Consider the following 49,829-nt stretch of genomic DNA (forward strand, 5'->3'; position numbering starts at 1 on the left):
GTGGCGCCGACTTACGGAGAGCGAGCTTGAGCATCCACTACCGACGGCAGGGCAGCGCTATCGTTGTTCTGGGCAATACCTACGCCTATCGCGACCAACTGAAGGCGCTTGGCGCGCGCTTTAGCGGAGTTGATCGGCACTGGCGCCTGCCGCTCACACCGGCCAATCTTGAGTCTGTTCATGAGTTGTGTGCAAACGCCGGAGGTGGAAGCCTCGATCAGGCATCTACCTCCACCCTTGTCGTTCAAGAATCGAGCCCATTACCCATCGCTGCTGCGGCCACGCGCGCGCTTTTTACCCCGAAGACAGACGAGACTGAGCACCAAGGACTGTCTTTGCGTCAGCTTATGGAGCAGGTGGAATCGGCGGTCACGCGTGCTTTTCCAACGACGGTTTGGGTGATCGGCGAGGTGCAAAACCTGAGCCGCAGGGGGGGCCACTGTTATCTTGACTTAGCCGAGGGCCGCAGTGATGCGCACGCTAACGCCACAACCACGGTGAGAGCCATCATCTGGAGCAGCGCTCTCAATCAAATTCAGTCGCGGCGCGGCGCTGACAAGGTCGCAGAGGTGCTGCAGGACGGCCTTCAACTCCGCTGCCTTTGCCAGGTTCAGCTCTACAAAGATCGTGGCAGTATTACGCTCTTGATCTCTGACATCGACCCGAACTTTACCAAAGGCGCTCTGGCACTTGCACGCGAGCGACTGCTTAAGGAGCTGAGAGCCAAGGGGCTGGATCGTGCCAACAAAAGCTTACCACTTCCGCCCTTCCCTCTGCGGCTAGGGCTCATCAGTGCTGCTGGCTCGCGGGCGCAATCCGACTTTCTCGATCAACTCGTGTGTCTCAAATATCCCGGCGAAGTACTATTTTGCTCGACCAGCATGCAAGGGGAACAAGTGCCGCGCCAGGTTGTCGCCGCCTTACAACTACTCACGGCCCGCGGCTGTGACCTCATTGTCATCACCCGCGGCGGCGGCAGCGCTGCCGACCTGAGGTGGTTTGACGCGCCAGAGATCGCCTACGCGATCGCACAGGCTAAGATCCCCATCGTAGCCGCCATCGGCCACCACGATGATGTATGCGTCGCCGAGGAGATTTGTCACATGCGTCAAAAGACACCAACTGCAGCGGCCGACTACATCGTAAGTATCCTACTCGACACCCGGCGCACCATCGACACCATCGCGGCGGCCATGGCCAAGACGCTTGATGATCGCATTCAAGCCGTGAGCGTTTTGACTGCAGCATTGGTGGGCCGCTTACACGTCGCTGCTGAGCGATCTCTAGACCTGCGGTCCCTAGCGCTCACGCAACTCGGCCATGGATTACAGCGGACGGCCACAGCTAGGATTCATCAGGCGCTCAGCCAACTCGGCGATTTCAAAACGCGCATCAGCATTGGTGCCGAGAGACTCATGGGACAGTGCAGCACGCGCATTGCAGAGCTTCTGGCTGCATTGCAAAGGCGCGACCCGAGCAGCTGGATTGCCCAGGGATGGACCAGACTGAGCATTGGCGCCGATCTTGTAAAAAGCGTGTCTCAAACAAAGATCGGCGAAACTCTGAGGGCAAGACTCAGTGACGGTTGGCTGCATCTGCAAGTCACGAGCACTGAAACCGCCACTGACAGCGATAAGACTAAACACGTGGGAGACGATCCATGACGGTGAAATCACATAGCGACGAGACTCCAAACAGCGAATCCGCCAGCTACAAAGCCATGCTGCAAGAAGTAGAAGTGCTGGTCAAAGAGGTGGGACAACCCGATCTGGAACTCGATACTATGGTCGGCAAGATCGAGCGCGGCTACTCCTTAATCAAAGCCATGCGCGCTAGACTCGAGACCACTAAGGAAAAAGTTGAGCAGCTACGTCTGGATTTTGAATGATCACCGATACTGATCATCGATCGCTATGACCGATGATTTATGCGATACGCTTTGTGGATTTTACGATCACGAAAGTCTTCAGGAATCGTCGCTTCCGTGAGGTCCTCAATCAGGTAACGCTTGCTCAAATAAGTATCCAGAATAAATACGCGCTTATTCGTTGAGAAATAGAGGGTACCCTGAGCCGCCAGGCGCTCCATCGACCTCTCGATTAGGCGCCCGTGATCGCGCTGAACATCGAGAAATCCTTTCATGCGTTTCGAATTGGAAAACGTCGGCGGATCCAAAAAAACCACGTCAAATAGGCGCGACTTATCTACCGGAGTCGCCAGATATTCGCGAGCATCAGCCCTGATAAACTCGTGACTGTCAGGATCGAGTCCATTGACGCGAAAGTTATCGTGCGCCCACTCAAGATATTTTTGCGACAAATCGACACTCGTAGTCACCGCACCAGCTTGCGCTGCAGCCACACTAACGCTACCTGTGTAGCAAAAAAGATTGAGCATTTTGCAACCAACAGGCAGCCTGCGCATCACCGAGCGCAACGGACGGTGATCCAGAAAGAGACCGGTATCCAGGTAATCCGTCAAGTTAACAAGATACTTACTAGACTCCTCGGTCACGGCGATCAGTGCGCCGCTCTCCCCAAGTTTAACGTACTGATCTTTCCCCTGCATGCGTCGCCGTCCCTTGAGGTGAACCCGTTCCGGCAAAATATTTAACGCCTCCGCCACGGCCTTCACCAGCTCAGACTCGTCTAGTGCTTGGTCTTTGTGAGCTACCCCGCGGTCATAAATCACGGCATTGCCGTCGTAGATGTCGACAATGTGAGGCAGCTCGGGAATATCGGCATCGTACAGGCGGTATGCACTGGTACCGGTCTTGTCGGCCCACTTTTTGCGCGGCTTGGCAATTTTCTTCAATCGATTCTTGAATGCTTCTATCTGATGCATGACTTATGTTCCACTATCGACTTATGGCTTTAGCCTGTTAAAACTGCCTCTGCAGGCTGAGCATGACACCGTAGCCAGTGCTTTGCTTCGGCACTTCCTGATTAAATGCATCTATCAAGTTCGGCGCCACTCCAGAAAAATTGAACATGTTGTAACTGAACTGACCAGCAACGGTAAACCATTCTACCGGTGCAAGCGCAAGTTCGGCGCCGACCTCGTCAACAGTACCCTCGACCACGATCTCCACCGCGTCGGCTCCGTCCTCAGGTTTAACCGACTGTTTATAGGAATTCAGCATGCTGCGTCCGATGCTTGGCGAGAAGGTTACTCCAAATGGTAGTTTTCTCTCTAGCGACGCGCCGAACGATATACTGCTGGCCTCCCCGTAGACAATATAGCCCGTTGCTGGCGACGCCGTACCGTAGCCGATACGCCCATCGATCGAAGTGGTTTCCCACTTACGTTTAATACTAGCCCCAACGCTCAGCAGATGACCCGAGAAGGTGTTGGTCGAAACGCTATCGAAATATTCGTTAATATAGCCAAAATAATTATAGAACCCTACGGGTCCTGCCGGTGGCTGCTGCGCCACATAGACAGTCTGATTCCGCACTGACATACGTCCTTCGTAAACTTTGTCATCGTATTTGAAACCAATTTTAGTGCCATAGATCGAAGTCATTCTCGTAGTCAATAAATCAGGCAGCGCATAGCCAGCAGTCTGATCGATAGTTACTTCTATGGTCTCTGCTAAGGGTAGGTAGAGCTCCCCGTCCACCATCATAGTAAAAAAACGAAACTTGCCTGCAGGCGAAACATTAGTTACCGGAAAATACGAGCCGTTGTCTTGTGCATAAGTCCGTTCGCTACCGGAAGTATCGGCCCATTTCTCCCTAGCGTAGCCACGGAGGCCAATATGGCTCCGGCCTCCGGCTAGCATGAATCCAAGTCCGTAGTCGCTCTCTGCCTTGGCCATGACGTCGTAGGACTGGGTAAAGCTTTGCCTTGTCGAGGCGGTAACATTGGAGACAAAGCGCGATCGCCCTTCAATCTTTTGACCGATCTCGACGCCTTTAAGATGGAGACCCTCGGGGGTTTTTTCGCTCGCAGGCTCGCGCCGTGAGCGCGTATTCCAAGGGCGCGCATATCTACCGTAACCACGTGCCAGCAGATGGGCATTGTCGCTGGTCTCGGTAGCTGGTGCAGCAACAGAGGGCGCCGTGACCGTTAGGCTTGCACTTCCTAACATCAAACTTAAGAGCCACATGTCCCAAATGTTAGTGCGCCACTTTACCATGCGGGCTTTCCGCCGATCCTCGATCAGCTGCCCGACTGCCCTGAGAATCGCGACCGCTTAACGTGGTTAAAAACCGCACTTCTGCTGGGTAATCAAAGCGTGTAAATTTGTCTTCTGTGCCAAGACTGTCAGCGTAAAGAACTAGCTGCGATTTAACGTCCCCAGTAATTTGACTGGGCATCGCAACACCAAGTCGCAGAATATTCCATATGTACCGCTCGGTACTGTATGAGGACAAGGTATCAACCTGCCGCGGTTGATTGGCGCGGCAGCGCCCGAGAGCACCGAGATCGCTAGCGTCTTCAAAGCAGCTCCAAAGCGCCAGCTCGTTGCTAGGTGACACATTCGACTCGGGTGCTGATAGACCTTGAGAGGCGGCAATCAACCAGTTCAGTCGGGATTTTAGGCTGGTCACACCATTTCGCTCAAATTCTGCACGCGCAACCTCGCTTGCATTTTTCTCAGAAAGATCGACCAGCGCCTTCTGAGCCATGACTAAACAGCCAAGGTAATAATTTTCTCCGGCCAACCATCCTTTATGCTCTTTCTTACGGATCCAATTCGGATCCCATGCCAAGACGCGCGCCCATTGTGCATGTACAAGTTGGTGCTCCGTCAGAACCTCATGCCAAGATGCCTGACTGCTACGCCATTGCTCGGCCCAGGTTTTATAGGAACAGTTCAACGGTGCCACTGCAGCCCCCCGTAGCACGTTGCCACGCAGACCAGAAATTTGACCGTCGCGCGCAAAAGCGTAACTACGCAGGTAAGGCAACCAGGCGTCGCCGTCCTTCCGCCCGGACTGCGCCTTGTCGACGATAAATTGCATATTCGTCTGCATATATTTGAAAAAACCGTCTTTGTCGCTGCTGTCTAAAAGTGATTGAGCGTCCTCAGGACGGGGTGCGTGATCAGGCAGTTCTCGAGCTTTGCTCGACATCCTAGCATTGTTGGCCATGTAGATGGCCGCCACAAAAGCTGCGGCTGCCAGCAGCAAAAAGGTCACCGCTAGACCTAGCCCACGTGCCGACTTCTTACGTATTAGTCTCGTATTCTCACTTAATTGCTGTGGCTCACCATGACCTGACACACCCCAATCGCTGGCCAAATCCTCATAAACTATACGCGCCACCTCAGGATAGGTCTTCTTGACCTTTTCCATGTTATCCATGGAGACCCACGGACCACAGTGACCGGACACCTCATCAGACAGACCAAACTGCATACGCTTAAAGGCATCTTTCAGCTCCATGAGAGTCATGGGGCCGCTGAAGCCTTCAAGGTTACGTCTGATGAGATAAAGTTTCGCCATTAACTTCTCACGTGGGATAGAAGCACAGTTATGTTGTCGCGTCCTCCAGCTGCGTTCGCAGCATCGATCAGTATTTTCGGTAACGTGTCAAAGCGATCTAGATTCTCAGAAATGATTTGGGCGATTTTACGATCCTCAAGCATGCCGCTTAGTCCGTCCGAGCAGGTGACAAAAATCTGGCCAGATTTCAGAGGCACTTCGTAAATATCAATATCAACGCGTTCGGCGAGTCCCATGGCCCGGACCAATGCACCGTCCTTAGCACCAGGTTGCACCGCCGATTTAGGCAACCAGCCTCGCTCCAAAAAGTTAGCGACACTGTGATCCAGAGTCAGTTGGAATATATGTTTTTTATAGTACATATAGGTGCGACTATCACCCACGTGCGCGAGATGCAGCGAGTCACCCACAAACATGAGACAGTTCAGAGTTGTGCCCATCCCTGCGATCTCGCGTTCGCGCCTGCCTCGTTCGATGATTTCCATGTTCATTTTGTCTATTGCAGTAGACAGGAACGGTGCGATCTCTTCATGGCGGATACGATCACTACCTAAAAAAGCCTTACGCAGACCGGAGACCGCCATGCTCGAGGCAACCTCACCACCACTGTGACCGCCGATGCCGTCTGCCACAATGCCAAACCCAGCAGCCTCGTCGAAATAGAGACTGTCCTGGTTATTTTTTCGCCGCCGTCCTACGTCGGTGGCACCTACCATACGCACCTGCACCTTGGCCTCCCCTATGACTCCGTACGATGCTTCGGCACTTACAATCCCGAACCTTAGAAACCTCGATCGCGATTCGTCACGGAGCCCCCTGTTCAAGCGATTAAGACACTGACTTCGAGGTCCTTAAATGGTATTTTTCTACTTTTCCTCAAATCAAACTCTGCCGACCAGACGGCAGATAGATCCACTATTGAGGGCGCCATCATGCCACGTATCAGTGATCGTTGGAGTCATTTCGGTACCTCGATCTTTACCACAATGACACTCAAGGCTCAGGCCACCAACTCAATCAACTTGGCCCAGGGCTTTCCTGACTTTGATGGACCAAACGAGGTCAAAAAGGCAGCAATCGATGCTGTTACGGAGGGATGCAATCAGTATGCACCGGCTCCAGGATTGCCGCGCTTGCGCCAACTCATTGCTGCGCGGCGTTCATCGCAGGCTGGAGGCAATTACGACTGGGCCGAAGAGGTAACGATTTTCTCTGGAGCTACGGAGGCACTTTTTTGTACTCTTCAGGGACTCTTCGGTCCGGGCGATGAGATATTAGCTTTCGAACCGTTATATGACTCTTATATCGCCGGCGCCCATAGTGCTGGTGCAAAAATTGTTGGCGTCCCCCTTGCACCACCAAGCTTTAGCTTCACGGCGGCGGCTCTCGAGCGGTTGGTAACCAAAAATACACGAGCCATCTTGGTCAATAGTCCTCACAACCCCACCGGCCGCGTATTTCATGCGGCTGAATTGGCAATCATTCGCGACTTTGCACTCGCCCATGATTTAATCGTCATCACGGATGAGGTTTATGAGGAGCTTGTTTACAGTCCCAACGTATGCCAAAGCCTTGCGACGCTCCCAGGTCTTAGAGACCGTACGGTTGTTATCTCGTCTACAGCCAAGACCTTTAGTTTTACGGGATGGAAGGTGGGCTATGCGTTTGCTCCCGCTGCTCTCACTAAACTGCTTAGGGCTGTTCATCAATTTACGGTGTTTTGTTCCGCTACTCCGCTGCAGCACGGGATGATCGCGGCACTGCAACTAAGCCCCGAGTACTACGACGATTTGCGCAGCGATTACCGCCAGCGCCGAGACCAGCTGCTGGCCAGCCTTGTAAAGGCGGGATTCCAGCCAGTGGTACCGGAGGGGTCTTACTTCATCATAGCTGATTACAGCAAACTTAGTGACCAGGACGACCGCAGTTTTGCCCTCCGCCTCGCTGAGGTCTGCGGCGTGGCCTCGATTCCTTTGTCGCCTTTTTATGTGGATGAAGACCAGGCCCGCAAGTCACTACGCTTTTTGCGCTTTGCCTTTTGCAAAAGCCTAGACACACTCAGTGCTGCCGGCGAGCGCCTGCTGTCATTCGATGCCCGTGCCAACCCAATCGGCTAGATCTGGTAGGTGCACCCACCCATCGACCTCGCGAAAGCTCTCTGGCTTATCGCGCGTTAGCCCTGCAAGATGCAGGGCGCCGACGACAGCGGTAATAAACGCGTGAAAAATTTCGACGCTCCCAGCAATCTGGGCCACAAGATCGCTGCGCAGTGGCGCCAGCAGTCGCTGGCCAACCATAGCTTCGATGACTAGCTCGCGCACTGCCAGTCCCGTCTCGAACCGACGATACTCAAGCTTGACGGCGTCTGGGAGTCCCAGGGGGCGTCTGAGCGCCTCGAGTGCCGTCGAAACCTGGGTCTCCCTCAGCAGGATTTGCGGATCAAGAGCATTGAGGCGGCGCTGCAGAGTACGCGCCCTAGTAACGAGCGGGGCCAGGTTAGCGCTGAAAGTGGGCTCAGTCGCGTCGTCAGCCGGTTCTGTGAGTTTCATGACGTCCCAAACGCGCTGGCTCTGCGGATTAACCGGCCTGGCTTTGCGAGCACCGCGGCGCCTCACACGATTACTGATGGCCATCATGTAGGCGACTGCGACATCGTCACACTGCACGGCCCCAGGGCAAAGAGGTCTTTGGCAGGCTACGCATGGCGGCAGGGTCAGGGGGCAATCGACAAAAACTGCCGCGAGCGGTCCGTGGCGTGTCAAGAGATCGGCTAGTCGTTCATCCGAAAATAATGTGCCAAAAGCGCCGATCTTTTCATATACTTTGGTTATCTCAATCGCTTCCTGACCAGGATCTCCGCTAACCAGGACGAGAGCGGTCTTGTTGGCGTTGGGACCAGACAGATGGATTCCAGCTGCTTCATGCGAGAGGGATTGAGAGGCATTTTTGCTAGCTTTTCGCGTCAACATCGTCGCCTTGCTCATAGTCAGCTACCTCTTAGTTGGTTCTAGCGCCAATCAAGCCCTAGCGGCGGATCCCATGTCAGCCCACTCCCAAGCCGGGAGGGTTGCATTAGAGCAAAAAGATTACGATCGTGCGATCGCGTCGTTCCGGCAACATCTACGAGTTTATCCCAAGGATTACCATACCTGGGATTTACTAGCGATTGCTTATTATTTTTCTGGGCAACCACGGCGCGCACTGCGCTACCTTAAGTTTGTTGAAGGCAACGCGCAGTCGTCAACCAATTATCTCTACCAAGGGCTTTGTTATGAAGCTCTAGCCCCGTCAAGATTTGACTCGCTTGACACCACGGATCTCCTCCGCGCTAAACAGTATTTCGCCATAGCGGCTCAACGCTACAGCGACGACGAGGCGGCAAGGGCAACCATCGAACTCGCCATTCTCGAATATAATGCGCGAAACAAAGCTGCTGCCCGCCACTGGCTCACGCGCTACCTCCAGAAATTCCCCCGCGGTGGCTTCGCCGGAGAGGCAGTAAGACTGCTCGAGTCCATCCGTGACAATATTTGGCTCGGCACGCTTCAGGGCACAAAAAAACCAGACATGGAACAGGCTCTATTTCGCTATAACCGCCTTTCCCTAGGACCACTGCCCCACTATTGGTTTGTGCAGGGCGGTTATCAGTACTCCGAGGTTGCCGGACAGGAGCCCAAGGAGGGCGGGGAAATCAGTGCCAGCGACAATCGTTCGGTGGCCATGCTAGCTAATGCTGGTGTCGGTATTGGACCGATCAGACAGGGTGAAACTACGGTTTTTGCCGGATACACCTATAAACAGTCTTGGGACTCAAACAGCGACCGATTGAGCCGCTGGGCCGACTCCCCTATCGATCTCGACAGCTTCCCGTTTCAAGCCGATCTGCTGCTGCGGCGGCATCAAGTTTACGGCGACTTTCGCCGCGAATTTGGAGGTAAGTTTTTTGTCGGTGTATTTGGCCGCATGGAATTTGCACGGGCCGGCTCCACCTACTTCCCATCTGCGGATAGCCCAATCTTCCGGCAAACGCTCAATCAAGGGCAAACACAACTGCTAATCCCCTGGATGGGGATGGTGTACGCTGAACACTTTCGCACTTTGATCTACGCCTATATGAATAAGCAGATCAATTTTAATAGCCCGGAATTATCAAGCAAATCCTATGATTTTGGCCTAAGTAGCAACAACCCCACCATGAGCCTAGGCCTTAGTCAGGTCATCGATTGGCCACAGTTTGATGCCGTGGTCGATATAGAAATTTTCCGCTATGAGTTTATCTACAATGATCCGTGGTTAGACTACCAACGGCAGGGAGCCTTCATTGGGGTCGAACAGGATCCCATCAAGAATTGGACGATCGCCGGCATAGCGGGTTATTACCAGGATAATTATGTATTCCCACGAGTGCGCAGTTACAGTTGTAGTACCGTTAATAACAACGGTGAGCCCACGCTGACTGCTCGGACACCGCTTGGCTGTGCACGGACTGACACTGGCACCTTGTTTCAACTCGGTTTATACTGGAATCGTACGCAGTTTCAGAGGATTTCAGCGCTACTCCAATACATCAGCAACGACAATCCCGAGCAGCGTGAATTTAATCAGACGGTCAAGAATATTCAGTTAATGTATACTTGGGCTTTCCCAAGCGTCAGGCGTGTATCGCGATTTGTCGACCGTTTTGCCGATGCAGCATTTACCAAAGGGGGACGCTAAGTTGGCACATCTGCAGTCTAGCTTGAAGATGGTTGAAGATGTCATCCGCCTGAAGCAGAGCGTTTATATCTCTGGCGACGGACTACAGGTCACATTTCAAACTCAAGTCATTGCCATGCAAGCGGATCAATTCGTGCTGATGAATCACATCAGACCACAGTTTATAACAGCATTCATGGCCTCCCGAGCATTTAGCGTCCAAGTCGGCATGGTACGATTTCAAGCAGACCACATACTGTCCGACGGCGAGCACATTATTTTCCCGCTACGTAAAGACTCGGTGATAGAAGAAACACGGCAGTCCGAGCGTTTCTACTTTAACGCTGACGAACGCGTGATCGTCGAGATTTTGAACCCCTTCGATAACGAGACTAAGATTTCAAAATCGGTGATGGACATGTCAGCTACGGGCCTATCGCTCCGCACCACATTTGATTCCCAGCTTTTCCAGCCAGACACCTACCTTGGTAATTTACGCATTTTAGTTGACGGCGAACTGTATAAAAAGGGCGCTGGTCGCATAGTTTATCGACGTAAGTTAATGGATGTCAGTGGTCATTTACGCCACCAGGTTGGCATCAAATTCGAGAGCTGAATGCCCAAAATTACAAGTAGCCGTAACACGAGCCGTCTAAAAAAATGGCAACGAATTTTTGTCAATAGATCGCTCAACATGGGGAACATCCGAGCCGTTGGTTACGACATGGATCACACGTTGGTGATCTATAATCGTGAGGCTTTCGAGGCTCTTGCTTTTCGCGAGACTTTGAAGAAATTCATTGCCAGCGGATATCCAGAAGAATTAGGCAGCCTGACTTTTGATCCCAATCTACTGATCCGAGGCTTACTCGTCGACATGGACCGCGGCAATGTCCTCAAGGTTGACGGGCATAAATACGTGAAAATCGCCTATCATGGTCACACCCGGCTAGCTAAAGACGTGCGCCGTAGTGTTTACAACATCGAGAGCTTTAAGGCCGGCACTTTACTATCGATGGATACTTTTTTCGCCTTGAGTGAGGTCCAGCTTTTTGCCGAAATAGTCGACTATATGAATCGCAATCCAGGCAAGATCAACAAGAGCTTCCGTGAAGTCTACAGTGACCTCAGGCGCTTTATCGACCAAAGTCATGCTGATGGATCGATAAAATCTCATGTACTCGCCAACCCGGAAAAATTTGTGCGGCGCGATAAATACTTAGCTTTAACGCTGCAGCAGCAGATTGAGGCGGGAAAGTCTCTCTTCCTCCTAACAAATTCGAGCTGGGACTATACCAGTGCCTTGATGAGTTTCATCCTCGACGGCCAACTTGAGGATTACCCAAATTGGCAGAACTATTTTGAGTACATTGTAGTCAGCGCCGGTAAGCCGGGATTCTTCACGGGTAGCCAACCGTTTTACGAGGTAGATCCTGGGCAGTCGTCGATCAAACCTCTGTCAGGACCTTTACTACCGCGCACAATTTATCAGGGTGGTAATGCCAAAGCATTCCAACAACTGACAGGATTTCGCGGAGATGAAATCCTCTTTGTCGGCGACCATATTTACGGTGACATTATTAGATCCAAACACTCCGTCAACTGGCGAACCTTGCTTATAATCGAAGAACTTGGTGTTGAGTTAGTCAAGTTAGAGGGGTTGCGCCGCGCCTTAGCCGAGATTCACGAGCGCATGCAGGAGCGCGAAATTGTCGACGAAGATCTCCAGGTGCTCCGCTCAAAATTGCGGTGGCAAGGGCGCCTCATGGAGGAATCCCAAGCACGAGGGGATTCAAAAAAATCACAATTGATCGGCAAAGAGCGAGAAAAATTGGCCGCCAAGGCTGGCCGTCTCGCCGCCCGCTTGGAAAAGCTGGATCTGGAGATCAAGTCACTCACTGAGGCGCGAGCGGCTAAGGTGCATCCTGTTTGGGGTGAATTGATGAAAGTTGGCTTAGAACGCAGTCGTTTCGCTGATCAAGTCGCCGATTATGCTTGTGTTTATACGAGCGCCGTTTCAAATTTGCGCTTTTACAGCCCATTCAAGCGTTTTTCATCAGTTCACGACATGCTGGCCCACGATTTCTAGTGACAAGCTAAAAGCCCACCCCAACCGGTGAGCGCTCAAGAAATTCAGTTTATTACCCGAAAAGTACCACGCGGACATCAGGGCTGACCTGACCGTAGAGGTACTAACGTATGCGTAACAAATTACTCGGTGATCGCTACCGAATTCTCGACCTCATTGGAGAGGGCGGGATGGCATACGTTTATCTTGCCACTGACGAAAAACTCGGCCGTCGTGTCGCCGTTAAAGTCTTGCACGAACACATGGAACGAAATCCTGAGATTCGCCAACGCTTTCAGGCAGAGGCGCAAACAATCTCCGCGCTAGACCACCCAAATATCGTGAAAATTTATGACTTCTCCGGCGATCACGATGGACGTCTGTGGATAGTCACAGAAGTCATTCAAGGCAAAAACATCGCCCAGTATTTACAGGACTTAAATGAACGATGGCTCCACCCTGTCATCGCGGCTTGCATCATTGCTGAGGTGTGTAAGGGTCTTGCCGTAGCTCACGATCACGGAATCGTTCATCGGGACATCAAGCCTGAAAACATCATGATGACTTTCGAAGGCCGCGTGATCTTAATGGATTTTGGCATTGCCAAAGACCTCGGCAAATCTAACATCACCGTCACTGGGACATTTATGGGCTCGCCGAGTTACATGTCACCCGAGCAAGTACGGGGTCGCGATGTCGACTGGCGCAGCGATATCTACAGCTTATCCATCTTGTTCTACGAGCTAGTAACAGGTCGTTTGCCATTTTTAGGGCAAAATACACACGATGTAGTATTGAAGATCATGGAAGGTAACTTCACTCACCCACGCTTCCTGGTACCAACATTACCACTTGTCCTGAACGACCTGATCGTCCGTGGCATGGCCAAGCACGTTGGCTCGAGACCACAGAGCGCGGAAGAATACCGGTCCATCCTCGACGGAACTCTGGGAGATATGGGCTTCAACGAGAGCCATATCGAACTAGAGCGCTGTGCTAAGGATCCCGATACCTTTAGATCACGATTACGCGGGGCCGACACGGTCATGGTCCACGCGCCGAAAACACCAACTGTGGCTCAAATGCCACCGCCGCGGCCAGAGCCGATTGTACCAATTGAGCCGAAGCCTGCAGCCGCAATGGCGGCTCCACCTAAACCGAGCCAAAGAGCTCCAGCGCCAGCACAGAGACAGGAGGCGCCACCGCGGTCGCGCTTAGCCGTGGCACCGATACCGACGGCCATGCCACAGCAACTAGCTGCGGCGCCACGCCCTCGACCGCAGCGGCCCGTTGCCGATCCGGCTTTACGCATGCACCAAAGACGTGTGGCCGCGAGTATTCCAGCTCAACGCACTTGGTTTAGCTATAGCCTCAGCGTAACTTTGATGGCGGCCACGGCGATCCTCAGCGTCTGGGGCATCATGCTGATTCAGCCACGTTTAGGTGAGGAAAGTACTACCTTTAGCAGCGAAAGTGACGGTTGGAGTCAGGGCAAAAGAGCCAGCGCCAGAGCGACACGCCAGGGGACCCGTCAGCGTGTCGACGGCACCCCGACGCGTGCAGTGGTGACCAAAGGCACGCCACCATCCGCTGCCTCAGGCACGTCTGCAGCGACAACGCCCAACGATAAACCAAGGGAGAAATCCCCGCCGGAACCCTCAGTTCGCTTCACCGGTAAAAAGCGCAGAAACGCCAGAAATCCTGAACTCAAGTCACCCAACCTAGTACGCAATGATGTGGTGCGTGCTGTGCCTGTACCGATTCCCATCGACTCTGGCACCCCCAGAAGACTTGACTCCGTTGACGGCAAGAAAATGCAAAAGACGACCACCAACACGGACGGCAATCAACTGCCAGAAGTTGGTGCTCTTTCTGCAACGGAAAGATCAGAAAGATCAGATCGTGGCGATACCATTGAAAATAGAGAGCGCCAGGCAGCTCCAGATAAACTCGATACGCGGTTTATAGCGATGCGCACACGTGCCCGCGTCATCGTTAGTTCACAGCCTGCCGCTGAAATTTTTATCGACGGTAAACGCGTCGGGACCACAATAGACCGAACAGCTGATAGCGGCCCCATTTCGGTTGCATCTGGGCACCATACACTCGAGCTACGGCGCGCCGGATATACCACCTATCGTCGCGCCATTGATCTCTCAGCAGAAGAAGTCCTGACCCTGCCCCGCGTTGCGCTGGGCGGGATGGAACCCAACGCTAATCAACCTGTGGTCCTGCTTACAGTAAGGAGTAATTTGGAACCCGCTCAGTTCACGCTACGCAACCTGAGTACCAATGCCACGCAAATTTCACTCGTAAGGGCTGGGATGAGGCCGATCAGCCTCATCCCAGGACGCTATTACTTACGAATCGAACGGGGCACCGAGTTTAAAGAGCGCGAGCTCGTCATTAATGGCAACGAAGGGCAGCTCACATTCAACGCCGACTTTCGCAACTAACTAGGAGCAAGAACTCTGCAGACGACCTTTACACAGCGACACTTAAGGGCAAGGCCTACGGGCCTAGCAGGTAATATCCTGCGTCGCCTGATCGCGTGTGTATTGTCCTTGGGCATGTGCGTGCCTACGAGTTCTTGGGTGATTGCTTTGGGGTCTTTCGGAGTCGCGACTACGGCAGGCGCATCGGCCTATACAAGCGGCCTCGATCGCTACCAACAGGGCGACTTTGCCGGAGCCGAAAAGATACTGCGCGGTGCTCTTGGCACGCGCATGGCGCCGCGTGAATTAGCCAGTACCTATAAACTACTCGGTATTTGCCAATTCATGCAAAACAACCGAGCCGGCGCGACGCAAAGCTTCAAAATGGCATTGGCGACTGATCCTGCCACTCTGATCAGCGCAAATGAAGTGCTCGACGACGGCGTCATCGGCTTCTTCAATAAGATTCGGGCAAGTTCCCCTAAACCCGCCGCCACCGCTGCGAAAAAGGCTCCCGCAAGTCCCGGTGCCATGAAAATGGCTGCTCGCCGAGCAACCGACTCCAAAGGCAATTTACTGAAACAGACCTTTTTAATCATCAACTCCACTAACAAAGGGGCCAACGTCTTTATCGATGGAATCATTGCTGGCCAGGTCAATAACCGGATCAACACTTCTCCAGGAAAGGTCCTCGTCGAAGTGGCGCAGCCAGGATTCAAACCGAAAAAAGTCCGCATCAACATCACTAAAGACGCCGACAATGCGGTCAACATCAATCTTGATAAAATTCAGCCCAAAGCCCCACCAAGACCGAAGGCGCCGCCCACTCCTGCCGAGGACGACTTGGGCATTGCTGTCGCGGCGGGCGCTCGTGGGGCCAAGTCCAAGAATGGCGGTAGACGAGCGCTGGCAGGAAAATCGCGAGCGGCCGCGCCCAAGGATGACCTATTCGGTGAATCTCCCGTAACCCAGGCACCACCACCTGTGCAGTCTGGCCCACGCATTGCGCAAGCGCCAAGCACGCCGCCGCAGATGGCACAGCAACCACACCCCCAAGCTATGATGCCTCAGGGCTATCCGCCACAAATGGGCTACCCGATGCAGGGCTATGGACAGATGGGATACCCGCAGCAGGCCGCGCCCTACCCGCCTCCGGGGTACTACCCACCACCATCCTACTATCCGCAGGCGCCCCAGGTGATTATTCAGCAGGCGCCACCCTCTTACTACGGATCCCCCGACATGAGCCCGGCCCCCATGCCGGCCAACGAACCACTACCACCACCTCCGAGTATCGACAGCGATCCCGGGGGTAGTCCTAGTGCTTTTGACGGCGGTGGAGGTCCGCCACCGGAGCCATCGATGTCGCCAGAAAGCCTCGGTGACCCAGGCTTTGGCGCCCCAGCGAGTAGTGGCTCCCGCGGCGGCCGTAGTGGCAGTGGCGGCGGCAGTGGATCTGGCAGCAAGGGCAACGCCAACGTCGCCATGTATTTGCTGCCTCTAGGCGTTGGACAATTCGTCAATGGCCGTCCACTGCTTGGTATCGCATTCCTTGGTGCGCAGGTGGGCAGCGCTGCCTATGGCTTTCTGAACTACCAAACCGCCGAGAAGAGAACCAAGGAAATCAACGATTTCCAGACCAACAACTGCACCGACGCAACAGATGAAGACTTCGATGCCTGCGAGGAATACGTACAAGCTGGCCGGGCCAATGTTTTAACGATTAATCAGTACAAACTTTACGGTTTCATCGGAGCTGGCGCCGCCTATGGCCTGAGCGTGATCCAGGCCTTTTTAGACACCCCTACTAAGACGGCCAAGAAGAAGAAACGGCGCGGCTTTAGTCTCAATGAATCGCCCGCTATCGAAACTGCCGCCGAGAACACCTACGACGATGAAATTGCCACCGATAGTGGCTTTAAGTGGCGATTTGACGTAGCCCCACATTATAATGGCCTCCAGTCGGTAGTAGAGCCCGCCCTGACCGTGAACTTGGACTGGCGTTTTTAGGGCCGATCATCAAGGCGCACTGCCTGTTTGTGGGGAGACATGTTTTGGGGAGAGGTCGGTATTGAGTCCGCAGGAACTCATCAAGCGGTATTGCATCGCACTGACCGGAGGCATTGCCACCGGCAAATCAACCGTAGCACGCATGCTGAGACAACTCTCCTACCCGGTGATTGATGCTGATCAGCTTGCCCGCCAAGTGACCGCACCGGGATCGCCCGGTCTAGCGGCCATTGTAAATCGCTTTGGTACAGACGTGCTCGATGAGGAAGGTCGTCTCAATCGCCCCTTACTCGGACAGTTGGTGTTCCACGACGAGCGCGCCAGGCGCGATCTGGAGGCCATGACGCACCCACTTATCCGTGCAGCCTTGGTGGCCGAGGTCGAGAAGCTGCACCTGAATGAGGATCCCAGGCTCTGCTTTTACGAAGCCTCGCTTATTTTGGAGACTGGTCAGGAGAAGGCGTTTCGTGCCGTGTGGGCGACCTACTGCGCGGCATCCACGCAGAAGCAGCGCCTGATGGCGCGGGATCAGATTGATTGCGCCAAGGCAGACCGCGTGCTAGCCGCGCAAATGCCGGCCAAGGAAAAAGCCGAACTCGCAGATGCCGTGATCGACACTAGTGGCGCCATAGGCCTCGTAGCAGCTCAGCTTGACGCTCTCCTGAATCGGCAAAGCTAGGTTGAGGCTGGGTCGAGGCTAGGTTGGACTGGAATACCAACGCGTGTTAGGTTGTGACGCTAGCAACGATGCTGGTCAGTCGCTCGGAGTCAAGTAAGGCGTGAGTAAACGTCGCCGCAGTTCCCAGAGTTCCCCGAGTTCCCAGGGCTCCCGCAGTTCTCGCAGCTCGCGTGATAACCGCCACGACCGGCGCAAATCTGCCAAATCCGAGAGCGACTTCGCGCGACCGGGCAGGCGTGACGGTGGACGTGATTCTGAGCACGTTAATCCTGCAACGGCCAAGGCCAAGGCGGAGACAGAAGCGCAAATTCGTGCGTGGCTCGATGCTGCTATCGCGCCACCCACCCGCCAAGCAACGGGGGAAATAGCCCTAGATCCGTGGCAGGAGCAAGTGCTGGCGGCACTGATGGCTGGTGAATCGGTGGTGGTGGATGCACCAACAACGGCCGGCAAGACGCGTGCTGTTGAGGTTTTTTTCCGCGCGAAATTAAACGATCCACTCTTTCGCGCTGCCTACACAACCCCGGTCAAAAGTCTTTCCAATGACAAATTGCGCGAATTTCGCGCCATGTTTGGCTCGGAGAACGTGGGGATCGCCACCGGCGATATCAAAGAAAATTTGCACGCGCCTATTGTTGTCGCCACACTCGAGAGTTACCGCAACTCCCTGCTTGGCGTCGAGCCGGACCTCGGACGCACGTTAGTTGTGTTTGACGAATACCATTATCTCCAGGACGAGAGCCGAGGTAGCAGCTGGGAAGAGGCTCTGATCTTAACGCCGCAAGGCTGCCAGATCCTGCTGCTATCGGCCTCGGTGGCAAACGCCGAGCAGTTTACAGAGTGGCTGCGCGAGATTCACCCCCATCGCCCTTGCCGCTTGGTGCGCACGGAAAAACGTCCCGTGCCTCTCGTCGATCTGGTATTCCACGGTGGTCATTGGCTCCTGCCAAATACGCTACCATCGGGGTCGATGCGGCCGCCGCAGCCCGGCAGGCCTGATGCACCCGTGCGCCAAGAGACCATTGCGGAGCGCGCGGAAGGGCTGATGGCTCTAGGCCTCACACCGACCATCGTTTACTGTGGGCGCCGTCTAGCCTGCGAGACCATGGCAGCTATGATCTGTCGTCACTTATCGCCTTTATCGCCAGAGGAGGCCGAGCGTATCGGCGCCTCGCTTGCTGCCTCGCAAGAGGAGTTTCGCGGCCTTTCGTTCATCTCTCCGCAGCTCAGACAGATGCTACAAGTCTACGGCGTTGGCTATCACCACTCGGGCTTAGCGGCCCCCGCACGCATGGCGGTCGAGGCTTTAGTCAAAGACGGCCTACTGCGTTTTTGCGCGGCGACGATGGGCCTCAGTTTAGGCATCAACTTCTCGGTCAGATCAGCCCTGATCGCCGATTATCAGCGACCCGGCGAGTTAGGATTTACAGACTACGCACCCTCCGAGGTTCTGCAAATGTTAGGCCGTGCAGGCCGACGCGGCAAAGACGCCGTTGGTTTCAGTCTTTGGCCTTCGCCTGTGGCCTATAAGCGCCTTGGTAACGCGCAGCGTGATCGTATCACGTCGCGCCTGCGTAGCGATCCTACGACATTTCTTGGCTTGGTGGGGCGCGGATTTAGCCTGCGCGCGATCGAGAATTTTTACAGCAAGAGTTTTAGGCGTTTCACGGACCAGGGTATAGACCTCAGCCTCATGACGAAGTCTCGCCTTGTAAAAAAACTGAGCGAAAGGGATCTTCCCTGTGACTCACCAGCAGCCGCGGTGGCTGCGTTCTGGAACAAGCAGGAGTCCCCATGCACAGGTTGTCGTCTGCGCGCTAAATGTCATCCGATTCTGAAAGCCAAGAGCGCCGGATCACTCGCAGCACTACACGTGCATTTGCATAAAATTGGCGCCCTCAATGCCGACGAGTCCCTCAGTAACTTTGGCTCGATTGCGCGGTATTTTCCGCAGGCGGGGGGCCTGGTCATGGCGCGCCTCATCGCTGATCGGCAAATTACTCCGGATAATCTCAGCCGCGCCGTTGAACTTGCTGCCTCGATGACCTTAGCGCGCTTCAAAGAGCCAGGCACAGACGCCCGCTACCGCCTGCCATTTGGCGAGTACGGTGTCGAAGACATGTTGCTGCAGATGTATCCCTATGAATTATTTCCGGAGGTTTACGATCCACCATTCCGGCAGCGTACCTATCCAGTGATTCGGGAGTATAACCCGGCAGCCGGCTATGTGGTGCGGGAATGGATTCAAGGGATGCCGTGGAAAGACTTGATAGCCAATACCACCCATGAACACTACGGCACAGGTGATGTCATGTCACTGATCCTCCGTAGTGCCACCTACCTACAATCGATGGTTCAGGCTGGTATACCTCAACTAGCTGATTTGGCTAAAGATCTCCGAAGCATCATGCTCCGGGAGCCGCTCTCCTTTGTGCTTGCAATTTAATCTGTATTAAGAGTTGACATGCTGGGGGCAGGGTTGTAGAACCCTCCGCGTACAATCGAGGTCCCACCACCCGGATGTTGAGTAGCAGATTCACTAGAGTCTCCGCGCACTTGTATATCAGCTGTGACTAACAAGCAGACCGATGGGGCGACCGAGAGCGAGTTTGGCATCAGGCTTGCACTAACGGTTGTATCTGCTAGGAGCCCTGGTTACTTAGCAGAGTCTTAGAGAAAAATAGTTATGAATGGTTTTATGGTTTCTCGAAAAGCTCTACCGCTGCATTTAGTTACTGTCCTTTCCCGTTTCTGTTAGTACCGCACGTACTGTCTTATCCTTAGGTTATCCTTTCACAAATCGTTTCACCTTAGGTGGTCAGAGCTCAGGGGTCCCAACAAGGGACCCCTTCATCCATTCAGACGCGTAATCATCGGCTGACTGTTTAGACGTTTGACGGATGTCAAATCGATGGGGTGCGTCACCTCGAGCGAGACGTCGGCATCACACGCTGGTGGTGAGGCTAAGTCAAATCCCCCGTACGATCAGTAAGTTCCTCTACTTTAACTACATTTATCTAAAGTTTTTTTATTTACCAACCGACAGCCTCGCCGGAGTCGTTGAAGTCACCAGATTGAGAGTCTGGGACTATCGATTCCAGCTCACGCCAACTAGAGGATCACGCCATGCTGAAACGTGCACTAGGTGTAAGTCACAAACGCTCGACGTTTATGGTCGGATTAGGACTAGCTGCCACATTGGCAGCCTGCGGTAAGACCAACTTCGGCGAGCAAGTAGTGCAAACCGACCCGGCTCTCACCAACAGTGGACCGAAAGGAGCCGACGCCACCAAGGAGCAACTTCCCTACGGCACACCACCAACCAGCGAGGTAGAAAAATCAGGGTGGGTTACACCCGAGGTGCGCAATGCCGTCGATGCCTTACTCGGACGCTCGGAAGTCACGATCACCGTGGATGGACCAGGCGGAAACGGTGGTCCTGGCGGTGGCGGCGGTGATAATCCGGGCAACGGCCCCGGCGGCGCTCCAGGAGCTAACGGAGGTGGCGGCGACGGCCCCGGGCCCAACGACAGTATAGTCTCGCAGACCGATGGCCTCTTGTGGCTGACGTGCACCGAAAACGGCGGCGATGCGGGGCTTTTTAAATCTGAATTCTTCGGCAAAAAGGGCTCCAAAGTGCGCGTGGCTGGTGAGTTTTGTCCAACAGCCAAAATCCAGGGTGACGTCACCGTCCTCTTCCTGATTGACCACTCGGGATCCATGGAAGGTGCACCCAACGAAGGTCCGAACGATAAAACCACCAACGGCACCTGTGGCCGGCTGCAGGCTGCCCAAAGCCTCGTCGATGCCTACGCCAAGCTCAGTCTCATTAACGTAAAGGCGGGTGTGGTCGGGTTCTCCTCCGGAGCGCGCGTCCAGGTGCCAGTTGGCGGCATGGATCAGCTGAAGGCGAACCTCAAACCCGAAGTCTTCTGCGGTTCCGATGGACGCTTTGCCTTCACCAATTACGCGGCGGCATTGCAAACTGCCCAGCAGCAACTAGCATCGACGCCCGGTCAGAAAGTCGTCTATCTTATCTCGGACGGCTCACCCACCGTCGGTGGGACAGATCCCAAAGCATCAGGAGTCGCTGCGGCGCAGGCCTTACGGACGATACCTGACACTAGTCTCTACGCTCTGTTTGTTGGCTACAAAGGTGATCAGGCGAGCAACCCGCGCGGCTATCTTGAGCAGATCACCGGAGATGCCGGGCTAGTGCGCGTAACGAGCGGAGCGGCCGACTTAGTGAATGCCGCGAAACGCCTCGGTACCATACCTATTAAGATCAAATTAGAGGACACCAAAGGCAGCCTGGAGAACCCAGCGGGTACCACTGAAATCACCATCGAAGCGATGGATCAGCGCAAAGATGCTCCCGATCGATTCGTGTGGCGTTCCGCACCGTTTGAGTTAGTCGGTACGCCGGGAGGCGCGGCGCTAAATAAATTTACTGTCATGACAGTGAGCTCGCACGGGGATAAGCTAAATTCCGTAGCGGAGATTACTTATCACGAGAAACCGTAAAGAGGGTGCTTAAGATGTTGAGAGCTGTGGCCCGTAACTTGTACATTGGCATCTGTGCTGTTTTTCTCATGCTCCCCACCCTAAGTGCAAAGGACACTGCCATGGCCGCTTCTTTTTACGATTTCTCGGCTCAGTCTCTCGATGGCAAAGATGTTTCGATGGCTGAATTCAAGGGCAAAGTAGTTCTTGTCGTTAATGTCGCGAGTAAATGTGGTTTCACGCCCCAGTACACAGGACTGGAGGAGCTCTACAAGAAGTACAAAGAGCGCGGGCTTGTCATCCTCGGCTTTCCTTGCAATCAGTTCGGCAATCAAGAGCCAGGGTCATCAGCGGAGATTAAGCAATTTTGCAGCTTAAATTACCCTGTCAGTTTCCCGATCTTTTCCAAGGTTGAGGTTAATGGTGACCAGGCACACCCGCTCTACAACTACCTTAAGCGGGAGCAAACTGGGCTCCTTGGCACCGAGGCGGTGAAATGGAACTTCACCAAGTTTCTAGTCGATCGCAGTGGTAAAGTTGTGGATCGCTATGCACCACAGACCACACCAGAGAGTCTAGGACCCGACATTGAGAAACTGCTGGCACAGTGAGCCAGCAGCGGTGGTAGGGATCGATGTGCGCCTATGAGCGCCTGCATTTGCCAAAAGCGCAATAGCGCGAACTTTGTGTCATTGGTCATGACAGCTTAGGCGTCACGATCACGAGCAATTGCACGGCAAAATGCCGCGCCAAGGCAAGCATTTTGTCAGGTTTTCCCCTGTCCTACCGATGAGGCGATCGACAAAGAATATTGTCATCGAACTCTCGGTAGGATGTACCTCATGCGCCATGCATCGACCTTACAATCGACTTTACGTTGCATCATATTTGGGCTGACCAGTATTGCCGTCTCGCCGCGTCTTTATGCTGCCGAACCCGCGCAAATTGGGGAATCAGTTTACCGCAGCGCCTACTTTCTCGGTCGTGGCGATACGGGGATCGCCGAAGCTGATCGCGAGGACGCGATCTTCTATAACCCCGCAGGGATTGCTCAAGGCACCGGGATTTATAAGAAGACTGTGCTATTTTCCCCTCAGTTCGAGGTTTCGCAGGGTGTCCGTGACGTTGCCAAATCACTCTCCAACTCGACATCGAGTGCCGTCGATACGGTCAAGAACAACATCGGTAAGCCCATCAGCATTGGCTTGCAAAATTTTACGGGGCTCGTGCTGCGACGCGCAGCCCTCGGTCTTGTGGCCAGCAGTCATCTCAAGCTCGTGGCCTTTAACGACCCTGACTCAGGCGGCCTCCAGGCGATCGACGCTCAGGCAGACCAAACCTTGGGAGCCACGTTCACCTTGGCGGAGAAATTTCTGGGAGACCATCTTTTAGTCGGAGTCACTACCAAATACCTGCAAAGGGCACGCGGCGGCGTCACCGCAAGTGCTGCCGATATCGATACGATCCAGGCGCAACTCGACGATCAGAGCAAGTTTCTTGGCTACGGCTTTGGTAGCGGTGCCGACGTAGGCCTGATGTACAAAATTGGCGGCAAAATGAATCCCAGTTTAGGCCTCGTCTTCAATGATATTGGCGACACCCAAATCAAACCCAAGGAAACCACCGAACAGAACTTAAACCTTCTGCAAACAATCAACCTTGGACTTTCGCTGGAACCAGGCACACTGCAGAGCAAAGTCAAACTACTTTTTGATTATAAGGACATCACTGGCCGACACCACAAAAACCCCTACGAGCGCACCCACCTCGGGGCCGAAATTTCGGTGTGGAATCGCATCGGTCTGACCGGAGGCTTAAACCAAGGCTACCCCACTTTTGGGTTTTACACTGACATCTATGTCTTGAGGCTTGATGTAGGCACTTATGCTGAGGAAGCTTCAGACTACTTGGGACTGAGGCCCGATCGTCGTTACTTCTTGCGCCTCATCGCTGGCTTTTAAGGAGATCAAGGTATGAAATCACTTGGCATCAATCTAAAAAAACTATCCCGCCAAGCCACAGCCGCCGCAATGATGATCACGCTTGCGGGCTGTGGTCAGAGCATATTTTCTGGATTGCGCAAGATTGACCCGGCCGCTGAAGCCTGCCGCGAGCTGGAAAATGATGACCCTAATGCGGCGATATCGATCCTCACTAGCGCGCTAGAGGGAAGTCCAGGCAATGCACAGTATCTCTCGATACTAGCTACAGCCTATGCGCAGCGTGCCGGCGTGGATCCATTGTACTTGGCGCTCAACATGGGTACCGATTCAAGCAGTAGCAATAGCAGTAGTTTGGCTCTAGCCTCATCGGGATCGTCGTCAAGCTTCACAGCTATGTTTTCGCTGCTGCCATCACCAACGCAGACGGTGCTCGATGACATAGATTTGGCTGTCAGTATCCTGACTGACCAAATTGATGCGACCAGCAGGCAGCCAGGAGATCTGTTCAAAGGTGCGATTTTCATGACCGCATCGATGGTGCTTCATGTCAAAAAACTGGATACCTCTGGTGACGGCACTCTCACTGCGAGCGACCTTGCCTCTATGACAGAGGAAGACGCTCTGGCAATTCTCGGCAATCTATCCGCCGCCATCACTTTACTCGGCACCTCGGGCAGCGATGACGGAGGAGGTCAAGCAGCTGCGGCAGCGGCCGCGAGCCAACTCGAGGCATTCTCCAGCCAAATTACATCGAGCTCAGGTAGCACGGACTCTGAAAAACTCCGTACGTACTTGAGCTCGAGTTCATGATCTAGCTCCAGCAGCGCGTCCTCTAGGCCCTAAGTCTTTAGGACTTGGCCCCAACGCGGCAGCCTGTATCGACCGATGCCAAAATATCCTCACGTGGGATCAGCTCGGTCGGCAGCGATGCACGCCTGATGTTGGCATGGAAGAGAATGGCTCCACGCAACTTAGCGTAATCGAGATCGGCATCCTCTAAATTGGCGTTGGTGAAGTCGGCGCCCTCGAGGTTGGCGTTCCAAAGAGATGCACCACTCAAGTCTGCATTTTTAAAGCTGCAGTCCTTCAGGTTTGAATAGGAAAAGTTGGTGCCTCGCAGATCGCAATTCGAAAAGTCGATCTTAATGAGGTTGGCCTTCCGAATATCACGCTCACTGAGGTCACGACTCTCGGCAAGAAGTTCTAAAACCTCCTTGCGGGTCAGCGTCACCAACTTGTTACTATCCTTGCTCATCCATCACCTACTTAGTGTTGACCATGAACTGCTAAGACTCGCGCCGCGCTAGAACAGTCACCTCGCTTAGGCGAGGAGTCTAGCGACATCCAACATCCGCCAGCTAAAGCCAGTCTCGTTGTCATACCACGAGAGTATCTTAACCAGGTTCCCATTCATGACCGAAGTCAGCTCGGCATCTACTATAGACGAATGGCGATTGCCATTAAAGTCAGTTGAAACCAAAGGCTCATCGCTTACTGCCAGAACACCCTTAAGCGGACCAGCGGCGGCATCGCGCAGCAGTTGGTTGATCTCCTCCTTAGTCGTCGAGCGCTCGACCTCAAAGGTGACATCGACCACCGAGACGTTAGGCGTCGGCACTCGTACTGCGAGACCGTCCAGTTTACCCTTAAGTTCAGGCAACACGAGACCAATGGCTTTGGCTGCACCAGTCGAGGTCGGAATCATGCTGACCGCAGCTGCACGAGCACGCCGCAGATCTTTATGCGGTAAATCAAGAATGCGCTGATCGTTGGTGTACGAGTGAATCGTCGTCATTAAACCGCGCTTAATGGTCAGCTTGTCGTTCAGCACTTTAGCGACAGGAGCCAAGCAGTTGGTCGTGCAGCTACCGTTAGAGACGATTTTATGCACTGTTTTGTCGAGTTTGTGATGGTTGACACCCATCACTACAGTCAGATCCTCGTCCTTAGCCGGAGCTGAGATTAGAACTTTAGGAGCGCCAGCCTTAAGGTGCAGCTCGCAATCCTTACGGTTAGTGAAGATGCCACTGCATTCAAAGACGAGATCCACCTTCTTGGCAGCCCAAGGCAACTCAGCCGGGGATTTGATCGCCGAAACCGAAATTTCACGCCCATTAACACGCAGTGCACCGTCGGACGCCGTCACATCAGCGGCCAGAGTGCCATGGACGCTATCGTATTTGAGCATGTGCGCCAGCGTCTTTGTATCAGTCAGGTCGTTAATGTGTACGACCTCAATATCGTTGTTGCCACTTGCCAGAACCGCACGCATGACCGTGCGACCGATGCGTCCAAAACCGTTGATACCCACGCGAATCGTCATTTGCAGCTTCCTTTCACTCCAGCCAGTAACGCCATCTCAGGATGAATTTCTATATGTCAGCAACTATAAAAAATCCAGTCTTCCATTCATCTTGGCGCGCTTTCCGTCCCGGTCCCCCTACCAACCCCGCGTTCTTCTTGTTATCATCCCAGTGATGGAAAAGACCTTGAGGGGAAAGCACTTATGACTACGACGCCCAACAGCCACCGCGCCGGCGCCAGCTTTAACTTTGCCCCAGGCCAGGTACTCGCCCGCAAGTACCAGGTCGTGAGCCGCGTCAGCGCCCGGGCCAGCGGTGAACTCTACCTACTGAGCGAGCAGGCCACCGGTATCGAGCGCACCGCCAAGTTTTTCTCCCCAGCGCTAGATCCCAAAAATCGCATCGCTGGGGCCTGCGCGATGAAAATGCACCGCCTCCGCCAATGTGACATTCAGTTTCAGTACCGCACCCAGGAAACCATCTCCGTGGATGGGCGGGATGTGACATTTTTGGTATCGGATTATTTTCGTGGTGAAGAACTGCCCCGCTTTGTCGCCAGACAACCCGGTGGGCGGCTTTCTGCTTTTGAGGGGCTACATCTCTTGCATGCCCTCGCTCTCGGGGTCGAGCAGGTCCACAACCTCGGTGAGGCCCATGGCGATGTGGCCCCCGACAACGTTCTGGTGCGTCGGCGCGGCCTTGGCTTTCAGGCTAAGCTCATCGATCTCAAGCCAGGATTGCAGACCAAGACAGACGATTTAGCCGAAGACGTCGAAGCACTTCTTGCCATCTTTCAAAACATCATCGGCGGTAACAAGGCCTTTATTACCCTACCCAACGCCGTGAGGACTCTCTGCCAGCCGCGCCGCAAGGGTGCCCACCGTTTCCGCCATGCTGCAGACTTACGCCTCCATTTGGAAAATCTACCATGGACCTGAAGTCACAGGTATACACTGGCACCGACTGCACCGAGGCCCAGCTCCACCCCTTGGGGCCAGGTTTAGCGGCGGTATTTACGCAAAGGGCGCCCGACTCTACCGAGGTCAACGAAGACAGCTGCGCCATCATCCCCTACTCCGAGGATACGGGGGTACTCGTGGTGGCAGACGGTGCGGGGGGGCTCCCCGATGGCGCTCAGGCGTCGCAGATCACCGTCCAAACCATCCGCGCCACACTACGAGCAGCAAGTAAGAAAAACCTGGAGCTAAGGACGGCGATTCTGGACGCCATTGAAAAGGCCAACCGCGAGGTGCAAAAGCTCGGACTTGGTGCCGCGACAACCCTGGCCATTGCTGAGATTCAGGGCAAAAGGCTGCGCACCTATCATGTCGGCGACTCACAAATCATGGTGATCGGCCATACAGGTAAAATAAAGCTAAAGACCATGTCGCATTCGCCGGTCGGTTACGGCGTTGAGGCCGGATTTATCGAAGAACAAGACGCTATCATGCACGAGGAGCTGCATCTAGTTTCCAACCTGATCGGCTTTGATGCGATGCATATCGAAATCGGCACGGCTATCGATTTGTCGCCCAAAGACACCGTGATCATCGCCAGCGACGGACTTTTTGATAATTTGCGCAGCGAGGAGATCGCCGACAGCTGCCGCAGCAGCCAGCTCTTGGCGGTGAATCGCAAGCTTGTCGATGCTTGCCATGCCCGCATGACCAGCGCCGAGGACGGCGAACCATCCAAGCCCGATGACCTGACGATCATCACTTACCGGCGCAGCTCCGTCGACAGCGCGACCAACTCTGATGCTGCCAGTTCAGCCGCCGACTGATCGACTCCGAGATAGAAAACGGCCCGCAACCAGCCACCACCCATAGCGATCATGCGGACCCCGCGTTTGGCTAACGCCCGCTCGTGATCCAGTGCGGAGCCTTGAGTCAACCGGACATAGACCATGTTAGTCCCTGGGTCGGGGTACATCACCTCGAGCGGACAACCATTGCCAACAGCTTCACGCAGGATAGCAGCCATGCGGGCGGCAGCTCTATGATCCGCAGCAAGCCGTGAGCGATGATGTGCGAGGGCATATAGTCCGGCAGCCGCAAGATAACCGCCTTGGCGCATACCGCCGCCGGCGCGTTTGCGCAATTTGCGGGCACGCACCATGTGGGTCGCGCTGCCGACCAGCACGGAGCCTACGGGCGCACCCAAACCTTTGGACAAACAAACAGCCACCGTATCGCAGTGCGCCACCAGCTGAGCCTCACTGGTGCCCAGAGCGACCGCAGCATTCCAAAGCCGCGCCCCGTCACAGTGGACAGCCAGACCTAAGCTCTTGGCTGTGGTGCCAATACGCTCCATGGCTGCAAGGCTCAGGACCCGCCCGCCTCCGACGTTATGGGTGTTCTCGACCACAAGTAGCGCAGTGGCCGAGGTATGCAGAGACTCCGGCCTAAAGTTTGCTATCAGTACATCATCGGCCAGGGCTGCGGCCCGCGGCACACATTCGATCTGGACACCAGCCAAAGCGGCAGCAGCGCCAGCCTCAAAACGCAAAATATGGGCGCCCTCTTCGGCGATTACGGTATCGCCAGGACGCGTGTGCAGCTGGATGGCGATCTGGTTGGCCATGGTTCCCGACGGAACAAACATCGCCGCCTCTTTGCCGAGGATGCGCGCCGTCTCGGCCTCGAGCCTAGCCACTGTGGGGTCCTCACCAAAGACATCGTCACCGACCTCTGCTGCCATCATGACAGCAAGCATGGCATCGGTCGGCTTCGTAAGCGTGTCGGACCTCAGATCGGCGCGCGTCATGGGGTTGGGTGCTCCTGGCGCGGGAACGGTATCACTTTGGCTTCAACCTCCGCCTTTGATGGCTGCGGATGAGCTCCAGGCGCCGTTGACGGCGGCGGACCGCGTTTGACCGGTCCTCCCGGTCCACGCGTCGCACCCTGGCGGCGCGACGAGACCGGAGACTGCGGGCGCGGCGGCGACGGACTTGCCGGCGCCGGGGGAGCGGGCTGATTGGACTTCACAAACATTGTCGCTAGGCCCTGTCCGTCCAGTAAGCGGCCGGCCGCTAACCCGGCGCGCACGAGATGCGCCGTTTTGGCATCAAGCTCGGCCAAGCCCGGCAGGCGATCGATGGACATACTCTTTTTAGCGCGGATCACCACCAACATCGCATCATCGATGTGTCCCGCGTGCAGATAGGCTCGGGTAAGCACCGTGTAAAAGTCCTCGAGCACACGACGACGTACGCGTGAATTAGGGCGCTCGCGCGTATAATCCTCGGTCGCACCCACCAGGCCCTCGAGCTGTGCAATGGCGGAATCAAAATGTCCGAGACGCCAATCGATGGCAGCGCGAATCGACCGCGCCATGAGTCCCTGAGGCACGAGCACCCACATGTACCATACGGCTCTCTCGATCACGATGGGGCCACGCAGCACACCGAGTGGCCCAAGAATGAGTCCATAAATCGCAAGTAATACTGCGCCGAGGATGTCGACTGCCATAGCAATCGGATTTGTCCCGCGAGTGGCCCTAGGCGTCGCCCGGGTGTGCGCCATAACTTGCTCTCCAAAAGCTCGAATACGTTCAGTTGGGGGGAACACTGCTGCGACGAGCATAGACGTGACCCGTGTCATACCCCACGCTGTGACGCGTCACAACCAGGGACTTCGCTTGGTTCACGTTCTTGATCGCACTGCTTGCTAATAAAGATGCGAATCAGCCTGTTTACAAGCCACAGGGCGTAAAAAAAATGTAAAATGCAGGTGTTCCTATACCACCAAAGGGGCCTGATCCGGGCGTCCCATCGCCACCAAGAATGGCTCCGCCGCCTGGCGGCGCGTAAAATCACCTTTATTTTCAAGACCAAGCCACCGATTTTCGATCAGTATCTGACCGATAGCACCGCCAGATGTGGCGCCAGGACCGAGCAAGATCAGGTAATCAGGGGCAAATTCTTTAAGTGCGACAGACACTGCACGGCTGAAATCATAGGTTGCATACACCTGATGGCCGAGTGTGTACGCGCGTAATTCACGAGGATCTGTGCTGTATGGCTGCCAAATGTGACCACGACCGTCGATCAGCGGCAACTTAGGAGCCTGAAATATATCCGTGCCAAATGTGGCAAAGGCGCGTTCAGAGATGCCGTTCAAAAGGGGCGTGTGAAAGGCCGCGTGATTCACAAGGACAAACGGGTATTTGTTGTCGTCCACTGGTGGAAGCGCTTTCATCAGAAGCTGCAGCGCTGGTTCGTTGCCACCGATGATGGCGTAACCACCAAAGTGTATGCTGGGATGCGCCTCACACCCTGGCGTCGCCTGAACATCGGCCAAGGCCTTGGCGAGCGAGGCGGCACGCTCTGGGGCATAACGCCAATCCTCGTCGACCACAGGGTAAATCAGCTGCCCACCAATGATACCGCCGCGCATCATGCTGCCCATGCCGTGGATCAGGGAGAACGCACCGGCCTCGTCGAGAGATCCTCCAAGGGCCAGGGTCGTGTACCACCCCATCGAGTTACCCGTGACGGCAACGATCTCAATCTTGTCTTGGCTAATGGCCATAAAGTCAGCCGCCGAGCAGGCATAAATCAGGGTCGAAGCGTATTCGCCAGGCGTATGCGTCTTTAGACTAAAGGTCTTGGCACCATCAAGAGCACTGACCGTGGGCTCGCCCAAAGCCGCGAGCCGCGAGTCTAGCCGACTAAGAAAATTGTCTACCCGCGGACGGTGGCGGTTCAGATAACCGAGCTCGGTCTTGGTGTAAGTGCCTCGTCCTGGGCATATGACTACTGCAGTTTTACGCATATGTTTTGGTCCGTTTCGCAAGTTTTAGGACTAAGGAGCACGCAGTTCTAAGCGGAAATCTCCAAAGCAGCCGCCACGATGGCCTCCTTGCTCGGCAGTAGCACCGTCGCCGCGCGGCCGAGTGGGATGAAACAGTCTTCCGCCGTGACGCGGCGGATCCGCGGCAGCTTCTTCATGTGCTCCACGAGCAGCGTCACCAGAGCTTCGCTTTGGGAACCGGTGCGCCGGCATTCGTCCACGATCAAGACGGCTTTGACATCTTCCACCGCTGCGGCAATGGCCTCAGCATTGAGCGGAGCTAGCCACCTCAGGTCAATAATCTTAGCCTTGAGCTTATGTTTAGTCTCGAGCTCGTGCACGGCCTGGCGCGATAGATAGGTACCGTTGCCGTAGGTGATGATGGCTAGTTTTTTGCTCTCGCCGTAGACACCAAATTCACCGACTGGGATCTCACGCTCAGGCTCCGGATAGCGCGCCAACCAGCCGCCATCATTTGCGGTGACGAGGTCCTTGGTCATGTAGAGCGCAATGGGCTCGACGAAGACCACCACACGTTGCTCCAAGTAGGCCGCCCTGACGGCACTACGCAGCATCATCGCGGCATCATCTGGAGTCGCAGGACAGGCTATGATGACGCCCGGCAGGTCGCGGAACACAGCCAGCGAATTATCGTTGTGGAAGTGACCACCAAAGCCTTTCTGATAAGCCAGACCCGCCACCCGGACGACCATGGGGTTGGTGAAGCGCCCCTCGGAGAAAAAGGACAAAGTCGAGGCCTCGCCGCGTAGCTGATCCTCAGCATTGTGCACGTAGGCCAGGAACTGAATCTCCGGTATGGGCAAAAATCCATTGTGCGCCATGCCGATGGCAGTACCCAGGATACTCGTCTCGTCGAGTAGCGAGTTGAACACCCGGCGCGGGCCAAACTTCTGATGGAGACCGTTGGTGACATTGTAAACGCCGCCCTTTTGCGCGACGTCTTCGCCAAAAACCACAGTATTTTTATAGCGCAACAAAACATCCGCCAGAGCCCAGTTAAGGAGCTTGGCCATATGCTGCGGCTTATCCATGTAACGCCAATCGCTGCCAAATAGCTTTTGCCGCTCAGCCTCAGTCGGTAGCGGTGGCAGCGCCTCCTGACGTACTGGCGGGATGACGCTGGCCATCACCTCGGGCGAGGTGAGCAGTTTGGGCCGCACGATAGCATGCTCGGCCGCGCGATTGACGCGAGCGCGTACCGATTCATAAAGATGCAGCACTTCGTCCGCACTGAGTACACCCTCGCGGATCAGCAGACTCGCTGAGTGCAGCAAGGGATCATCGCTCTCAGCCCGCTCTATCTGCGCGTTGCTAAGGTACTGCTGCTCCATATCCGATCCAGCATGGCCGAGGAGCCGCACCGTTTGCATATGAAGGAACGCAGGCCGCCGTGTGCGCCGCGTATAGTCCACCACGGCCATGGCGGCTTCGTAGGTCGATGCCAGATCGCGGCCGTCGCACTGCACATAGCGCATGGCTGGTTTGCTAGCTGCCACAGTCGAGAGCCAGCCCCCAGGTGTCGCCACCGATATGCCGATGCCGTTGTCCTCGCAAATAAACACGATCGGTACCGGCACGTTCTGGTAGGCTGCCCACGAGGCCGCGTTAAAAGCGCTGAGCGCCGTCGCATGATTATGCGAGGCATCGCCAAAGTTGCAGAGCACGACGGCGTCGTGCGGCACCGTGCTCTCAAGTCCTAAGTCTTGCGCCCGGCGAATCGACAGCGCCATGCCCACTGCCTTGGGCAAGTGCGAAGCGATGGTGCTAGTCTGCGGCGGTACTAAGAGTGGCAGACTGCCAAATACTTTATGCCGCCCACCCGAGATCGGATCCTCGGCCGAGGCGGCGAGCGAGAGCAGCATGTCCCAAATCGGCGTCGAGCCGGCGAGCTGCTTTTGCCGCTGAAGAAATAGAGCGCCGCTGCGGTAGTGCAGGAACGCCATGTCGGTCAGCTTGAAGGTCATGCCAAAAACGGCGTTACCCTCGTGTCCCGAGCTACCAATCGTATAAAAGCTTTCGCCGCGGGTCTTCAGCAGGCGCGCCGTCAGGTCGAGATGACGACTCATCACCTGCGATTCGAAAAGGTCGCAAGCCGCCGTCGGCGATAGGCCTGCAGCTGCGAGGCTGAGTCCCGTGCGCGACTCGGGCAAGGTGCCAGCGCGGACACATTTACTGAAGTTTATATCGACGATGTCGGCACGATTAGTGCTCATGGCGCCTCGTTGGCTTTAGTCATTGCTGCAATGGTGGCTTCCAAGCTCTTTATTCTATCCTCCAACGAGGTGAATCGGCGAGCGCGGGCAATTTGTCGTCGCCACTCACCAGCAGGTTGGGCAGGAAAGCCGATGTAAACCCCTTCTTCATCGAGATCCTTGGTCACACCCGAGCAGGCTCCGACCTGGACTTTGTCAGCCAGCCGGACCTTGTTGGTGACACCGGTATGGCCACCGATGACCACCCAGTTGCCGAGGTGCGCAGATCCGGCCAGGGCCGCATAAGCGCACATAATGCAATGCTCGCCTGTTGAGGTCCCGTGCGCCATATGGGTGTGATCATCCATCTTGGTCCCGCGCCCGACGACCGTGTGCTCGAGAGCACCGCGGTCGACCGTCGACAAGGCACCAATCTCAACATCGTCATTGATGATGACGCCACCAATCTGCGGAATCTTGGCGTGACCGTCTGCACCAGGAGCGAAGCCAAAACCATCAGCACCGATCACCGTGCCGGCATGAATCAGAACGCGTTTACCGATTTGTACGTCGGCCTCGATCACGGCATTGGCCTTGACCACCGTGTCCTCGCCGATCACAACCCGCTCGCCAACATAGACCCCAGGGTAGAGCACCACGCGCGGCCCAATCTTGGTACCGGCGGCGACGTAGGCAAAGGGGTAAACCGTAGCGGTGGCGTCGATCTCAGCTGCGGGATCAATATGCGCCGTCGGCGCGCGTCCCGGCGTTTCTTTCTTGGGGGGATAAAACACCTGGGCCGTGCGAGCGAACGCCCAGTAGGGATTCTTGTGTACCAGCTGCGCTCCTTTGACCTCGGGCCGCGCCTTGCCGACGATCACGGCGCTTGCCGCAGTGCTACCGAGATACTGGGCGAAGTCTTCGCTGGCGATGAAGGTCACACTGCCCGGCCGCGCCGTCGCAATGGGTTCAACACCACGGACCTCGAGATCCCAACCCCCCGCCGTCGCCGGTGGAGGAATTAGTTCTGCGCCTAAATATTTAGCCAACTCACTGAGCAGCATGCCGCCTCCCGCGCTGTCTTAGCCTGATGTCCAAGCCTGATGTCGTAACGTGGTTACTGGGTGACTGACGTCGCGAAGTCGCGCGCCAGCTTCTCCGCCAGTCCAGTATAGCCAGTCGGAGTCATGGCTGATAACTGCTTCTTCACCTCTGCCGGCAACTCCTGACAGTCCGCAATTACGGCAAGCAACGTCTCACGCGTCACGGCCTTGCCGCGGGTCGCAGCCTTGAGCCGCTCGTAAGCATCGACCACGCCGTGGCGCCGCATCACGGTCTGCACCGGCTCGGCAAGGACCTCCCAGGCTTCGCCAAGATCGCGCTCAATAGCCGCGGGTGCCGCAATGATCTTGCCGAGGCCGCGCAGCAGCGACCGCCAGCCAAGCTCGCTGTGGCCCACAAGTTCCCCGATCGCCCGCAGCACGGTCGAGTCACTCAGATCGCGCTGCCAGCGCGAGATCGGTAACTTGTCGGCAAAGTGGCGGGCTATGGCATTGGCGATACCAAAGTTGCCCTCGGCGTTCTCAAAGTCGATGGGGTTGACCTTGTGCGGCATCGTGCTCGAGCCGACCTCACCCGCTTTGACCCGCTGTTTGAAGTAGCCTATCGACACGTAGGACCAAATGTCACGGCTTAGTCCGATCAGTAGCGTATTGATGTGAGCCAGCACGCCCGCGAACTCGACAAGAGAATCGTGATTTTCAATCTGCGTCGTCAGTGGGTTAAAACTAAGACCAAGCCGCTCCTCGACAAAGGACCGCGCCACACGCGGCCAGTCGAGTTCGGGGAAAGCGGCCACATGCGCGTTGTAGTTGCCGACCGCGCCGTTGATCTTGCCGTCGATCTGCAGGGCGTTGAGAAAGATCATCTGCCGCTGAAGGCGGTGGCCAAACACCGCCAACTCTTTACCTAGCGTGGTAGGCGTCGCCGTCTGCCCGTGCGTTCGAGCCAACATCGGCAAGGCAGCGTACTCAGCCGCCTTGGCTGCGAGGTCCTGCAAGATCTCCTGCAGCAGGGGCAAGATCCGATGCTCGCGCAAATCGCGAAGCATCAGGGCGTAGGCCAGGTTGTTGATATCCTCAGAGGTGCAGGCAAAGTGGATGAACGCCAGAGTCTTATTGGTTGCACCGGCAGCTTTCAGCCGCTCTTGCAGATAGTACTCGACGGCCTTGACGTCGTGGTTGGTGGTGCGTTCGATCTCTTTGACGAGACGTTGCCAATCGTCCGCCTTGGATGTTGCCAGCTCACGTAGGACTGCGGCACAGGCGGGGCTCAGTTCTAAGTACTTCTGCGTCTCGGGAAGTACTGCGAGATGGAGCACCCACTGCACCTCGACCTGCGCCCGGTAGCGGATCAGAGCCCCCTCGCTGACGAAGCGCCCAAGCCCGCTTAGTTGCCCGCCGTAGCGGCCGTCCAGGGGTGAAATGGCCCATAGGTTATCAAAACTTGCCGCTCCCGTTCCGCCGCTCATAGCCTGTACCACCGTCTGCTAATTCTGGTTCGTCGCGTCGCGACGTTTCATATCACGCTGATGCGGTGACTTCCAGTGGACAGCGGCTGGATGGTCGTCTACAACTGGGTCGAAATACACTTAGCGATTCTGAGCGTTTTCATCCCTGCGATCACGAGCAACATCTAAGCACTACGTAGCCGAGAGACCACCCCATGAACGCACTAGCCCAGCCCGGTAACCAAAAGGCCATCAACACGTCCACCACCGTCCTCATCGGCGCCCAGTGGGGCGACGAAGGCAAGGGTAAATGGATCGACTCCCTGGCAGCTGAGGCAGAGCTAGTCGTGCGCTATCAGGGCGGCAACAACGCCGGCCATACTCTCTACGTTAACGGCAAAAAAATTGTGCTGCATCAGCTGCCCAGCGGCATCTTCCATGACGGCCAGGTCAGTGCCCTAGCGGCTGGCGTCGTCGTCAATCCGGCGCAGCTGGTGATTGAGATGGAACGGGCGGCAGAATTTGGCGTGACGCTGCACCCGAGCCGTCTCTGGCTTTCGGGCCGCGCCCATGTCATCACACCTTGGCATATCTACCTAGACGAGCAGCGCGAAAGCCGTAGCCACGGGGCGATTGGCACCACTAAGCGCGGCATTGGCCCGACATACTCAGACAAGGCCTCGCGTTCTGGTCTGCGCCTAGGTCACTTTGTGAACGAGACGAGTCGCAAGCGTTGGCTGCAGCAGATGCGCGAGCTGCATCCCGAATTCACGAAGGTCCTGCATGACCGCCATGAGGCCTGGGTGGCATTTGAGGCGGCAGCTACAAGGCTGGCTCCCTTTGTCACCGATGCAGAGGCCAAGATTCGCACTGCCGTTGCGGCAGGTAAAAAAGTGCTGCTCGAGGGCGCTCAGGGCGCGCTGCTCGATATCGACCACGGTACCTACCCTTTCGTCACCAGCAGCACGACGGGATCGGCAGGCGCTTGCCAGAGCATCGGCCTGGCTCCGCGGCATATCGGTGCTTGCATCGGCATTGCTAAGGGCTACGTCACCCGAGTCGGTGCGGGCCCATTCCCGACCGAGCTTCATGACGAAGTCGGCAAGTCCCTCGCCGCCAAGGGGCAGGAGTTTGGTGCGACGACGGGCCGACCACGGCGCGTTGGTTGGCTAGATGCCGTGGCGCTGCGTTACGTCGTCGACGTCAATGGTCTAAGCGGTGTCATCCTCAACAAAATGGACATCCTGACTGGCCTCAAAGAGGTCAAGATCGCTGTTGCCTACCGTCACCCCACCGAGGGCGAGCTCACCACCATGCCGTGGGATACCGAAGTGCTGGAGCAGTGCCAGCCCGTCTACGTAACACTACCGGGCTGGAGCGAGGAGATCCCACGCAGCGGCAAGATCGCTGATCTACCTGCGGCGGCGCGTCAGTTCGTGGCCGAGGTGGAGCGCCACATCGGCGCACCGGTGATGATGGTCGGCACGGGACCGAATCGTGGTGATGCCCTTTATCGCTGACTTAGGTGACGGAACGGTGCATCCCATGCTGCTTGATGAGATCGATAGGCTAAAGTCTGAAATCGACAAACTGCGACCGTTTGAGGGCCGCGGCCTAGATCAGCTTAAGGCCTATTACCGCATCGGTCTCACGTATACGAGCAACGCTCTGGAAGGCAACTCTTTGACAGAGTCTGAGACCAAGGTGCTGCTCGAAGACGGGCTCACTGTCGGCGGCAAACCTCTGCGCGATATTTACGAAGCCACTGGGCACGCCAAAGCTTACGATCACATGTACACGCTGCTGAGTAACCCAACCATAACAGCAGCCGATGTCCTAGCTTTACACCGGCTGTTTTACCACCAGATCGATAGCAGTCAGGCCGGTGCCTACAGGCAAGAACCAGTCATCATCAGCGGGTCGCAATATCCCACTGTCGCTCCGAGCAAGATCAAAAACGCAATGAGCGACTTTTTTGATTGGCTTAGTCGCCACGAATCGTCCCTGCACCCGGTAACTTTTGCCGCCGAGGCACACAAACGATTTGTATTTATACACCCATTCATCGATGGTAACGGGCGCGTTGCGCGCCTTCTGATGAATCTTTGCCTCCTCCGTCGCGGATATACGATCGCTATTATTCCGCCGGTTCTCCGTGCGTCCTACATTGCACGCCTAGAAGAGGCCCATGTTGATGATGGGCCGTTCATGAAATTCATTGCTGAGCGCGTTTTAGAGACGCAGCGAGACTTGCTGCGCCTCTTTTAGATCAATCGCGGAACGATCGAAGCTGGACATAGGTAGCCAGTCAGATGCTGAAATGGAAGGTTGGCACTCATCAATACAAAAATCCGAATAAATAAAGAGGAATCCGTTTACCAGAGCCTACTTCGATCCCATCGAGCGCCAAAAAACCTTCGGTTTTTGCATGTTCTACTTGGCGCAGGTCTTTACCCGGACCACCAACTTCGAATACCAATTTAGATTCAACTAAAAAATCTGCTGTGAGATGCGTGTGTACCTTGAGTACCTCAGAAATCGCTGCTTGAAAAAAGACTTCTCGAACCATGCCGGGATCGAAATCTAAACTAGCTTGACTGACAATTGCGGCAAGAAGATTGGTGTTGGCCGGATATAATTTGGCTGGCTTGCGTGCATGCTTGGCACCAGACTTATTGGCTTTGTAGGATTTCAGCAGGCCTGCCTTTTCTAAACACTCCAGATAAAAATAGACAGATTCCTTTGCCAGCCCAAGATCCCGACTAAGACCTTCAATGTTCGGCTTGAAAGGTGGCGATGAGTAAATGATCCACAATAACCGACGCAGCGACGGTATCTTGGTGCGCTCTAAACCAAACAGATCTGGTATGTCCTCGGACAAGACCTTGTCCAGAATCGCGAGCAAACGCAGTAGGTAACTCGCCTGCCGCTGGCACGTTTTCTGCACCTTAGGAAGCGTGGTGTTGTTATGGTCTTAAACGGAGATATTGAGATGCGTCAGTTTTCCCACAAAATGCGATTGCTTATCGTCATGTCGTTGATTGTGCTCGCCAGTGCCTGCGCCAAGAAAAACGAAAGCAGCAGTTCAGAACTTAGACACCACCACCACCCTGGCGACACGAGCACGTCCGAATATCGCGACTTTTATCATTTGGTAGCGACTGGCTGTGACTGCAGCGAGCTACAGTGGATGCATCAAGAGTGCGCCAACGCACCTGGCGGTGCCTTTGGTGGCGGCCATATTCCCGGCTACTGTGGTGAAGCGGTAAGCTCCTGCTACTACTCAGTCGCTATGCGCAACCAGGAGCTAGGATGCTGGCAGACGGATCAGACGCCCACTTGTGGCGTCCAGTGAATGACCTAGAGGGCCTAGAAACACAGATCCAGATGCCTCTACCTTGCCGTCGTAGTGGCGCCGGCCGTCCTACCCCTGAGCGTGGCCACCGCACTTTCCTGAACTTTTAGGGCTGACTTAAGCCGCTCGACTAACTTTCGGTCAGCCTCGAGTTTATCGCGCGTTGTTTTGGCATCGAGACTATCAGCACCAGCGCGGCCACTTTTTTCCAACTCTGCCAGACGACGTTTGCCGCGGCTCACTGCAGCTTTGGCATGGGCGAGTTCCATTTCCATAATCTGAAGATGCTGAATTTCGGCGTTCAAATTTGTCTGGTCCGCACCTTGCTCAGACGCAGTTACCTCGGGTGCAGCGGTCACCGCGTGATTGGGTGCCTCGTAAACTTCCTGCCTATTGTTACTCGATTCATCGCTGAGCCGCCAGTATGCGCCAACAGAGAGCGCCACCGGGCAGAGGCACACAAGGATAAAAGATCTGTTTCTAAAAAGTCGATTCGCAACTGTTCGACTCATGGCGGCATCCTTGGTCAGCATTTTGTTTTTTGCAGCCTTGCATCTCGCGTAAAGAAAAACATCGATTTAACGCATCAAAGTCCCTGCAAACCGAGATATGCAGGGACTTTGTGTCAGACTACATGCGAGTCGTTACGACTTCACGTCGAAGCGATCAAGCATCATAACTTTGCCCCACGCTTTAGCAAAGTCACGAACGAACTGGTCCTTGCTGTCTTCAGCGGCGTAGTACTCAGCAAGAGCGCGGAGCTCCGACTGCGAGCCAAAGATCAGATCAACTGGGGTCGCGGTCCACTTAACGGCGCCCGACTTGCGATCCACACCTTCGTAGATACCTTCGTCATTAGCGGATTTTTGCCATGCAGTAGACATGTCAAGCAGGTTGACGAAGAAGTCGTTCGTGAGAGTACCCGGCTTCGCGGTCAAGATACCGTGTTTAGAGTGTCCCGAGTTAGCATCCAAGGCTCGCATGCCGCCAACGAGCACAGTCATTTCCGGAACAGTCAAGGTCAGAAGATTGGCACGCTCCACCAACATCTCTGTCGGTGACAGGAAATTGCCTTCGCCGTAGAAGTTACGGAAAGCATCAGCCTTCGGCTCAAGCACGGAGACTGCAACCACGTCCGTTTGCTCTTGGCTAGCATCGGTGCGGCCTGGGGTAAACGGCACTTCTACCGTGACGCCAGCAGCTTTTGCCGCCTTCTCGATGGCAGCGTTGCCACCGAGTACGATCACGTCGGCGAGAGATACTTGTTTGCCACTCTTACCCTGCGCCTTATTGAAGTCGCTTTGAATCGACTCCAGTTTAGCCAAGGTTTTGGTAAGCTCAGCTGGATCGTTGACGGCCCAGTCTTTCATCGGAGCTAGACGAATCCGCGCCCCGTTAGCACCACCGCGCATATCAGTGCCGCGGAAGCTGGCAGCCGAAGCCCATGCCGTACGGACGAGGTCCGCAGTGCTGAACCCCGAGCTGAGGATCTTTGCCTTGAGCGCTGCGATGTCTTTAGCAACGAGCGGCTTGGAGGTAGCTGCTGGTACTGGGTCTTGCCATGCCAACTCTTCCTTAGGCACTTCAGGACCAAGGTAGCGCGAACGTGGACCCATGTCGCGGTGCATCAGCTTAAACCAAGCTTTGGCAAAGGCGCGCTGAAATTCCTGTGGATTTTCTTGGAAACGCTTGGCGATCTTTTGGTAGGCAGGATCAAACTTAAGCGCCAAGTCCGTTGTAAACATGATCGGTGCATGACGTTTCGTCTTGTCGTGAGCGTCGGGAACCAGATTATTCCCAGCATCATCCTTCGGTATCCACTGCGTTGCACCGGCAGGACTCTTGGTCTGCTCCCATTCGAAAGCAAATAGGTTGTCCAGGTATTGCGAGGTCCACTTGGTGGGGCTAACCGACCAGGCGCCTTCAAGGCCACTGGTGATCGTGTCGGCGCCATGGCCTTTGCCACACTTGTTCTTCCAGCCAAACCCTTGCTCCTCGATGCCCGCGGCGGCCGGCTCTGGACCAAGACACTTAGACGGATCTTTAGCACCGTGCGCTTTACCAAAGGTGTGACCACCGGCTATCAGGGCGACGGTCTCTTCGTCGTTCATCGCCATCCGGCCAAAGGTCTCGCGGATGTCTTTGGCCGCTGCCAGCGGATCAGGCTTACCGTTCGGGCCCTCAGGATTCACGTAGATGAGGCCCATTTGCACGGCTGCAAGCGGGTTATCGAGTTTACGGTCGCCTTTGTAGCGCTCGTCGGCGAGGAACTTTTTCTCCGGCCCCCAGTAAACAAGATCGGCCTCCCAATCATCGGGACGACCACCGGCGAATCCGTAGGTTTCAAAACCCATAGACTCGAGTGCCACGTTGCCAGCAAGGACCATCAAGTCCGCCCAAGATAGCTTTTTGCCGTACTTCTTCTTAATCGGCCACAGGAGCCGACGCGCCTTGTCCAAATTGGCGTTGTCTGGCCAGCTGTTAAGCGGCTCAAAACGCTGCTGCCCACCACCGGCACCACCACGCCCATCGGCAATCCGGTAAGTTCCGGCACTGTGCCAGGCCATGCGGATGAAAAACGGTGCATAGGTGCCCCAGTCAGCAGGCCACCAGTCCTGAGACGTGGTCAGGACCTTGGCGATCTCTTTCTTGACGGCCTTCAGATCTAACTTTTTGAACTCATCACCGTAGTTGAACTTAGCGCCCTGGGGATCGGAGCTATCACCGTGCTGGCGTAGCGGTCCTAAGTCTAAACGCTTCGGCCACCAAAACTGATTATCCAAAGTCTGGCGGTCACTGCCGCCAGCACCGTCCTCGGACTTATCTGCAGCCAAAGCGGCTGGAGATAAGGTCATGGCGCAGAGCGCCATCTTCACTAATTGAGCCTTCATTTTGAGCATCCTCCTCAAGTGTAGGGAAGCCATCATCACAACAGGTCAGGCCAACTTATGACTCGTAAAACTATTAAAAACCTTAGCCGACTCAGTGGGCTACGTCTAGAGGCTTATCGCTTTCGACCTGTAGCTGAAGGCCTTCACTACCGCCAGCAATCGCCTCAGCAATCACTGTGATCGGTGATAAATCTTTAATGGGATAGAGGAACGGCGTGTCTGGACTCACGCGCACGTACTGCACCCGCTCCGAGTTCTTGTCGAAGATGGCAAGACGCAGGGAACGCACGGAGCCACTCGCCAAATTGATAGGCATAAAACGCAGCGTCTGCGGCATGTCGGTCCCCGTCAGAACGACGCGACTCGAGAGACGGACATAGGTCGTAGCAGGACGAGGCCTCGTCACGTTCTTGCCTGGCGGAAGCCTATCCAAGCTGAATCCACTCACCCCCCCTGCCCCGCTACCGCCGCCGTCATTGGCCGGCCGTCGACCTGGTTTTGCCATAGCTGTACCGCCAAAAACCGCCGAGATTACGCATGCTAATGCTAGGATTTGAGTGGGTTTCATTTTTAAACTGATCCACTTAACTGTTGGTTTTCGCCCTATTACGCAACGCTTTAGGGATGTTAGCACACACCATCCGAACCTCGAAAGATAAGCCGCTTTTTGACGGTTTTCCCAAACCCGGTCAGCTCCGGTTTCTTAAGTTATCCTAGGTAGTAAGCCGATACGCGCCAAAGGGGGGGGGTGCCTCCGAGACCAACAATTAAGTGGATCAGCTAAAATGGAATTAGACCGCATCTTGAAGGTAGCTGTGCGTGGCGGAGCAAGCGACGTCTTACTGAAGACCGGCGTTATGCCACGGTTTCGCTTTAATGGTGACATCATCCAGTTAAGCGACGGCCAGGAAATCACCGTCGAAATCATGTCCGACTGGGTCACGCGGATCCTTCCGGCGCACCTCCGCGAGCGCCTCGAGAAGCGTGGCGACGCCGATTTTGCCTATCAAACATTGGATGGCAATCGCTTCCGCGGACACGTCTTTAAGCAGCGGCAGACTTTTAGCCTGGTGTTTCGCGTTATCACGCAGCACATACGCTCCATGGAAGAACTGCAACTACCAAAAATACTAAAGCGCCTCAGCGACGAAAAACGCGGACTAGTCCTGGTGACGGGAGCAACCGGCTCTGGCAAGTCGACAACTTTGGCAGCCATGGTGCAGCGCATCAACAAGGAGCGTTCAACACACATTGTGACGATCGAAGACCCTATCGAATTTTTGTTCGCCGACCACATGTCGACCATTCAGCAGCGAGAGATTGGCATAGACGCCGAGTCTTTTGCCACAGCGCTCCACGGGGCCATGCGGCAAAACCCTGATGTCATCCTAGTCGGCGAGCTGCGTGATCAAAACACTATCGAAACCGCCCTGATGGCCGCAGAAACCGGTCATCTAGTCCTCTCCACCTTGCACACGACGGACGCAGCCGAGACGCTCACGCGTATGCTCTCGTACTTCCCGCCGCATCAACATGAAGTGCTGCGTCAGATGATGGCAAGTACTCTCAAAGCCGTGATTTCCCAGCGCCTGGTCACCCGCATTGACGGTAAGGCGCGCGTGGCAGCATTCGAGATCCTCGTCAATAACGCTACGGTGAGAGACCACATCCTCAAAAACGGAAATTTCGAGGACCTCCACGGGATCATTGGCCACAGCGGTGAGGCCTACGGCATGCAAACCTTCGATGATTCGCTACTAGCACTATTTAAAGCCGGCGTCATTAGTGCCGAGCAAGCCCTGGCCCAAGCGACCAAACGCGATAACATGCACCTCAAGATGCGCGGTGTAGGCACCTAATCACCGGACCTTAATTAAGAGCACCAGGGTGATCATCGTCATCATCACCTGCACCAGGGCAAACCGCACTAGCACCTGCGTGTTCGACCAGCCTTTGTTATGGCGTACGTGATCGTGCAAGGGAAACCTGACTGTTCTGAAGATGGCGATCTTGAAAAACCGCAGTAATGCAACTTTGACCAGTCCCGTGCCACCATTAACTAAAAGTACCGCTGAGACTATAAAAATCATGAAGGGATTACCGGTCTTGATGACAAAGACGCCGAGAAGAAAACCTAGCGAGCGCGATCCGGCGTCGCCCATAAGGAGGCTACTGGGGTTGGCGTTGTACCAAAGATAACCGAGGATCGTACCTACCAGTGAGAAGGCCATAATGCCCCAGACAGCCCCGTCTTGGTAATGAGGTAGCAGCAGATAATTAGCAATTTCCTTGTGGCCAAGGACAAAGTACAGGAGCCCACCCAGACTTGTGAATGCGACTGCTGTGAGCGTACCAGAGAGCCCGTCCACACCATCGGTGCAGTTAGTCGAGTTGATCGCCGTCCAGATCAGTACCGTGCCACCAGCGATAAAGAGCCAGGGTGGCACGCTCAGCATGGTTTTGGTGAATGGCAGCCAGATGGTCGTGGTCTGAGCGTCGCAGAGTAACGTCGAGGCAGCCACAGCCAGGAACACATCGATGAGCCCCTTCTTGTATTCGCTCCAGGAGTCGATCGCCTTGTCGTCAAACCAACCGGATAGCATAGCCAGGTAGTTTAGAAGGATCACCGCTAGAGACTGATTCGTCGGTGGCAAGACGATCAGCTCCACTAAAGTAAAAATAGAGATGAATATCACCCCTGCTCCTGTAGGCTTGCCTTGCGCCGCCGAGCTCTGCACAGCATGGGCACGTCCCCGGTCACGCGGCAGCAGCCTGGACAGCCTCGGGAGCAAGATAAAGGTCAAAAGCCAACAAAGGCTGACGCTCCAACCTCCCAAAAATAGATACGAGGTGAAGAGGCGGAACGGCCCAAATTGTTTCTCTAGTAACTCGCCGATCCAAAATAGCACCTGAGCCTCCTAGGGGGCGGTATTTTTTTCCAATGAATGGTATAACTATAATGCAATCAGCAAGATGAAGAAATAGGGGCGACAAACTGGCGCCATCGTGGGTAAGGAAAGTGTGCCGCGCGGGGCTACATCCTAACCCTGCGGCGATCTTTATTTAAGGGGGGAGAAGTTGATGACCAATCCGACGATGGAACGAGTAGCCGTGTGCGTGACTCGCACCAAAAACGAGAAAGCCGAACTCCTGGTCCAGTCCCCAGATCTGCGCGCTGGCGCTTCCATCGCTTTACCTGAGATTGCTTTGCTGCCAAACGAGCATCCCGCCGAGGCCGCCTGGCGTCTCGTAACTTCAACTTTCGCTAAAGACGCCTGTCAGACCTTCCACAAACTGGCCGAAGTAGCGACCGACACCGCCGGATACCACATCTTTCAGACGGGTCTCGAAGAGTCGGCTCTTGAGCCCACGGGCTCCCACATGTGGCTTGACCAATCAGAAGCCACCGCCGGCCTCACGGCAACCTGGAAACCTGCACTAGAGAAACTGAGATAGGGGCCCTATGTACGTCTGGCTAAGATTGCCTCGCATCATCGCCAGGTCCAAACTAGCGCAGCGCACCGACCCCCTTGCAGAAATTCGGACCCCCCTGCGCGTGCTTCCTGGTGACATCGACGCCTACAAGCATTTAAACAACGGTCGTTACCTGACGCTGTGTGATATCGGACGCTACGATTGGTCCGCGCGCACGGGTATGCTTCGGGTGTTCAAAAAGAACCGGTGGTTCCCCGTCATCGCTACGGCTGCGGTGACGTTCCGTAGATCGCTTGAGCTATTCCAACGTTTTGAACTCTCCACTAAGGTCATTTACTGGGATGACAAGTGGTTTTATATCGAACACGAATTCATCCGCGAAGGTTCCGTGTGCGCACGAGTGCTCGTCAAAGGCGTCATCCGCGACGAGGATAAGCACGCTGTATCGATGAGTCAAGTCGTCGCAGCGCTTGGCGAGGGTGAACGACCACGGATCCCTATGCCCGAAATAGTCCGCGACTGGAGCCAGTGGGAAAAGCAGATGATCCGCCCCAAATAGGTGACGTTTACGGTTTCACTCTTCGATGTGATATTTCTCCGTCAGCTGCTGATAAAACGAAGTCGATTTTAGCTGGCGTATACAGCTATCCATCGAGGCTAGAAACCGAGTAGCCTCCTCACCTTGGAGTCGTGGAGACTTCTTAGATAAACTGACGAAGTAGTTGGCACGCTTCACCACATAATCAAGCACCTTGACACGGTCACGATATCCTTGTTGACCCGCAAACCAAAGAATCGTGTTTTTGTGATTAACAAAGACATCGATGCGGTTATTCATAAGTTTGATGATATTTACGGCCTCCTGGTCGGTGACATCGTAGCGACCTTTGGCTGCTCGATCGTCGATGTATTTCTTAAATTCCGGCGTGTAGACGAGACCCAAGAGTCCGCCCATTCTTAGAGGATCAAAGTCGGCAATGCTATCGATCTTAATTTCAGAGGCGGCACGCACGGCGGGTTGGTAGGCTGAGGTAAAGAGCGGCTCCGTACCATAGTTTAGAAAGCTCTCGCGTGCCTTATCGTAGGAATACACGTGAAAGTCGATCACTCCAGACTCCATGAATGCGCGCGTGCGGGCGATGGGATATGGAACAAAATTAATCTTGTACCCAGTCGATGGCGCACAACGTTCGACGATCTCTTTGATGAATCCTTTGGGATGACCCTCACGTCCACCGAAAGCGTACGGTGGCCAGTAATCATCGTTCATGATGAGTTCTGGTGTAGGCGCTTGTTGCAACTTCGCATTTGGACTGGGTTCCGCTGCCTGCAAAAAGGTTGTTTTTAGCAGCAAAAACAAAACCATTCCTGTGTAAAAACGCTGGGATTTCGGATTCGGATTTTTATTCGTTGATTCCATAATCAATAAAATCTACGTGGTTAAATTATGGCACATGTGAGACTGGGTACGCTGTTACCATGTTTTTGTTGGGTCGGACGTTGACTTGTACATACTGCTCACCATTGATCCCAGCATTTTTTATTTTGAACCAGATCGCATTGGAATTATGCTCGGGGTCATATATTGGGCCTTTGACCGGAGTGATGGCATCCCGTAGATTGCGATACATCGTCGAGATTACTGCTTCATTAGTGAATATGGTATGTAGTGATTTATTACGATCTTTAGGTGGATGTAGATGCTCCTCGACATGATCTTTTCTAAATTCTGTTACCTTGTATTCACCGTAACATTCGTAGGGCATGTCGCTTGTGGGCTTATCCCCAATGCACTCGTTTGAATCTTCACTTGCACGAATTTGACGCCGACTATAGCCAAGTAAACCGAGAGCAACGGATTTAGGTTGCTTTAAGTTTTCGTACAGATCGTCGAAACTGTTTAAGATCGTTCCTGCCGCCTGTGGCAGGTTGATCTTTAGGCCCTCTTTCGCAATGAGATCACCCACCGACTTATAGCGGGACCCATAGCTATCAATCTGCGCTCGATTGCCTGCCACTAGTTGGGCAAAGTCAGTGACTATCTTGCCGCGAATGGCGACTTCACCACGAGGGACGACGGCCTCTAGTAAATCGTAGAATGTAGTGATCGGCAGTGCTTTGAAGTTGGCTACAAACGTTTGCCGGTCACTTGATGATGAGCTACGAATAAATTGTGCCGTATCTTCGGCAAAACTTGCCGCAGCTCGTTGCGCTCGCTCCTGTAACGGCTGCTCTGAATGTAAACCACAAGCCTGCAAGTTGACGACCAGTAGGCCGGCAATAATTGCTTTTAATATCTGCATTTCTCTAACTCCAGACACATTAGTCCGGCGCTTATCGGCATTTTGGGCAAAAATCTTTAGACTGAATCGAAATTATTTGGTGGTCACTGGGCAGCAACTCAGATACCAGGCAAGAAAAAACGCACCTCACCCGGATGGTGAAGCGCGTTTAGTTTAGTGACTCGCCTTACTTGCTAGCGGCGACGGCGCCTGGCTTCTTAGGTACCAGCTTAGCCGCTGCGTTGGCTGCGTTAGCTGCCAGAGCGGGAGCCGCTGATGCGGCTGCCGCCCCTGCACGCTGAGGCTCAGCCTTAGCATCTTTAGCCGGCGTAGACGCCGCTAAGGAAGTCTTACTCTCAGCGGATGCCTCCGCCTCGCCGGTCTTACCGATGTTGTAGGCCGTCAAAACCTCTTGCTCGATCTTGGCTGCCACGGACGGATTCTGCTCAAGAAACTCCTTGGCATTCTCGCGGCCCTGGCCAAGACGCTCTTCTTTGTAAGCAAACCAAGCGCCCGTCTTAGCGATGATGTTTTTGGCCACGGCGAGATCGATCATATCGCCAATACGGGAAATACCAGTACCAAACATGACGTCAAATTCAGCCGTCCTGAACGGCGCAGCCACCTTGTTCTTGACCACTTTAATCTTAACGCGGCTACCGACCACCTCCTCGCCCTGCTTAACCGAAGCGATACGGCGAATATCTAGGCGTACGCTGGAGTAGAACTTCAACGCGTTACCGCCCGTCGTGGTCTCGGGGTTACCGAACATCACGCCGATCTTCATCCGCAGCTGGTTGATGAAGACCACCATCGTCTTCGAGCGCGCGACGGAAGCCGTAAGTTTACGCAGGGCCTGCGACATGAGACGCGCCTGCAAACCCACATGGCTATCACCCATCTCACCCTCGATCTCAGCCTTGGGCGTCAAAGCCGCTACCGAGTCGACGACGATCACATCAACAGCATTGCTCTTTACGAGGAGGTCGACAATCTCAAGCGCCTGCTCACCAGTGTCGGGCTGAGAAACCAGCAGGTCCTCAAGCTTGACACCGATACTCTTAGCGTACGAGGTATCGAGTGCATGCTCAGCATCGATAAAGGCAGCCACACCACCACGCCGCTGCGCCTCAGCCACAAGGTGCAGGGTCAAAGTGGTCTTACCGCTAGACTCAGGACCAAAGATCTCCACAATCCGTCCGCGCGGCAGTCCACCGATACCAAGAGCGATATCGAGCGACAGAGCGCCAGTGGGGATCGTCTCGATCCGCTCCGCCAGCGCATTCTTCTCGCCGAGGCGCATGATGGCGCCCTTGCCAAACTGCTTCTCAATAGACCCTACTGCTTGCTCAATCGCCTTGCGGCTCTCATTACCTGCCAGCATCCGCATCCTCCTAGGAATCAATCCGGTTTAGTTGCCGATCACGCGCCAGCGCGTCAAGATTCAGCAAAGTCGCTCCAGCCACCGCTAACGGTAGCGTTAACATCTGTGTAAAGGGGATCGCTAGCCAAAGGCCAAGCCCCAGCACCGCCCAGGCCTCACGTCGCGCCACGCCTAGCCGCGTCCGCAAAGGCCACCCACGGCGCGCCATTGGGTAATCGAATAAATCCCAACCAGCCAAAAATGCCGCCAAGAGTCCGGAGAATACATTGAGCCCCGGAACAAACACAAGCAAGATGGACAAGGCGAGAATCAAGCTCACCTTTTTAAACTCAAGCCACAGAACCCGCAGCATACCGCGGAAGCCGGCCGTACCAGCCACAGTCCCAGTACGCTCACGCTCGACGGCGACCGAAATCGCCTCGTAAACCGGTGCAGCCACGACGCTCATGATGAGAGCCCCAGCCACCAGCACCAAAAGCACTCCGCCTAAAAAGAGGCCCGTCTTAACCAGATAGTAAAGGCCCAGCATCGGCCAACCTGCAGGCTGGGTGAACAGGAGCGTCGCCGTCAGTTCAGGTGCGTAGGCCACCATCGCCGTCAGACCTGCCACCACGCTACCAAACCCACCAAACCATGGCACGGCAAGGAGCAGCAAGTAGCGAGGATGCGCCCGCAACCACCGTACGCCTTCGATATAGGTCTTAAAACCACGACTGAGATCAGCCGCGGGGGTAAGTAACGCCATGATCGCCTCGACTCCAGACAACTGGGAACATCCGACACAATACACAAAAACCAGGTGGACACCTAGCAGATACCGTACAATTGTCTGGCACCGACCTTCAAGTCCGCGACCATTAAGGTTTTCGTGCCTACCA

Annotated in this window: 44 protein-coding genes; 22 read left to right on the forward strand and 22 right to left on the reverse strand. The window is 55.0% G+C overall.

Going from position 1 to position 49,829, the window contains the following annotated elements; all coding sequences use genetic code 11:
- Window positions 1-26 precede the first annotated feature (26 nt).
- Together xseA and xseB are read left to right on the forward strand one after the other, a co-directional pair.
- On the forward strand, window positions 27-1,664 hold the full coding sequence (xseA, locus tag FJ146_12040; protein ID MBM4252695.1) for an exodeoxyribonuclease VII large subunit: 1,638 nt from the start codon (window positions 27-29) through the stop codon (window positions 1,662-1,664).
- Window positions 1,661-1,888 (forward strand): exodeoxyribonuclease VII small subunit, encoded by a 228-nt coding sequence (gene xseB / locus FJ146_12045; protein ID MBM4252696.1) that lies wholly within the window; start codon window positions 1,661-1,663, stop codon window positions 1,886-1,888. Before xseA ends, xseB begins: the two co-directional genes overlap by 4 nt.
- A gap of 23 nt (window positions 1,889-1,911) precedes the next feature.
- On the opposite strand, the gene FJ146_12050 is transcribed toward xseB, so the two are convergent.
- From FJ146_12050 to FJ146_12065, 4 genes are read right to left on the reverse strand one after another with little or no spacing between them, the layout of a single operon-like run.
- Entirely contained in the window at window positions 1,912-2,844 is a 933-nt protein-coding gene (locus FJ146_12050) for an SAM-dependent methyltransferase (GenBank protein ID MBM4252697.1), read from the reverse strand.
- Window positions 2,845-2,881: 37 nt separating this feature from the next.
- Window positions 2,882-4,141 (reverse strand): hypothetical protein, encoded by a 1,260-nt coding sequence (locus tag FJ146_12055; protein ID MBM4252698.1) that lies wholly within the window; start codon window positions 4,139-4,141, stop codon window positions 2,882-2,884.
- Window positions 4,122-5,453, reverse strand: coding sequence for a hypothetical protein (locus FJ146_12060; GenBank protein ID MBM4252699.1), 1,332 nt, complete (start codon window positions 5,451-5,453; stop codon window positions 4,122-4,124). Before FJ146_12060 ends, FJ146_12055 begins: the two co-directional genes overlap by 20 nt.
- Window positions 5,453-6,181 (reverse strand): serine/threonine-protein phosphatase, encoded by a 729-nt coding sequence (locus FJ146_12065; GenBank protein ID MBM4252700.1) that lies wholly within the window; start codon window positions 6,179-6,181, stop codon window positions 5,453-5,455. The genes FJ146_12060 and FJ146_12065 overlap by 1 nt, the downstream gene beginning before the upstream one ends.
- 204 nt (window positions 6,182-6,385) lie before the next feature.
- Between FJ146_12065 and FJ146_12070 the strand changes: the two genes are divergently transcribed.
- Window positions 6,386-7,570 (forward strand): aminotransferase class I/II-fold pyridoxal phosphate-dependent enzyme, encoded by a 1,185-nt coding sequence (locus tag FJ146_12070; GenBank protein MBM4252701.1) that lies wholly within the window; start codon window positions 6,386-6,388, stop codon window positions 7,568-7,570.
- On the opposite strand, the gene FJ146_12075 is transcribed toward FJ146_12070, so the two are convergent.
- Complete coding sequence (locus FJ146_12075; GenBank protein ID MBM4252702.1) at window positions 7,538-8,422, reverse strand: hypothetical protein; 885 nt, start codon at window positions 8,420-8,422, stop codon at window positions 7,538-7,540. The two genes, FJ146_12070 and FJ146_12075, sit on opposite strands and share 33 nt — an antisense overlap.
- Between FJ146_12075 and FJ146_12080 the strand changes: the two genes are divergently transcribed.
- The 11 genes from FJ146_12080 (at window position 8,400) to FJ146_12130 (ending at window position 24,596) form a co-directional block, all read left to right on the forward strand.
- Window positions 8,400-10,169, forward strand: a complete 1,770-nt coding sequence (locus FJ146_12080; protein ID MBM4252703.1) for a hypothetical protein — start codon at window positions 8,400-8,402, stop codon at window positions 10,167-10,169. The two genes, FJ146_12075 and FJ146_12080, sit on opposite strands and share 23 nt — an antisense overlap.
- Window position 10,170: 1 nt before the next feature.
- Window positions 10,171-10,764 carry a hypothetical protein gene (locus tag FJ146_12085; GenBank protein ID MBM4252704.1) on the forward strand — a complete coding sequence of 198 codons (594 nt, stop codon included), beginning with the start codon at window positions 10,171-10,173 and terminating at the stop codon, window positions 10,762-10,764.
- On the forward strand, window positions 10,765-12,237 hold the full coding sequence (locus FJ146_12090; GenBank protein ID MBM4252705.1) for an HAD-IG family 5'-nucleotidase: 1,473 nt from the start codon (window positions 10,765-10,767) through the stop codon (window positions 12,235-12,237).
- A gap of 110 nt (window positions 12,238-12,347) precedes the next feature.
- Complete coding sequence (locus tag FJ146_12095) at window positions 12,348-14,672, forward strand: PEGA domain-containing protein (protein MBM4252706.1); 2,325 nt, start codon at window positions 12,348-12,350, stop codon at window positions 14,670-14,672.
- 108 nt (window positions 14,673-14,780) lie between these two features.
- Window positions 14,781-16,661, forward strand: coding sequence for a PEGA domain-containing protein (locus FJ146_12100; protein ID MBM4252707.1), 1,881 nt, complete (start codon window positions 14,781-14,783; stop codon window positions 16,659-16,661).
- Window positions 16,662-16,680: 19 nt separating this feature from the next.
- Window positions 16,681-17,340 carry a dephospho-CoA kinase gene (locus tag FJ146_12105; GenBank protein MBM4252708.1) on the forward strand — a complete coding sequence of 220 codons (660 nt, stop codon included), beginning with the start codon at window positions 16,681-16,683 and terminating at the stop codon, window positions 17,338-17,340.
- Window positions 17,341-17,440: 100 nt separating this feature from the next.
- Window positions 17,441-19,786, forward strand: coding sequence for a DEAD/DEAH box helicase (locus FJ146_12110; GenBank protein ID MBM4252709.1), 2,346 nt, complete (start codon window positions 17,441-17,443; stop codon window positions 19,784-19,786).
- Between the two features lie 680 nt (window positions 19,787-20,466).
- Window positions 20,467-21,864 carry a VWA domain-containing protein gene (locus tag FJ146_12115; protein ID MBM4252710.1) on the forward strand — a complete coding sequence of 466 codons (1,398 nt, stop codon included), beginning with the start codon at window positions 20,467-20,469 and terminating at the stop codon, window positions 21,862-21,864.
- A 101-nt stretch (window positions 21,865-21,965) separates the two neighbouring features.
- Window positions 21,966-22,454, forward strand: coding sequence for a glutathione peroxidase (locus tag FJ146_12120; protein ID MBM4252711.1), 489 nt, complete (start codon window positions 21,966-21,968; stop codon window positions 22,452-22,454).
- A gap of 231 nt (window positions 22,455-22,685) precedes the next feature.
- The gene (locus tag FJ146_12125; GenBank protein MBM4252712.1) at window positions 22,686-23,804 is read left to right on the forward strand and encodes a hypothetical protein; all 1,119 of its coding nucleotides are present in this window, start codon (window positions 22,686-22,688) and stop codon (window positions 23,802-23,804) included.
- Between the two features lie 12 nt (window positions 23,805-23,816).
- On the forward strand, window positions 23,817-24,596 hold the full coding sequence (locus tag FJ146_12130; protein ID MBM4252713.1) for a hypothetical protein: 780 nt from the start codon (window positions 23,817-23,819) through the stop codon (window positions 24,594-24,596).
- 37 nt (window positions 24,597-24,633) lie between these two features.
- Here FJ146_12130 and FJ146_12135 read toward each other — a convergent pair whose 3' ends face one another.
- Both FJ146_12135 and gap read right to left on the reverse strand, forming a co-directional pair.
- Entirely contained in the window at window positions 24,634-25,041 is a 408-nt protein-coding gene (locus FJ146_12135; GenBank protein MBM4252714.1) for a pentapeptide repeat-containing protein, read from the reverse strand.
- 66 nt (window positions 25,042-25,107) lie between these two features.
- The gene (gene gap, locus FJ146_12140; protein ID MBM4252715.1) at window positions 25,108-26,109 is read right to left on the reverse strand and encodes a type I glyceraldehyde-3-phosphate dehydrogenase; all 1,002 of its coding nucleotides are present in this window, start codon (window positions 26,107-26,109) and stop codon (window positions 25,108-25,110) included.
- A gap of 183 nt (window positions 26,110-26,292) precedes the next feature.
- Here gap and FJ146_12145 point away from each other — a divergent pair, with 183 nt between their 5' ends.
- Together FJ146_12145 and FJ146_12150 are read left to right on the forward strand one after the other, a co-directional pair.
- Entirely contained in the window at window positions 26,293-27,027 is a 735-nt protein-coding gene (locus FJ146_12145) for a serine/threonine protein kinase (GenBank protein ID MBM4252716.1), read from the forward strand.
- Window positions 27,018-27,872: a serine/threonine-protein phosphatase gene (locus tag FJ146_12150; protein MBM4252717.1), complete on the forward strand. Its 855-nt coding sequence runs from the start codon at window positions 27,018-27,020 to the stop codon at window positions 27,870-27,872. The genes FJ146_12145 and FJ146_12150 overlap by 10 nt, the downstream gene beginning before the upstream one ends.
- On the opposite strand, the gene FJ146_12155 is transcribed toward FJ146_12150, so the two are convergent.
- The 6 genes from FJ146_12155 to purB all read right to left on the reverse strand — a co-directional run bounded on the left by FJ146_12155 (window position 27,809) and on the right by purB (window position 35,625).
- A complete protein-coding gene (locus FJ146_12155) occupies window positions 27,809-28,855 on the reverse strand; it encodes a low specificity L-threonine aldolase (protein MBM4252718.1) in 1,047 nt (348 codons plus the stop codon). The two genes, FJ146_12150 and FJ146_12155, sit on opposite strands and share 64 nt — an antisense overlap.
- The gene (locus FJ146_12160) at window positions 28,852-29,613 is read right to left on the reverse strand and encodes a hypothetical protein (protein ID MBM4252719.1); all 762 of its coding nucleotides are present in this window, start codon (window positions 29,611-29,613) and stop codon (window positions 28,852-28,854) included. Before FJ146_12160 ends, FJ146_12155 begins: the two co-directional genes overlap by 4 nt.
- Before the next feature lie 213 nt (window positions 29,614-29,826).
- Window positions 29,827-30,864, reverse strand: a complete 1,038-nt coding sequence (locus FJ146_12165; protein ID MBM4252720.1) for an ACP S-malonyltransferase — start codon at window positions 30,862-30,864, stop codon at window positions 29,827-29,829.
- Between the two features lie 47 nt (window positions 30,865-30,911).
- Window positions 30,912-33,116 carry an MFS transporter gene (locus FJ146_12170; protein MBM4252721.1) on the reverse strand — a complete coding sequence of 735 codons (2,205 nt, stop codon included), beginning with the start codon at window positions 33,114-33,116 and terminating at the stop codon, window positions 30,912-30,914.
- Window positions 33,113-34,159 carry a UDP-3-O-(3-hydroxymyristoyl)glucosamine N-acyltransferase gene (gene lpxD, locus FJ146_12175; GenBank protein ID MBM4252722.1) on the reverse strand — a complete coding sequence of 349 codons (1,047 nt, stop codon included), beginning with the start codon at window positions 34,157-34,159 and terminating at the stop codon, window positions 33,113-33,115. The genes FJ146_12170 and lpxD overlap by 4 nt, the downstream gene beginning before the upstream one ends.
- Window positions 34,160-34,212: 53 nt before the next feature.
- Entirely contained in the window at window positions 34,213-35,625 is a 1,413-nt protein-coding gene (gene purB / locus FJ146_12180) for an adenylosuccinate lyase (protein ID MBM4252723.1), read from the reverse strand.
- 194 nt (window positions 35,626-35,819) lie between these two features.
- Here purB and FJ146_12185 point away from each other — a divergent pair, with 194 nt between their 5' ends.
- Complete coding sequence (locus FJ146_12185) at window positions 35,820-37,124, forward strand: adenylosuccinate synthase (GenBank protein ID MBM4252724.1); 1,305 nt, start codon at window positions 35,820-35,822, stop codon at window positions 37,122-37,124.
- Between the two features lie 25 nt (window positions 37,125-37,149).
- Complete coding sequence (locus tag FJ146_12190) at window positions 37,150-37,872, forward strand: Fic family protein (protein MBM4252725.1); 723 nt, start codon at window positions 37,150-37,152, stop codon at window positions 37,870-37,872.
- Between the two features lie 70 nt (window positions 37,873-37,942).
- Here FJ146_12190 and FJ146_12195 read toward each other — a convergent pair whose 3' ends face one another.
- The gene (locus tag FJ146_12195; GenBank protein MBM4252726.1) at window positions 37,943-38,551 is read right to left on the reverse strand and encodes an ATP-binding protein; all 609 of its coding nucleotides are present in this window, start codon (window positions 38,549-38,551) and stop codon (window positions 37,943-37,945) included.
- 45 nt (window positions 38,552-38,596) lie between these two features.
- Here FJ146_12195 and FJ146_12200 point away from each other — a divergent pair, with 45 nt between their 5' ends.
- Window positions 38,597-38,959 (forward strand): hypothetical protein, encoded by a 363-nt coding sequence (locus tag FJ146_12200; protein ID MBM4252727.1) that lies wholly within the window; start codon window positions 38,597-38,599, stop codon window positions 38,957-38,959.
- Between the two features lie 38 nt (window positions 38,960-38,997).
- On the opposite strand, the gene FJ146_12205 is transcribed toward FJ146_12200, so the two are convergent.
- The 3 genes from FJ146_12205 to FJ146_12215 all read right to left on the reverse strand — a co-directional run bounded on the left by FJ146_12205 (window position 38,998) and on the right by FJ146_12215 (window position 42,418).
- Window positions 38,998-39,471, reverse strand: a complete 474-nt coding sequence (locus tag FJ146_12205) for a hypothetical protein (GenBank protein ID MBM4252728.1) — start codon at window positions 39,469-39,471, stop codon at window positions 38,998-39,000.
- Window positions 39,472-39,603: 132 nt separating this feature from the next.
- A complete protein-coding gene (gene katG, locus FJ146_12210) occupies window positions 39,604-41,829 on the reverse strand; it encodes a catalase/peroxidase HPI (protein MBM4252729.1) in 2,226 nt (741 codons plus the stop codon).
- Between the two features lie 112 nt (window positions 41,830-41,941).
- Window positions 41,942-42,418 carry a hypothetical protein gene (locus FJ146_12215; GenBank protein ID MBM4252730.1) on the reverse strand — a complete coding sequence of 159 codons (477 nt, stop codon included), beginning with the start codon at window positions 42,416-42,418 and terminating at the stop codon, window positions 41,942-41,944.
- 217 nt (window positions 42,419-42,635) lie between these two features.
- Between FJ146_12215 and FJ146_12220 the strand changes: the two genes are divergently transcribed.
- A complete protein-coding gene (locus FJ146_12220) occupies window positions 42,636-43,709 on the forward strand; it encodes a PilT/PilU family type 4a pilus ATPase (protein ID MBM4252731.1) in 1,074 nt (357 codons plus the stop codon).
- Here FJ146_12220 and FJ146_12225 read toward each other — a convergent pair whose 3' ends face one another.
- Complete coding sequence (locus FJ146_12225; protein ID MBM4252732.1) at window positions 43,710-44,759, reverse strand: phospho-N-acetylmuramoyl-pentapeptide-transferase; 1,050 nt, start codon at window positions 44,757-44,759, stop codon at window positions 43,710-43,712.
- Between the two features lie 172 nt (window positions 44,760-44,931).
- On the opposite strand from FJ146_12225, the gene FJ146_12230 reads away from it, so the two are divergent.
- A complete protein-coding gene (locus tag FJ146_12230; GenBank protein MBM4252733.1) occupies window positions 44,932-45,306 on the forward strand; it encodes a hypothetical protein in 375 nt (124 codons plus the stop codon).
- 7 nt (window positions 45,307-45,313) lie between these two features.
- Complete coding sequence (locus tag FJ146_12235; GenBank protein MBM4252734.1) at window positions 45,314-45,844, forward strand: thioesterase; 531 nt, start codon at window positions 45,314-45,316, stop codon at window positions 45,842-45,844.
- Between the two features lie 15 nt (window positions 45,845-45,859).
- Here the strand turns inward: FJ146_12235 and FJ146_12240 are convergent, their stop codons facing one another.
- The 4 genes from FJ146_12240 to FJ146_12255 form a co-directional block, all read right to left on the reverse strand.
- Complete coding sequence (locus tag FJ146_12240; GenBank protein ID MBM4252735.1) at window positions 45,860-46,705, reverse strand: amino acid ABC transporter substrate-binding protein; 846 nt, start codon at window positions 46,703-46,705, stop codon at window positions 45,860-45,862.
- Window positions 46,706-46,730: 25 nt separating this feature from the next.
- Window positions 46,731-47,588 (reverse strand): hypothetical protein, encoded by an 858-nt coding sequence (locus tag FJ146_12245; protein ID MBM4252736.1) that lies wholly within the window; start codon window positions 47,586-47,588, stop codon window positions 46,731-46,733.
- Between the two features lie 166 nt (window positions 47,589-47,754).
- Window positions 47,755-48,951, reverse strand: a complete 1,197-nt coding sequence (gene recA, locus FJ146_12250; protein MBM4252737.1) for a recombinase RecA — start codon at window positions 48,949-48,951, stop codon at window positions 47,755-47,757.
- Window positions 48,952-48,961: 10 nt separating this feature from the next.
- Window positions 48,962-49,696: a hypothetical protein gene (locus FJ146_12255; protein ID MBM4252738.1), complete on the reverse strand. Its 735-nt coding sequence runs from the start codon at window positions 49,694-49,696 to the stop codon at window positions 48,962-48,964.
- Between the last annotated feature and the right edge of the window lie 133 nt (window positions 49,697-49,829).

The organism is Deltaproteobacteria bacterium (genome assembly GCA_016874735.1).
Taxonomy (GTDB): domain Bacteria; phylum Bdellovibrionota_B; class Oligoflexia; order Oligoflexales; family CAIYRB01; genus CAIYRB01.

Excerpts from the sequence above, each read along its gene's own strand:
- xseB (MBM4252696.1), top strand. The coding sequence starts at position 1,661 with ATGACGGTGAAATCACATAGCGACGAGACTCCAAACAGCGAATCCGCC.
- FJ146_12050 (MBM4252697.1), bottom strand. The coding sequence starts at position 2,844 with ATGCATCAGATAGAAGCATTCAAGAATCGATTGAAGAAAATTGCCAAG.
- FJ146_12055 (MBM4252698.1), bottom strand. The coding sequence starts at position 4,141 with ATGGTAAAGTGGCGCACTAACATTTGGGACATGTGGCTCTTAAGTTTG.
- FJ146_12060 (MBM4252699.1), bottom strand. The coding sequence starts at position 5,453 with ATGGCGAAACTTTATCTCATCAGACGTAACCTTGAAGGCTTCAGCGGC.
- FJ146_12070 (MBM4252701.1), top strand. The coding sequence starts at position 6,386 with ATGCCACGTATCAGTGATCGTTGGAGTCATTTCGGTACCTCGATCTTT.
- FJ146_12075 (MBM4252702.1), bottom strand. The coding sequence starts at position 8,422 with ATGTTGACGCGAAAAGCTAGCAAAAATGCCTCTCAATCCCTCTCGCAT.
- FJ146_12090 (MBM4252705.1), top strand. The coding sequence starts at position 10,765 with ATGCCCAAAATTACAAGTAGCCGTAACACGAGCCGTCTAAAAAAATGG.
- FJ146_12095 (MBM4252706.1), top strand. The coding sequence starts at position 12,348 with ATGCGTAACAAATTACTCGGTGATCGCTACCGAATTCTCGACCTCATT.
- FJ146_12115 (MBM4252710.1), top strand. The coding sequence starts at position 20,467 with ATGCTGAAACGTGCACTAGGTGTAAGTCACAAACGCTCGACGTTTATG.
- FJ146_12120 (MBM4252711.1), top strand. The coding sequence starts at position 21,966 with ATGGCCGCTTCTTTTTACGATTTCTCGGCTCAGTCTCTCGATGGCAAA.
- FJ146_12125 (MBM4252712.1), top strand. The coding sequence starts at position 22,686 with ATGCGCCATGCATCGACCTTACAATCGACTTTACGTTGCATCATATTT.
- FJ146_12130 (MBM4252713.1), top strand. The coding sequence starts at position 23,817 with ATGAAATCACTTGGCATCAATCTAAAAAAACTATCCCGCCAAGCCACA.
- FJ146_12135 (MBM4252714.1), bottom strand. The coding sequence starts at position 25,041 with ATGAGCAAGGATAGTAACAAGTTGGTGACGCTGACCCGCAAGGAGGTT.
- gap (MBM4252715.1), bottom strand. The coding sequence starts at position 26,109 with ATGACGATTCGCGTGGGTATCAACGGTTTTGGACGCATCGGTCGCACG.
- FJ146_12145 (MBM4252716.1), top strand. The coding sequence starts at position 26,293 with ATGACTACGACGCCCAACAGCCACCGCGCCGGCGCCAGCTTTAACTTT.
- FJ146_12150 (MBM4252717.1), top strand. The coding sequence starts at position 27,018 with ATGGACCTGAAGTCACAGGTATACACTGGCACCGACTGCACCGAGGCC.
- FJ146_12155 (MBM4252718.1), bottom strand. The coding sequence starts at position 28,855 with ATGACGCGCGCCGATCTGAGGTCCGACACGCTTACGAAGCCGACCGAT.
- FJ146_12160 (MBM4252719.1), bottom strand. The coding sequence starts at position 29,613 with ATGGCGCACACCCGGGCGACGCCTAGGGCCACTCGCGGGACAAATCCG.
- FJ146_12165 (MBM4252720.1), bottom strand. The coding sequence starts at position 30,864 with ATGCGTAAAACTGCAGTAGTCATATGCCCAGGACGAGGCACTTACACC.
- FJ146_12170 (MBM4252721.1), bottom strand. The coding sequence starts at position 33,116 with ATGAGCACTAATCGTGCCGACATCGTCGATATAAACTTCAGTAAATGT.
- lpxD (MBM4252722.1), bottom strand. The coding sequence starts at position 34,159 with ATGCTGCTCAGTGAGTTGGCTAAATATTTAGGCGCAGAACTAATTCCT.
- purB (MBM4252723.1), bottom strand. The coding sequence starts at position 35,625 with ATGAGCGGCGGAACGGGAGCGGCAAGTTTTGATAACCTATGGGCCATT.
- FJ146_12185 (MBM4252724.1), top strand. The coding sequence starts at position 35,820 with ATGAACGCACTAGCCCAGCCCGGTAACCAAAAGGCCATCAACACGTCC.
- FJ146_12190 (MBM4252725.1), top strand. The coding sequence starts at position 37,150 with ATGCTGCTTGATGAGATCGATAGGCTAAAGTCTGAAATCGACAAACTG.
- FJ146_12200 (MBM4252727.1), top strand. The coding sequence starts at position 38,597 with ATGCGTCAGTTTTCCCACAAAATGCGATTGCTTATCGTCATGTCGTTG.
- FJ146_12205 (MBM4252728.1), bottom strand. The coding sequence starts at position 39,471 with ATGAGTCGAACAGTTGCGAATCGACTTTTTAGAAACAGATCTTTTATC.
- katG (MBM4252729.1), bottom strand. The coding sequence starts at position 41,829 with ATGGCGCTCTGCGCCATGACCTTATCTCCAGCCGCTTTGGCTGCAGAT.
- FJ146_12215 (MBM4252730.1), bottom strand. The coding sequence starts at position 42,418 with ATGAAACCCACTCAAATCCTAGCATTAGCATGCGTAATCTCGGCGGTT.
- FJ146_12220 (MBM4252731.1), top strand. The coding sequence starts at position 42,636 with ATGGAATTAGACCGCATCTTGAAGGTAGCTGTGCGTGGCGGAGCAAGC.
- FJ146_12230 (MBM4252733.1), top strand. The coding sequence starts at position 44,932 with ATGACCAATCCGACGATGGAACGAGTAGCCGTGTGCGTGACTCGCACC.
- FJ146_12235 (MBM4252734.1), top strand. The coding sequence starts at position 45,314 with ATGTACGTCTGGCTAAGATTGCCTCGCATCATCGCCAGGTCCAAACTA.
- FJ146_12240 (MBM4252735.1), bottom strand. The coding sequence starts at position 46,705 with ATGGAATCAACGAATAAAAATCCGAATCCGAAATCCCAGCGTTTTTAC.
- FJ146_12245 (MBM4252736.1), bottom strand. The coding sequence starts at position 47,588 with ATGCAGATATTAAAAGCAATTATTGCCGGCCTACTGGTCGTCAACTTG.
- recA (MBM4252737.1), bottom strand. The coding sequence starts at position 48,951 with ATGCTGGCAGGTAATGAGAGCCGCAAGGCGATTGAGCAAGCAGTAGGG.
- FJ146_12255 (MBM4252738.1), bottom strand. The coding sequence starts at position 49,696 with ATGGCGTTACTTACCCCCGCGGCTGATCTCAGTCGTGGTTTTAAGACC.